Annotated in this window: 55 protein-coding genes (2 of these 55 only partly in view); 21 read left to right on the forward strand and 34 right to left on the reverse strand. The window is 33.4% G+C overall.

The features are described from left to right. From pxpB to RM538_RS03575, 3 genes are all read right to left on the reverse strand, one after another. Positions 1-478, reverse strand: the 5' portion of a protein-coding gene (gene pxpB, locus RM538_RS03565) for a 5-oxoprolinase subunit PxpB (protein ID WP_311332019.1). 254 nt of this gene lie to the left of the window's left edge; the window shows 478 of its 732 coding nt (coding positions 1-478); the start codon lies at positions 476-478; the stop codon falls past the left edge of the window. Continuing rightward, positions 475-1,209: a LamB/YcsF family protein gene (locus RM538_RS03570; RefSeq protein WP_311332020.1), complete on the reverse strand. Its 735-nt coding sequence runs from the start codon at positions 1,207-1,209 to the stop codon at positions 475-477. Before RM538_RS03570 ends, pxpB begins: the two co-directional genes overlap by 4 nt. Positions 1,210-1,293: 84 nt before the next feature. Continuing rightward, complete coding sequence (locus RM538_RS03575; protein WP_311332021.1) at positions 1,294-2,139, reverse strand: DUF2911 domain-containing protein; 846 nt, start codon at positions 2,137-2,139, stop codon at positions 1,294-1,296. Between the two features lie 112 nt (positions 2,140-2,251). Here RM538_RS03575 and RM538_RS03580 point away from each other — a divergent pair, with 112 nt between their 5' ends. From RM538_RS03580 to RM538_RS03600, 5 genes are all read left to right on the forward strand, one after another. Then, positions 2,252-2,911 carry an MIP/aquaporin family protein gene (locus RM538_RS03580; protein ID WP_311332022.1) on the forward strand — a complete coding sequence of 220 codons (660 nt, stop codon included), beginning with the start codon at positions 2,252-2,254 and terminating at the stop codon, positions 2,909-2,911. A gap of 198 nt (positions 2,912-3,109) precedes the next feature. Further along, positions 3,110-3,571, forward strand: a complete 462-nt coding sequence (locus RM538_RS03585) for an SRPBCC family protein (RefSeq protein ID WP_311332023.1) — start codon at positions 3,110-3,112, stop codon at positions 3,569-3,571. A gap of 3 nt (positions 3,572-3,574) precedes the next feature. Beyond that, on the forward strand, positions 3,575-4,267 hold the full coding sequence (locus RM538_RS03590) for an SDR family NAD(P)-dependent oxidoreductase (RefSeq protein ID WP_311332024.1): 693 nt from the start codon (positions 3,575-3,577) through the stop codon (positions 4,265-4,267). 1 nt (position 4,268) lies between these two features. Then, complete coding sequence (locus tag RM538_RS03595) at positions 4,269-5,573, forward strand: cryptochrome/photolyase family protein (RefSeq protein ID WP_311332025.1); 1,305 nt, start codon at positions 4,269-4,271, stop codon at positions 5,571-5,573. Positions 5,574-5,760: 187 nt separating this feature from the next. Then, a complete protein-coding gene (locus RM538_RS03600) occupies positions 5,761-6,978 on the forward strand; it encodes a hypothetical protein (RefSeq protein WP_311332026.1) in 1,218 nt (405 codons plus the stop codon). Between the two features lie 66 nt (positions 6,979-7,044). Here the strand turns inward: RM538_RS03600 and RM538_RS03605 are convergent, their stop codons facing one another. The 3 genes from RM538_RS03605 to RM538_RS03615 form a co-directional block, all read right to left on the reverse strand. Beyond that, positions 7,045-8,322 carry a glycosyltransferase family 4 protein gene (locus tag RM538_RS03605; RefSeq protein WP_311332027.1) on the reverse strand — a complete coding sequence of 426 codons (1,278 nt, stop codon included), beginning with the start codon at positions 8,320-8,322 and terminating at the stop codon, positions 7,045-7,047. A 5-nt stretch (positions 8,323-8,327) separates the two neighbouring features. Beyond that, a complete protein-coding gene (locus RM538_RS03610) occupies positions 8,328-10,766 on the reverse strand; it encodes a YfhO family protein (RefSeq protein WP_311332028.1) in 2,439 nt (812 codons plus the stop codon). A 69-nt stretch (positions 10,767-10,835) separates the two neighbouring features. Beyond that, positions 10,836-11,099: a DUF4834 family protein gene (locus RM538_RS03615; protein WP_311332029.1), complete on the reverse strand. Its 264-nt coding sequence runs from the start codon at positions 11,097-11,099 to the stop codon at positions 10,836-10,838. Between the two features lie 105 nt (positions 11,100-11,204). Between RM538_RS03615 and RM538_RS03620 the strand changes: the two genes are divergently transcribed. The 3 genes from RM538_RS03620 to RM538_RS03630 are packed head-to-tail and all read left to right on the forward strand — an operon-like array spanning position 11,205 to position 14,347. Further along, complete coding sequence (locus RM538_RS03620; RefSeq protein ID WP_311332030.1) at positions 11,205-12,230, forward strand: transporter; 1,026 nt, start codon at positions 11,205-11,207, stop codon at positions 12,228-12,230. Positions 12,231-12,242: 12 nt separating this feature from the next. Continuing rightward, on the forward strand, positions 12,243-13,364 hold the full coding sequence (locus RM538_RS03625; RefSeq protein WP_311332031.1) for a GNAT family N-acetyltransferase: 1,122 nt from the start codon (positions 12,243-12,245) through the stop codon (positions 13,362-13,364). A 35-nt stretch (positions 13,365-13,399) separates the two neighbouring features. Continuing rightward, entirely contained in the window at positions 13,400-14,347 is a 948-nt protein-coding gene (locus tag RM538_RS03630; protein WP_311332032.1) for a transglutaminase domain-containing protein, read from the forward strand. 49 nt (positions 14,348-14,396) lie between these two features. Here the strand turns inward: RM538_RS03630 and capB are convergent, their stop codons facing one another. From capB to RM538_RS03645, 3 genes are all read right to left on the reverse strand, one after another. Next, positions 14,397-15,656 (reverse strand): cysteate-C-fatty acyltransferase, encoded by a 1,260-nt coding sequence (gene capB, locus RM538_RS03635; protein ID WP_311332033.1) that lies wholly within the window; start codon positions 15,654-15,656, stop codon positions 14,397-14,399. Positions 15,657-15,790: 134 nt separating this feature from the next. After that, positions 15,791-16,828, reverse strand: a complete 1,038-nt coding sequence (gene capA / locus RM538_RS03640; RefSeq protein ID WP_311332034.1) for a cysteate synthase — start codon at positions 16,826-16,828, stop codon at positions 15,791-15,793. Positions 16,829-16,900: 72 nt separating this feature from the next. Beyond that, entirely contained in the window at positions 16,901-19,036 is a 2,136-nt protein-coding gene (locus RM538_RS03645) for a S9 family peptidase (RefSeq protein WP_311332035.1), read from the reverse strand. A gap of 66 nt (positions 19,037-19,102) precedes the next feature. Here RM538_RS03645 and RM538_RS03650 point away from each other — a divergent pair, with 66 nt between their 5' ends. Further along, positions 19,103-19,426, forward strand: a complete 324-nt coding sequence (locus tag RM538_RS03650; protein WP_311332036.1) for a YbaB/EbfC family nucleoid-associated protein — start codon at positions 19,103-19,105, stop codon at positions 19,424-19,426. Positions 19,427-19,431: 5 nt separating this feature from the next. Here RM538_RS03650 and RM538_RS03655 read toward each other — a convergent pair whose 3' ends face one another. Next, the gene (locus RM538_RS03655) at positions 19,432-19,899 is read right to left on the reverse strand and encodes a thioredoxin family protein (RefSeq protein WP_311332037.1); all 468 of its coding nucleotides are present in this window, start codon (positions 19,897-19,899) and stop codon (positions 19,432-19,434) included. A gap of 121 nt (positions 19,900-20,020) precedes the next feature. Further along, on the reverse strand, positions 20,021-21,124 hold the full coding sequence (locus RM538_RS03660) for an OmpA family protein (RefSeq protein WP_311332038.1): 1,104 nt from the start codon (positions 21,122-21,124) through the stop codon (positions 20,021-20,023). 215 nt (positions 21,125-21,339) lie between these two features. Between RM538_RS03660 and RM538_RS03665 the strand changes: the two genes are divergently transcribed. Next, complete coding sequence (locus RM538_RS03665; protein ID WP_311332039.1) at positions 21,340-21,660, forward strand: YegP family protein; 321 nt, start codon at positions 21,340-21,342, stop codon at positions 21,658-21,660. Between the two features lie 51 nt (positions 21,661-21,711). Here RM538_RS03665 and RM538_RS03670 read toward each other — a convergent pair whose 3' ends face one another. From RM538_RS03670 to RM538_RS03680, 3 genes are read right to left on the reverse strand one after another with little or no spacing between them, the layout of a single operon-like run. Further along, entirely contained in the window at positions 21,712-22,731 is a 1,020-nt protein-coding gene (locus RM538_RS03670; protein WP_311332040.1) for a threonine aldolase family protein, read from the reverse strand. A 4-nt stretch (positions 22,732-22,735) separates the two neighbouring features. Beyond that, positions 22,736-23,356: a hypothetical protein gene (locus RM538_RS03675; RefSeq protein WP_311332041.1), complete on the reverse strand. Its 621-nt coding sequence runs from the start codon at positions 23,354-23,356 to the stop codon at positions 22,736-22,738. A 9-nt stretch (positions 23,357-23,365) separates the two neighbouring features. Continuing rightward, positions 23,366-25,771: a zinc-dependent metalloprotease gene (locus tag RM538_RS03680; RefSeq protein ID WP_311332042.1), complete on the reverse strand. Its 2,406-nt coding sequence runs from the start codon at positions 25,769-25,771 to the stop codon at positions 23,366-23,368. A gap of 137 nt (positions 25,772-25,908) precedes the next feature. Here RM538_RS03680 and prfB point away from each other — a divergent pair. The 6 genes from prfB to RM538_RS13460 all read left to right on the forward strand — a co-directional run bounded on the left by prfB (position 25,909) and on the right by RM538_RS13460 (position 31,541). After that, a protein-coding gene (gene prfB / locus RM538_RS03685) for a peptide chain release factor 2 (RefSeq protein ID WP_311332043.1) occupies positions 25,909-27,016 on the forward strand; the annotation gives its coding sequence in 2 pieces (ribosomal slippage) (positions 25,909-25,971 and positions 25,973-27,016; 1,107 coding nt in all). A gap of 2 nt (positions 27,017-27,018) precedes the next feature. Beyond that, a complete protein-coding gene (locus tag RM538_RS03690; RefSeq protein WP_311332044.1) occupies positions 27,019-27,702 on the forward strand; it encodes a hypothetical protein in 684 nt (227 codons plus the stop codon). Between the two features lie 5 nt (positions 27,703-27,707). Then, positions 27,708-28,184, forward strand: coding sequence for a hypothetical protein (locus tag RM538_RS03695; RefSeq protein WP_311332045.1), 477 nt, complete (start codon positions 27,708-27,710; stop codon positions 28,182-28,184). Beyond that, positions 28,181-28,522 (forward strand): arsenate reductase (glutaredoxin), encoded by a 342-nt coding sequence (gene arsC / locus RM538_RS03700; RefSeq protein WP_311332046.1) that lies wholly within the window; start codon positions 28,181-28,183, stop codon positions 28,520-28,522. The genes RM538_RS03695 and arsC overlap by 4 nt, the downstream gene beginning before the upstream one ends. A gap of 120 nt (positions 28,523-28,642) precedes the next feature. Beyond that, positions 28,643-31,141: a TonB-dependent receptor gene (locus RM538_RS03705; RefSeq protein ID WP_311332047.1), complete on the forward strand. Its 2,499-nt coding sequence runs from the start codon at positions 28,643-28,645 to the stop codon at positions 31,139-31,141. Positions 31,142-31,346: 205 nt separating this feature from the next. Then, complete coding sequence (locus RM538_RS13460; RefSeq protein WP_489753165.1) at positions 31,347-31,541, forward strand: T9SS type A sorting domain-containing protein; 195 nt, start codon at positions 31,347-31,349, stop codon at positions 31,539-31,541. Positions 31,542-31,735: 194 nt separating this feature from the next. Here the strand turns inward: RM538_RS13460 and RM538_RS03710 are convergent, their stop codons facing one another. Further along, a complete protein-coding gene (locus RM538_RS03710) occupies positions 31,736-35,173 on the reverse strand; it encodes a M36 family metallopeptidase (RefSeq protein ID WP_311332048.1) in 3,438 nt (1,145 codons plus the stop codon). Positions 35,174-35,360: 187 nt separating this feature from the next. On the opposite strand from RM538_RS03710, the gene RM538_RS03715 reads away from it, so the two are divergent. Both RM538_RS03715 and RM538_RS03720 read left to right on the forward strand, forming a co-directional pair. Further along, the gene (locus RM538_RS03715; protein WP_311332049.1) at positions 35,361-35,894 is read left to right on the forward strand and encodes an RNA polymerase sigma factor; all 534 of its coding nucleotides are present in this window, start codon (positions 35,361-35,363) and stop codon (positions 35,892-35,894) included. A gap of 9 nt (positions 35,895-35,903) precedes the next feature. Then, positions 35,904-36,707, forward strand: coding sequence for an anti-sigma factor (locus RM538_RS03720; RefSeq protein ID WP_311332050.1), 804 nt, complete (start codon positions 35,904-35,906; stop codon positions 36,705-36,707). 54 nt (positions 36,708-36,761) lie between these two features. On the opposite strand, the gene RM538_RS03725 is transcribed toward RM538_RS03720, so the two are convergent. The 10 genes from RM538_RS03725 to RM538_RS03770 form a co-directional block, all read right to left on the reverse strand. After that, positions 36,762-38,003 (reverse strand): hypothetical protein, encoded by a 1,242-nt coding sequence (locus tag RM538_RS03725; RefSeq protein WP_311332051.1) that lies wholly within the window; start codon positions 38,001-38,003, stop codon positions 36,762-36,764. A 4-nt stretch (positions 38,004-38,007) separates the two neighbouring features. Further along, positions 38,008-39,312 (reverse strand): 30S ribosomal protein S12 methylthiotransferase RimO, encoded by a 1,305-nt coding sequence (gene rimO, locus RM538_RS03730; RefSeq protein ID WP_311332052.1) that lies wholly within the window; start codon positions 39,310-39,312, stop codon positions 38,008-38,010. A gap of 379 nt (positions 39,313-39,691) precedes the next feature. Then, entirely contained in the window at positions 39,692-40,648 is a 957-nt protein-coding gene (ftsY, locus tag RM538_RS03735; RefSeq protein ID WP_311332053.1) for a signal recognition particle-docking protein FtsY, read from the reverse strand. Between the two features lie 158 nt (positions 40,649-40,806). Beyond that, on the reverse strand, positions 40,807-40,959 hold the full coding sequence (locus RM538_RS03740) for a DUF4295 domain-containing protein (RefSeq protein ID WP_186987908.1): 153 nt from the start codon (positions 40,957-40,959) through the stop codon (positions 40,807-40,809). A 41-nt stretch (positions 40,960-41,000) separates the two neighbouring features. After that, positions 41,001-41,183, reverse strand: a complete 183-nt coding sequence (rpmG, locus tag RM538_RS03745) for a 50S ribosomal protein L33 (protein ID WP_045081706.1) — start codon at positions 41,181-41,183, stop codon at positions 41,001-41,003. A 28-nt stretch (positions 41,184-41,211) separates the two neighbouring features. Then, entirely contained in the window at positions 41,212-41,451 is a 240-nt protein-coding gene (gene rpmB / locus RM538_RS03750; RefSeq protein ID WP_311332054.1) for a 50S ribosomal protein L28, read from the reverse strand. A 77-nt stretch (positions 41,452-41,528) separates the two neighbouring features. Further along, on the reverse strand, positions 41,529-42,776 hold the full coding sequence (locus tag RM538_RS03755) for a competence/damage-inducible protein A (RefSeq protein ID WP_311332055.1): 1,248 nt from the start codon (positions 42,774-42,776) through the stop codon (positions 41,529-41,531). A gap of 3 nt (positions 42,777-42,779) precedes the next feature. Then, the gene (locus RM538_RS03760; protein WP_311332056.1) at positions 42,780-43,115 is read right to left on the reverse strand and encodes an Hpt domain-containing protein; all 336 of its coding nucleotides are present in this window, start codon (positions 43,113-43,115) and stop codon (positions 42,780-42,782) included. Beyond that, positions 43,116-43,727 (reverse strand): fumarylacetoacetate hydrolase family protein, encoded by a 612-nt coding sequence (locus tag RM538_RS03765; RefSeq protein WP_311332057.1) that lies wholly within the window; start codon positions 43,725-43,727, stop codon positions 43,116-43,118. A gap of 1 nt (position 43,728) precedes the next feature. Continuing rightward, entirely contained in the window at positions 43,729-44,502 is a 774-nt protein-coding gene (locus RM538_RS03770; protein ID WP_311332058.1) for a 3'-5' exonuclease, read from the reverse strand. Positions 44,503-44,547: 45 nt separating this feature from the next. Between RM538_RS03770 and RM538_RS03775 the strand changes: the two genes are divergently transcribed. After that, positions 44,548-45,168 carry a glutaredoxin domain-containing protein gene (locus RM538_RS03775; RefSeq protein WP_311332059.1) on the forward strand — a complete coding sequence of 207 codons (621 nt, stop codon included), beginning with the start codon at positions 44,548-44,550 and terminating at the stop codon, positions 45,166-45,168. Here the strand turns inward: RM538_RS03775 and RM538_RS03780 are convergent. The 4 genes from RM538_RS03780 to RM538_RS03795 all read right to left on the reverse strand — a co-directional run bounded on the left by RM538_RS03780 (position 45,165) and on the right by RM538_RS03795 (position 50,900). Continuing rightward, positions 45,165-46,496: a dihydrolipoamide acetyltransferase family protein gene (locus RM538_RS03780; protein ID WP_311332060.1), complete on the reverse strand. Its 1,332-nt coding sequence runs from the start codon at positions 46,494-46,496 to the stop codon at positions 45,165-45,167. The two genes, RM538_RS03775 and RM538_RS03780, sit on opposite strands and share 4 nt — an antisense overlap. 72 nt (positions 46,497-46,568) lie before the next feature. Then, entirely contained in the window at positions 46,569-47,693 is a 1,125-nt protein-coding gene (locus RM538_RS03785; RefSeq protein WP_311332061.1) for a glycosyltransferase family 2 protein, read from the reverse strand. 3 nt (positions 47,694-47,696) lie between these two features. Continuing rightward, complete coding sequence (recR, locus tag RM538_RS03790; protein WP_311332062.1) at positions 47,697-48,314, reverse strand: recombination mediator RecR; 618 nt, start codon at positions 48,312-48,314, stop codon at positions 47,697-47,699. Positions 48,315-48,395: 81 nt separating this feature from the next. Then, positions 48,396-50,900 carry a VPS10 domain-containing protein gene (locus RM538_RS03795; RefSeq protein ID WP_311332063.1) on the reverse strand — a complete coding sequence of 835 codons (2,505 nt, stop codon included), beginning with the start codon at positions 50,898-50,900 and terminating at the stop codon, positions 48,396-48,398. Between the two features lie 110 nt (positions 50,901-51,010). On the opposite strand from RM538_RS03795, the gene RM538_RS03800 reads away from it, so the two are divergent. Next, on the forward strand, positions 51,011-52,510 hold the full coding sequence (locus RM538_RS03800; protein ID WP_311332064.1) for a sodium:solute symporter: 1,500 nt from the start codon (positions 51,011-51,013) through the stop codon (positions 52,508-52,510). Here the strand turns inward: RM538_RS03800 and RM538_RS03805 are convergent. The 5 genes from RM538_RS03805 to RM538_RS03825 form a co-directional block, all read right to left on the reverse strand. Then, positions 52,481-52,840, reverse strand: a complete 360-nt coding sequence (locus RM538_RS03805; protein ID WP_311332065.1) for a CoA-binding protein — start codon at positions 52,838-52,840, stop codon at positions 52,481-52,483. The two genes, RM538_RS03800 and RM538_RS03805, sit on opposite strands and share 30 nt — an antisense overlap. A gap of 72 nt (positions 52,841-52,912) precedes the next feature. Next, positions 52,913-53,200, reverse strand: coding sequence for a preprotein translocase subunit YajC (gene yajC / locus RM538_RS03810; RefSeq protein ID WP_311332066.1), 288 nt, complete (start codon positions 53,198-53,200; stop codon positions 52,913-52,915). Between the two features lie 20 nt (positions 53,201-53,220). After that, entirely contained in the window at positions 53,221-53,703 is a 483-nt protein-coding gene (locus tag RM538_RS03815; protein ID WP_311332067.1) for a DUF1573 domain-containing protein, read from the reverse strand. Positions 53,704-53,755: 52 nt separating this feature from the next. Next, positions 53,756-54,700, reverse strand: coding sequence for a transcription antitermination factor NusB (nusB, locus tag RM538_RS03820; RefSeq protein WP_311332068.1), 945 nt, complete (start codon positions 54,698-54,700; stop codon positions 53,756-53,758). A gap of 82 nt (positions 54,701-54,782) precedes the next feature. Beyond that, on the reverse strand, positions 54,783-55,880 hold the full coding sequence (locus RM538_RS03825) for a Glu/Leu/Phe/Val family dehydrogenase (RefSeq protein WP_311332069.1): 1,098 nt from the start codon (positions 55,878-55,880) through the stop codon (positions 54,783-54,785). 114 nt (positions 55,881-55,994) lie between these two features. On the opposite strand from RM538_RS03825, the gene RM538_RS03830 reads away from it, so the two are divergent. Then, on the forward strand, positions 55,995-57,671 hold the 5' portion of the coding sequence (locus RM538_RS03830) for an ABC transporter ATP-binding protein (protein WP_311332070.1). The gene runs 75 nt beyond the window's last position; only the first 1,677 of its 1,752 coding nucleotides appear in the window; its start codon is at positions 55,995-55,997; the stop codon falls past the right edge of the window.

Consider the following 57,671-nt stretch of genomic DNA (forward strand, 5'->3'; position numbering starts at 1 on the left):
TTCTAGGTGTTTCTTTTCTTGGAGTATACAATCTTTTGTCTAATCCTCCTAGGTAAGGAAATCCAGGTAAAAAACCTATAAAATAAACTCTATAAAGTGGAGATGTATGAATTTTAACAACTTCTGAAACAGATAAACCTGAGGAATTGGCAAGCTCTTCAATATCTAGCCCAAATGAATTATGATAGCAAACAGGTATTTTACAAACAACTTTTTTTTGTGAGCTTGCAGTTTTTGTTGAAACTATAGAAAGTCTCTTTAAAACTTCAATAAATGATATTGGTGAAACTCCTTTCTTTAAATAAACTGCAATTGATGCATAACTAACTACGGTTTCTAAAATTTCCTTTGAATATTGCTGGTGGAGTAACGCATCATATTTTATAATTTCTACATGCAATACTTCATCAATTTTTTGCTCCCAACTAAGTAAAATAGCTGCATCACCAAAGGGTTGTATGTCTTTTGGAGCTATCATTGTAAAGTAATATTATGTTCTTCAGCTTTTCTTACTATATACTTTAGTATCTCAACAGAGTTTTCTGTGTCACTATGTATACAAAATGTTGATGCGTTACAAGGTATTTTATTTCCACTTTCAGAAACAATTATTTTATTAACTACCATATTATAAAATTGAGTCCAAGCTTTATCAGGGTTTGTTATTAAAGCGTGTGGTTCTTTTCTAGAAACCAATGCGCCAATATCTGTATACGTCCTATCTATAAATGCTTCAAAATGAATAGGCATTAAGTTTTCTGCCTTTTTGTGTAGTATGGTATTCTCTAATGTATATAAGATAGGTCTTTTACCTGAATCTAATATTGCTTCAACAATTGCATCTGCAGTTGGGGCGTCAATAGCAGCGTAATTGTACAATGCTCCATGTGGCTTTACATGATTTACTTCTACTTCAAGGTCTTTGCAAACCTTATAGAATAGTAAAAGTTGCTCTAAAATTGATGTCTTTAAATCTTGTTTTGTAATTGAAATAACTTTTCTTCCAAAGTTATCTGTATCAGGAAATGATGGGTGTGCCCCTGATTTCACATTGTATTCTTTAGCAAATAATAAGGTTTTTTTTATAGTAGCTTTCGTCCCAAAATGCCCTCCACAAGCTATATTACAGGAATTAATATAAGGCATTAAAGTTTCATCATACACACCTCCTTCTCCTAAATCTGCATTTATTGAAATTGACTTATTCATTAACAAAAGATATAAATAAAATATAGGTAAATAAAGAACGCTCCTTGATGGAGCGTTCTTTATTTATTAAAATGAGTTAACATTTTACATTGCTCCCCATTCTTTTAAAGACTTTTCATTTAAAGCAATATAGTCTGCATTGCTTGCTTCTTTAGCTAATTTCAAAGAAGTTTTAGCAGCATTAATAGCTCCTTTTTTGTCTCCAGACTTTGCATAGATTAAAGATTGTTGTCTGTGGTACCAAAATGCAGGTTGTTCTCTCATTTCGATAGCTTTGTCTATCCACATTTTAGCCTTATTCATGTCTTTATCTGCTTCTAAGTAATATACAGCAGCAGCATAATAATCGTTTGCACTTGGCCCTGCCATTACTTGCTCTATACTGGCAGATACCATTTTATCCGTATGAAACTTAATTGGAACGCCTACATATACCTTTTCCCACATTAGTCCAAGGTTTGCAGAGTCATTACTAATATCATCAAAAGACATTGTGTATGTTTCTATATCCATAGGAAGAGGATATACAGGAACAGTTGTTTTTGCAGCTACTTTACTTTCGTCCCATTTTTGAGGTGTTCCCCAATTGTTTGAGTCTGAGTAAAAATATACTTCCCAGTTGTTTTTCATTGGTTTTGTGAATATAGCATATGTTCCAGCTTTCACAGCTTTATCACCAATCATTACATCATCACTAAATGTAATTTTTGTGTTTGCGTTTGCTCCAGTACGCCACATTTTGTCGTAAGGGACTAATCCTCCAAAAATCTCTCTGCCCTTCATAGAAGGTCTAGAGTACTCTAATGTAACGTCGGTGAGGCCTACTTTTTGTTCAATTTTTTGTGCTGTACTAGGCGCAGGTGTTTTAACTTGTGCCTGAAATGTCATAGTTAACATAGCAACTAGTACAAATAATAATGCTTTTTTCATGTGTTTAGTTTTAAGGTGTTTTATAGATTTATAAAGTTACAATACAGTCGGGTTATAATAGTTAACAAAAACTTAAAACCATATATTGAAACATAAAAACTACTTTTACAATATGAAACGATACATAGCCGAGTTAATAGGCACTTTTGCATTAGTTTTTTGTGGAACAGGAGCAATAATAATTAATGAGTTTACAGAAGGTGTAGTGAGCCATCCAGGAGTTGCAGTAACTTTTGGTCTCATAGTCATGGCAATGATTTATGCATTTGGGGATATAAGTGGCGCACATATAAACCCAGCGGTAACAATTGCCTTTGCTTTTGCAAAAAAATTCCCGTGGAAAGAAGTTCCAAAATATGTAATCGCTCAAACAATTGGAGCTATTGCAGCAAGTGCATTGCTTCTTTTTTTATTTCCTGAAAACGAATTACTAGGTACTACCCTCCCACAACTCTCCGTATTTAAGGTTTTTATTTTCGAAATTATCCTCACTTTCTTTTTAATGTTAGTAATTATTAACGTGTCTACAGGCGCAAAAGAAATAGGAATTATTGCTGGTATTGCCATTGGTAGTGTTGTTTTACTAGAAGCGCTTTTTGCAGGTCCAATTACTGGAGCATCAATGAATCCCGCTCGCTCTATTGCTCCAGCATTAGTCTCTGGACATCTAGAGCATCTTTGGATATATATTTTAGCTCCTATAATTGGAGCACTCTTAGCAGTTATAAGTTGTCGTCTTGTGAAAGATGATAATTGTTGTGATGACTGTTAATGTTTTGTTTAATAGAATGATAAATTCATGAAACAATTTTAACTTTACTGAAAAAGTAAAGCTATGTTTAAAATCATCACAAAATTATTCACTTTTAGAAAGTCTAAAAATTTAGTTAGAGATACTCAAAGATTGTTTGTTATGAATGCTAATAAGGTTAGCAAAAAAACAAAACAAACTGACCATATGTATATTTAAATGAAAATATACCAACTTAACTCCAAACAAAGTATTCCTATTTCAAAACAGGAAGCTTGGGAATTTCTATCAAACCCAAAAAACTTAAAAGTAATCACCCCAGATTATATGGGGTTTCATATACTTTCAGGGGGAGATAGACCTATGTTCGCTGGGCAAATTATTGAATATATTGTCACACCTGTTTTTGGTATAAAAACTAAGTGGGTTACAGAGATTACTCATGTTAAGGAAGGTAACTATTTTGTAGACGAGCAACGATTTGGTCCATACTCCCTTTGGCATCATAAGCACTTTATTAAAGAAATAGAAGGTGGAGTTGAAATGGAAGACATTATCCATTATAAAGTCCCTATGGGTATTTTAGGACAAATGGTACATCCTTTTTTAGTAGAGCCTAAGCTAAATGAAATTTTTAATTACAGAAAAGCTAAGCTAGAAGAGCTTTTCGGAAAATTATAATTAATGAAAAATATAGTATTAATTGGTGGTTCCTACGGAATAGGAAATGAGATTGCCACATTACTCAAAGAGAAAAATAACGTATACATAGCCTCAAGAACTAAAGAAAATATTCCTGAAGGTGTTACCCACCTTACATTTGATGCGCTTGAAGATGATAGTTCTCAACTAGAACTACCAGATACAATAGATGGATTAGTGTATTGTCCTGGAAGCATTAACCTTCGCCCTTTTAAAATGTTGAAACCAGCGACTTTTCAAGAAGACATGGAAGTTAACTTTATGGGATTAGTAAAAACAGTATACGCACTTTTACCAAAGTTAAAAGCTGCAAACCAAGCAAGTTTAGTTTTCTTTAGCACGGTAGCTGTAAAGGTTGGTATGCCTTTTCATACAAGTGTAGCTGCTGCAAAAGGAGCGATTGAGGGTTTCGCTAAGGCATTAGCAGCGGAGTATGCACCTAGCTTTAGAGTAAATGTAATTGCACCTTCTCTTACTGATACTCCACTAGCAGAAAAATTACTCTCCAGTAACGATAAAAAAGAAAAAATGGGTGATCGCCACCCCTTAAAACGTGTTGGTACACCAAAAGATATTGCGCAGGCTGCAACCTATTTACTTAGTGATAATTCTAGTTGGGTAACTGGACAAATTATTGGAGTAGATGGCGGAATGTCAACATTAAACGTAACATAAGGTGAGTAAAAAGATTTCCATATTTTGGTTTCGAAGAGATTTACGCTTAGATGACAATGTAGGTTTCTGTAAGGCCTTAGAAGGAAAACACCCTATTTTACCCATTTTTATATTTGATACCGAAATTTTAAGTGAACTTCCAGAAGATGATGCCCGAGTAACTTTCATACACGAGACACTTCAAAATATGCGAAATGAGCTTCAAGAACTTGGTAGTAGCCTAGCTATTTACAAAGGGAAGCCCGAAGTAGTTTTTAAGGAGATTCTTTCAGAATACGATGTGCAAAATGTAATTACTAATCGAGATTATGAACCCTATGCAAGAGAAAGAGATAAAAAGATAAGTGAATTTCTTTCAGAAAAAGATATTGGTTTTTACACTTTTAAAGACCAAGTTATTTTTGAGAAAAGCGATATAGTTAAAGATGATGGAGACCCATATGTAGTTTATACTCCATATATGAAAAAATGGAAAGCTACTTTTGATCCTAATAAGCATCTTACTATTCATTATTTTTCACAAGCACCAGACAATTTATACAAAAACACTAGGCTCCCTAACCTTTCATTATCTGATATTGGTTTTAAAAAATCTAACATTAAAATCCCTGAATATGATGTCACTCCAACCACTATACAGGAATACGAAGCAAACAGAAATTTTCCTGCAAAAGATGGTACCTCTAGACTAGGGCCTCATCTTCGGTTTGGAACGGTGAGTGTTAGAAAAATGATTAAAAAAGCTATTGCTGAAAAAAATGAAGTCTTTTGGCAAGAATTGATATGGCGTGAATTTTTTATGCAAATCCTATGGCATTTCCCTGAAACAGTTTCAAATGCTTTCAGAAAAAAATATGACCGTATACAATGGCGAAATAATGAAGATGAATTTGAAAAATGGAAACAAGGAAAAACAGGATATCCTCTTGTAGATGCTGGGATGCGAGAGCTTAACAAAACAGGTTATATGCATAATCGTGTACGTATGCTAGTAGCTAGTTTTTTATGTAAACACCTATTAATAGATTGGAGATGGGGTGAGGCTTATTTTGCCGAAAAATTACTTGATTATGAACAAGCTAGTAATGTAGGTAATTGGCAATGGGCAGCAGGTAGCGGTGTAGATGCTGCTCCATATTTCAGAATATTTAATCCTACTACTCAAATAGAAAAATTTGATAAAAACCATAAATACATAAAGAAATGGGTAACAGAATTTAATACCGACTCTTACCCCGACAAAATGGTTGATCACAAAATGGCAAGGGAACGTTGTCTTAAAATTTATAAAGAAGCCCTTAGGTAACTGCAACTTTAAACCTACTTTCTCAAAAATTTAGGGTCATTACTTTAATAAACAAACACTTCGTATTTAGTATTCTGTAAAACCCTTTAAAATCAAGGGTTTACTTTTTTGGCACGGAGGTTGTTATTATTTAGGCGTACAAAGCTGACCAAAAAGTTAAAGCAAGTACAACCTAAATTTTTAAGTTATGAAAAATCTAGCAATTTTATTTTTAAGTTTCCTTTTAGTAGGAACAACAGCAGTAGCAAAAGAAACATCTAATGCAGAGACACCAACACGTAATTATGATGGTTCGGCATACATTTTTGTAGAGGGTGGTGTTGAATTCTCGGTGTTTCCAGATGGTCAGTTTGATTTTGTATATGTAGGACCACAAAATGGTAGCAATGTTAATGTAAACATTAATACTCCAAATGTTAATGTAAGTTTTAACTCAGGATATGATTATGAAGCATATGTACAGTATGATGACTACGGTGCCGTTATTCAAGTAGAAGAAGTACCTATTTACTACGATGAGTATGGACGTATTGTTCAAGCAGGTAGCGTAGATATAAGGTATACTAACAGACGTTTGGTACGTGTAGGTGGATTATATATAAACTATAACAGATATGGATATTTCTCACATTGTACAGGGTTTATAAATCCTTGGAACCGTTTTTATGTATACAGACCATGGCACGTATTTTATACAAGACCTGTGTTTGCAAGTTGCATTGTATATGATGTCCCATACAGAAGATATTACACTCCAGTAAGGTATAGTTATATAGTACATAGAAGATATTATAGCAATAGACATCGTGTAGCTTACAACAATGGTAGAAGAAACTTTTACCGTCCAGGAAGTAGAGTACATTACAGAGATGGTCGTGTAGCAAAAAATAGAGACTACAATCCTAACCGTAGAAATACTTTTGTTTCAAACTCAAGAGGTAATGCTATAAATACTAGAGCAAACTCAAGAGGTACAGTAAAAAGAAATACTACAACTTCTAAGGGAAGGCCCGTTAGTAATAACAGTAGAGGTATTGCAAAACGTGATAATTCACGCAAAACCTATAGTTCTAAGGGTCGTCCAGCGACTACTTCTAGAGGTGTTGCTAAGAAAAACAGTAGAGGAACTATAAGTAACTCTCGAAATACTTCTAGAGGTGTTGCAAAGAAAAGTAGTAGAAATACTGTAAACAGTAACAGAGGTACTGTTGCTAAACGTTCATCTAGAGCAACTAAGCCTTCACAAAAAAGAAGTACAGTTTCTAGAAGTACCTCATCAAGAAAGTCTTCTTCAAGAGCTACTACGGCAAAGAGAAGCACATCAAGAAGTAAAGCTACTTCAAGTAGATCTAGTAACTCTAGAAGTTCTAAAGGATCTACATCAAGAAGAGGTAGAGGATTATAAAATTTTGGTTGGTTAGTTTTTAGAACCCCTTGTGAGACAAAAGTTGAGCAAGGGGTTCTTCTTTATTTATATATCTTTAAGTAATCTTGCCATTTTTTCGGTTAATGCCTTTCTACTATACTTTTCAATTCCATTTGAAACTACTTTTAAATTATTGTTTTTATAATCTGAATAAAAAGAAAGTATCGTTTCTTTTAATTCACCATCATTATAGGGAAAATACTTTCCATGATTGGTTTCTTTTAAAATACTTGAAACATCGCTTCCTGATGGCCCAAACGTCATGATAGGACGCTGAGCAGCCAAATATTCAAAGAGTTTTCCAGGAATAATACATTTTGTTTCGGGTTTATTCATTTCAATAAGTAACAGTACTTGAGAATTATGTTGCAATTGCAATGCCTTCTCATGGCTCACATACCCTAATATTTTACAGTTTTCTTCCAGTCCAAAACTAATAATATTCTCTAGTACTTGTTCGCTTATAGCACCTGCAAAAACAAGGTTTAAATCATCTTTAAAATCAACATTTTCTGAGGCTATTTCGGCTAAGGTTTTCCAAAGAACTATAGGATTGCGTTCACTTAACAAAGACCCTATATGGGCTATTGAAAATTTTGCATCTAGTTGAGATTCTATTTTTATAGAAGCGTCATACCCATTGGTAATTACTTTTATTGGTTTTGGGGTTATATTCTTAAACTCTTCTTTGGTTACTGAACTTGTTACAACAACCGTATCTGCTGTATTTAAAACTTGATGCTCTAGTTCTTTATGTTTTCTTGATGAAGCTTTAGTAAGACGTAATGATTTATGATAGTGTATGGTAGTCCATGGGTCTCTAAAGTCTGCTACCCATTTTAATATAGTTTGCTGTTTAAGTTTAAGTCCAATTAAATGTAAACTATGAGGAGGTCCCGTAGTAACTATAGTATCAATATTATTTTCAGAAATATAGTTAGAAAGAAATTGTACTGAAGGTTTTACCCATCTAATTCTAGCGTCTGGTATAAAAAAGTTACCTCTTATAAACAACATAAGTTTACCTAATAGCGATTGTTTTTTATTAGCTATAAGACCACTACTCATTTTTTGAGTATTCTTTTTTGAAAACAACTTAGCCAGAGCATATGGCTCACTTATAGGGTGTTTAAGTATTGTTATGTCACTTGGCACATCTTTTTTAAAAGAAGCATCTTGAAGTGGGTAATGAGGGTTTTCTGGAACATAAACAATAGGTTCAATTCCAAAATCTCTAAAGTGCTTTACAAACTGCACCCAACGTTGTACTCCTGGCCCTCCAGCTGGTGGCCAATAATATGTAATAATGAGTACCCTTTTCATATTAATTAAGAGGTAGTTTTCTGTGTATTTCTATAACTAAAAAATACACCTCCTATAATTAAGAGCAATAGAAGGATAGCACTAACAAGACTTATGGTACTTCCTGTTTGTATCACGCTAGGTTCAAATTTAAAAACTATAGTGTGGTCTCCAGCTGGAATAGGTAATGCTCGTAATACATAGTTAGCACGTATATGTTCAACTGGCTTTCCATCTATATAGGCATTCCACCCTTTTGGATAATATACTTCAGAAAAAACACCTAACTGTGCAGAGCTTGAAGATGTTTCATAAACTAACTCTTGTAATTCTTGAGACCTTAAAGTAATTGTTGCTGTAGTATCTCTAGCAACCTTATCTAAAGGAATTACATCCACAAAGTCTTTATATACAACTGCTGTTTTCTTGCTATTTAAACTGTCTAATAACTGTAATTCTTCATCTGCTGTATTTGCAACCTTGATATTTTCTACAAACCAAGCTGGGCCATTAGCATAGGGATTACGTTGTCCAATAGGGCCTCCATTTTCATTTTGAATAATAATATACCGAACATTAAGCATGTTTAATATCCCAATATTACCATTACGTAGGTAGAATTCATTAATATCATTCATTCTACCAGGTTTTGCTGCATGATATCCTCCAAGTGCATTGTGATAATAACTTGCTTGTCCGCTTGTAAAAGCATCGTTTGTTACATCGTATACTCTGTAATAACCATCATCTTCCAAAATTTGCATATCTGCCCCACTTTTTGGAAAAGGTTGTTCCATTACTCTAGCACGTACAAAATCATCTTCATTTACATATCTTCTATCTACTCCCACTAAGTCTATTGCAACCAAAACGACTAAAATTGAGATAGCTGTAATTTCTTTTAATTTCCCCTTTAGTAAACCAAACAAAACAGTTGCTGAAAGCAAAATAAAAATAAGACTTCTTATTGCATCACTTGTGAAAATTGATATCCTATCTTCTCTAACGGCTTCAATATACTCTAGCCCTATTTGTTCAATAAAAAGTGAATCATAAGGACTCGCAAAATCAAAAAGTAAACTCTTAAAAAGAAGTAATAGTATTGTTACCCCACCAACAATTCCTGTTGTAAGCAGTAAAGCTTTTTGTTTTACTTCTTTCTTTACAAAATCATTAAAATACTGATGTAAACCTACTACAGCAAGTATAGGAAGAACTAACTCGATAATAACCTGTATTGAAGATACGGCTCTAAACTTACTATATAATGGGATGTAATCGATAAAAAATTCGGTTAGGAAGCTAAAGTTTTTTCCCCATGATAATAATAGGCTAATTGTGAAACCAGCTACAATCCACCATTTTAATCTTCCTTTTACTAAAAATAAGGCTAAAACTGCCAGAAATATAACAACTGCACCTATGTAAGCAGGAGCCGCAACAATTGGTTGATCTCCCCAATAAGCGGGTGTTTGTCCTACTAATTGTGCTGCTTCTTGGGGAGAAGCTCCAATTTTAACTAGGGATTCAAAAGCTTCAGAATCTTCTGGGAGTGGGTCGCTTGAACCACCACCCATTAAACCAGGGATTAAAAGATTTAAGGACTCTCCTATTCCGTAGCTATATTCAGTTATATATTCATAATCAAGACCATTTACTTCTTCTTTTTTGCTTCCATCTGGATTGATGGTCAGTTCAGATTTACCTCTAGTAGATGTGTCTGCATACTCTTTAGTCGCCATAATATTAGTAGCATTAAGCCCCAAAGCAACAATAGCAGCAACTATCATGATTATTGAAGCTTTAAAAAAGTGCGGTAACATCTTCTTTTTATATGCATCTATAAAATAAGCAACCCCAATGCAGATTATTAATAACAATAAATAATAAGTCATCTGGAAATGATTTGCCACTAACTCTAAAGCAACTGCGATAGTTGTGAGTACAAAGCCCCAGATATATTTACCCCTAAAAGTGAGTAAAATACCACTCAACACAAGTGGCATGTATGCAATGGCATGCGCCTTTGCGTTATGACCAACTCCCAAAATAATTATGAGATAGGTAGAGAAACCAAATGCAATAGCGCCTAGAAAGGCAAGTTTATAATCTATTTTTAAAACTAGCAATAAGATATATAAGCCTATAAAGTATAGAAATAAGTAATCTGCTGGTCTTGGCAAAAAACGTATGGTTAAATCTAATTTTTTTATGTAATTGTGCGGGTACTTTGCTCCTAGTTGGTAGGTTGGCATACCTCCAAATGCAGCATTTGTCCAATATGCTTCGTTTCCAGTCTCCTTTTTGTACTCTTTTTGTTGCTTAGACATACCAACATATTGAGCAATATCACTTTGAAATAATTTTTTCCCTTGCAAAACAGGATTAAAGTATAAAAGCGATGCTACAACGAAAAGAACTAAAACAACAAGATGTGGGAGTATTTTTTTAAAATCGAAATGCATATAGACTACTAGATTTAATAGAATGGAAAATTATGAAAATAAGATGAGAAAAATTGTAAAAAGAAGGATTTACTCAACTTCTTCAAAATCTACATACTCACCTACTGTGTCTTTCGATTTTTTATGAGTATTAGGCATTTTATCTATTGTAACTTCTCCTGGCCTTTTTGATGTCTTAGAGGATTGATTGTTATTTTGAAAAGCTTTTTCAAATCGTTCCCCAGCTTTTTTTGCTATATATCGCATTAGGTAAGGCCCTAGTAATCTTGCAAGAAATTTTATCCCAAAATATACCAGCAGTACAATTAATAACGTTTTTAAGAAAGTAATCATAACTAAGTTGTATTTTCAAAAGTAATAATAAGGCATCGAAAAAGACCAAATACAACTATTAAATAAATGATAAAATCTTATATCTTTGAACGAAACCAAAAAAACATGAAGAACCTTCAAAGTCTGTTTACGGTACTAGCACTATTAGTAGTTACAACTTCTTTTTCACAATATACAGAAGAGCTCAATTCTAATAGGCCAGGAAGATCTCAAGGAGCATTTTCGGTAGGTAAAAATGTATTACAGTTTGAGACTGGTTTTGGAATAGGTAGTGAAGAGCATAGATTATTAAATACTGAAACAGACGCGTGGTTTATAGACTACTCTGCTAGATATGGCTTTTTTAAAGAAGAATTAGAAGTTAGCCTTATAGGGTCTTTTCAATCAAACTCTGTAATAAGTTCAAATGGAGTAAGCACCTTTGAGACAAACACAAGTAACTTTAGAAGCAACACGCTTGGCGCAAAATATTTAATCTATGACCCATATAGAAAAAGACAGCTAGAAGGTCCTAACCTATTAAGCTGGAAAAAAAACAATAGAATACAATGGGAGGATTTAATTCCAGCAGTATCTGTTTATGCGGGTGCTAACTTCGACTTTATTCAAAACCCCGAAGGTTTATTTACCAATAATACAACACCAAGAGTTGAAGAAATTTCGATTAGTCCAAAGTTTGTAGTAGCAACACAAAACAACTTTCTTGGAGGATTTGTTTTTGTTACCAACATTATTGTAGATAGAATTACAACAGACTATCCTTCTTATGGCTATATAGTAACCTTAACACATACGCCCACAGATTGGTTTTCAGTTTTTGTTGAAAATCAAGGATTTAAAAGTGATTTTTATGCAGATCAAATCTTTAGAGGTGGTGTTGCTATATTAATTACTGAAGATTTTCATGTAGACGGTTCTATTTTACTGAATTTTAAAGATACACCTAGTAGAACCTACGGTCGTATAGGATTAGCATACAGATTTGATATGCATGACCAAGACGAATATATTGAAGAAAAAGGAAAAGCTGGTCGAGATAAAAGAAGAGAAGAAAAAAACAAAGGCAAAAGAAAAAAGAGAAAAGATGGTTTTGAAAATGATGGAGAAGGTGGTGATAATGGGGGTTTATAGTAGATTAAGCGTATGATAAATATTACACAACTAACAACCAAACAAGAGCTTAAGGAGTTTGTAACTTTTCCGTTTAAGCTATACAAAGACTCAAAATTTTGGGTTCCTCCTCTTATTAAAGATGAAATAGAAACACTAGATAAGGAAAAAAATCCTGTATTTAAAAATGCAGACGCTTATTACTTTTTAGCCAAAAAAGATGGCAAGACAGCGGGTAGAATTGCAGTTATTATTAACCATCTTGAAATAAATGAGATTGGTAAAAAGAAAGTTCGATTTGGTTGGTTTGATGTTATAGATGACATAGAGGTTACAAAAGCACTTCTTGAAAAGGTATTTGAAATAGGAAGAGAACATAGCCTAGAGTATGCTGAGGGTCCTGTAGGCTTCTCTAATATGGAAAAAGCTGGAATTCTTACCAAAGGATTTGACGAAATGAATACTATGATTACATGGTATCATTATCCATACTATGCAAAGCATTTTGAAGAATTAGGCTACGAAAAACAAGCCACTTGGGTCGAGTTTAAATTAAAAATACCAGAAGAAGCTTTTGAGAAAGTAAAGAAGTTTTCAAGAATAATAAGAGAACGTTACAACTTAACGGTTATTAGGTTTAAGAATAAAAAAGAAATTTTACCTTATGTGGACGAGATGTTTGGGCTTCTTAATAACACTTACAATTCGCTACAAACATTTGTTCCTATACAGCAATATCAAATAGATTACTATAAAGAAAAGTATTTTAGCTTTATACATCCAGATTACATAACCTGTATACGTGATAAAGAAGGGAAATTAATTGCATTTTCTGTTGTGATGCCTTCTTTTTCAAAAGCACTTAAAAAGGCAAATGGAAAATTATTTCCAACGGGTTGGTTTCATATTTTACAAGCACAAAAAAAGAACGAAAAAGCAGCGTTTTATTTAATTGGTATAGACCCAGAGTATCAAGGAAAAGGGGTTACAGCAATTATTTTTGAAGAAATGCAAAAGCTTTTTAACGCAAAAGGTATTCATACCGTAGAAACAAACCCAGAGTTAATTGAAAATACAGCTGTACAAGCTCTTTGGAAAGATTACAGCCCTGTGCAACACAAAGAGCGTAGCACTTATAAAAAATCGCTAGATTAATACTAAAATAGCATGATTTTTGTTTTTAAATAACTATGAATAAGTTATTTTTCTATTTGGCACTTGTAACAGTAAGTATTTCAGGTGCACAAGACTATCAAAAAGTAGATGCTATTGTACTACAATATCCTTCAAAATTTAGCAGTACTGAAAAGCTTTCAGAAAAGATAGCAACCAATTTCTCTACTGAAGAAGATAGAGTGCGAGCTATCTATGTTTGGATTACCAATAATATTGCCTATAGTTTTTCTGAAAGAAATAGAATATCAAACAGTATTCGCTTTTCTACTGAAGCAGAACGCCTTCAAAAACTAAGAGAACGACAAAAATTACAAGCTGAGCGAACACTATCTACAAATGCTGCCATTTGTCATGGCTATAGTACCCTTTTTAAAGAGCTCTGTGACCAATTAGGAATACAATCAAGTATTATCTCTGGTTACTCAAGAAATAGTATTGAAGAAATTGGTAAAAAAAACGACAACTCAAACCATGCTTGGAATAAAGTAACTATTAATGGAGTACAATACCTAGTTGATACTACATGGGGCGCTGGCTCTTTTAGTAGCAGGGAGTTTATAAAAGACCCAACAGATTTTTATTACAAAACACCTCCAGAAGTGTTAATAAACATACATCATCCTCAAAAAAAGGAAGATGCATTACTTAGTGATATGATGTCACGAAGAGACTATGAAGTTAGTGTATTACAATTTGGTAGTGAGGCACCCAATCATATTATAATTTCACCTAAAAATGGGATTCTTTCTTCTAAAGATAATAAAGAAACAAGGTTTACATTTAACTCCAAAGAACCTATTGACTGGATAGGGTATAGCTTAAATAATGATGCTAAAACTGTAAAAGATATTTCAATAAGCGATAACAAAGTTAGTTTTGCTATTAACCTATACCAACAAGCAAATAAAGAGCTTATTATTTTTATAAACGGAAAGGCAGTTTGTGGCTATATAGTAAAATAAAAAAACCTCTCAAAAAGAGAGGTTTTAGATCTATAAATTAGAAATTTGCTTACTCTCCCATTGCCGCAGCAACAGAAGCAGATAATCTTTTATAAGTTCCGTTTTCTAAACGCTCTCTAATCGCAGAAAAAGCCTCTAGAGTTTCCTCAATATCTTGCATAGTATGAGAAGCGGTAGGAATCATACGTAGTAATATTAATCCTTTAGGAATAACCGGATACACTACTATAGAACAGAAAATGCCGTGATTTTCACGTAAGTCTTTTACTAACGCCATTGCTTCTGGAATAGAACCTTTAAGATAAACGGGGGTTACACAACTCTGAGTTGTACCTAAATCAAACCCTCTTTTTCTAAGCCCTCCTTGTAATGCATTTACATTCTCCCAAAGTTTGTCTTTAAACTTCGTACTAGAACGCATCATATCAAGTCGTTTTAATGCTCCCTCAACCAATTGCATTTGCAATGATTTTGCAAACATTTGCGAACGTAAATTATATTTTAGATAGGTAATAATTTCATTATCGGCAGCTATAAAAGCACCTGTACTTGCCATAGACTTTGCAAAGGTTGCAAAATAAACATCAATATCATCTTGTACTCCTTGCTCTTCTCCTGCTCCAGCTCCTGTTTTTCCTAAAGTACCAAAACCGTGTGCATCATCTACAAACAGTCTAAAGTTGTATTTCTTTTTAAGGGCTACAATTTCTTTAAGCTTTCCTTGTTCACCACGCATTCCAAAAACACCTTCAGAAATTAATAAGATTCCTCCGCCAGTTTTTTCAGCAACTTTCTCGGCACGTATTAAGTTCTTCTCAATACTATCCATGTCATTGTGCTTATAGGTAAAGCGTTGCCCTAAATGTAATCTTACACCATCTATGATACATGCATGTGCATCTACATCATACACAATTACATCATCTTTAGAAACAAGAGCATCTATGGTAGATACCATTCCTTGATAACCAAAGTTTAAAAGGTAGGCCGCTTCTTTAGATACAAAAGCAGCTAGTTCTTTTTGTAATTGTTCGTGCAAGTCCGTATGGCCACTCATCATTCGAGCACCCATTGGGTATGCAGACCCATATTTTGCAGCAGCTTCTGCATCAGTTTTTCTAACTTCCGGGTGGTTAGCCAAACCTAAATAATCATTGATACTCCAAGTAACTACTTCTTTCCCTTGAAATTTCATACGGTTTGATATAGGTCCTTCCAGTTTTGGAAACACAAAATATCCTTCTGCTACTTCTGCCCATTTCCCTAGAGGCCCTTTGTCTTTATATATCTTATCAAATAAATCTTTCATCAATACTCAATTATTTAGTGACCGCAAAATTAAATAAAATTAGTAGGATGACAATGGTTTTTATAGGTAGTTCTGTTAAAAAATAAAACCCTACCAAATGATTGATAGGGTTTTAAAAATTTTATTATAAAAGCTTATTTTATATATTGGATTGATTCCACTTCGTGTCTTGATGAATCAAAAAAGCCTTGTTTTTCCATCCAATCGTTGCTATATATCTTACTCATATACCTAGAACCATGGTCAGGGAAAATTACAACTATATTGCTTGTAGTATCAAAAACACCATCTTCTTCAAGTTGTTTTAATCCTTGCATTGCTGCGCCACTTGTGTAACCAACAAATAAACCTTCTGTTTTAGCTAGCTCTCTTGCAGTATGTGCGCTATCTTCATCTGTGACTTTTATAAAAGCATCAATAGCATCAAAGTCTGTTGCAGTAGGAATTAAGTTTTTTCCAAGTCCTTCAATTCTGTAAGGATAAATTTCGTCACTATCAAACTCTCTAGTTTGATGGTATTTCTGAATTACAGAACCATACGCATCTATACCTATTACTTTTATATTTGGGTTTTGTTCCTTTAAAAAACGAGCAGTTCCTGAAATTGTTCCTCCGGTACCGCTACAAGCAACTAAATGTGTAATTTGACCATTAGTTTGGTTCCAAATTTCTGGTCCTGTTGTATTGTAGTGTGCTTCTATATTAAGTTCATTAAAGTACTGATTAATATAAACAGAATCTTTAATCTCTGAATGTAAACGCTTGGCAACTTCATAATAAGACCTTGGATCATCTGCTTTTACGTGTGCAGGACAAACATAAACCTTAGCTCCCATTGTTTTAAGCATGTCTATCTTATCTGAAGATGACTTTGAGCTTACTGCCAATATACACTCATATCCTTTTAAGATACTAACCATCGCTATACTAAAACCAGTATTTCCACTTGTAGTTTCAATAATGGTATCACCAGGTTTAAGTATTCCTTTCTTTTCGGCTTGTTCTATTATGTAGAGTGCTATTCTATCTTTTGAAGAATGTCCCGGGTTAAAAGCTTCAATCTTAGCAAAGTAATTACCTTTCATAGATGCGGTAATATTAGATAACTTTACTAATGGAGTATCTCCTATTAAACTTAAAACACTATCGTGAGCATTAATGCTTTTTTTCATATAAAGAGTTTTATTTTAGAACTGAAAAATATTCAGTCAAAAAACGTGGCAAAGTTACATTAAAAAAATTAATTACTCTTTTATCCCTTCCAAATCAAAGATAAAAGCATAATCCATAGCGACTTCCTTTAGGGCTTCAAATCTTCCTGAAGCGCCACCGTGACCTGCTTCCATATTGGTGTGGAATAGTAATAGGTTTTCATCTGTCTTTAATTCTCTAAGCTTTGCTACCCACTTTGCAGGCTCCCAATATTGTACTTGAGAATCGTGATATCCAGTTGTTACAAACATATTTGGATAGTTTTTTGATTCTACATTATCATAAGGAGAATACGATTTAATGTAATTATAGTATTCTGGATCGTTTGGGTTGCCCCATTCATCATATTCACCTGTAGTTAGAGGAATACTATCATCCAGCATAGTAGTAATAACATCTACAAATGGAACAGCTGCAATAATACCATTGTATAATTCTGGAGCCATATTAGACACAGCACCCATTAACAAACCTCCTGCAGAACCTCCAGAAGCGTATAAATGATCGCTAGAAGTATAGCCTTCTTCGATTAAATATTTAGAAGCATCTATAAAATCTGTAAATGTGTTTTTCTTCTTAAGGAGTTTTCCATCTTCATACCATTTTCTTCCTAAATACTCACCTCCTCTTACATGAGTAATGGCATAGATAAAACCTCTATCTAGCAGGCTTAAACGTACTGTAGAGAAATAAGGGTCTATGGTTGAGCCATAAGATCCGTATGCATATTGAAATAGAGGGTTACTCCCATCTAATTTTATTCCTTTTCTGTAAACCAAAGAAATTGGAATTTTAGTTCCATCTGTTGCAGTTGCCCAAACACGTTTAGACTCATAATTATTTTTATCAAACTCTCCCCCCAGTACCTCAACTTCTTTTTTAACCTTCTTCTCCTTTGTTTCCATATTAAAATCTATCACAGAAGCTGGTGTAGTTAGCCCATTATAGCCATATCTAAGCACTTTGGTATCAAACTCTATATTTTGTGTTGTGTATGCTGTGTATGTTTCACTATCAAAAGGAAGGTAATAGTCTTGTGTTTTGTCCCAACTCATAATATGGATTTTATTTAATCCATTATTACGTTCACTCACAACTAAATATTCTTTAAAAATATCAACATCTTCGAGTAAAACATCATCTCTATGCGCAATAACTTCAGTCCAATTTTCTTTTGAAGTTTTAGATTGCGGAGTTTTCATTAGTTTAAAGTTAGTAGCCTCATCTTTGTTGGTTACGATGTAAAAGTCATTTCCGAAGTGAGAAATAGTATACTCTAAGCCTCTTTCTCTTTTCTGAAAAACTGAAAATTCACCATCTGGGGTGTCTGCATCTAAAACCTGAAATTCATTAGACAAAGTACTATAGGAACCAATTACTAAAAACTTTCTAGATTTTGTTTTGTAAACATAGGTTCCAAAAGTTTCATCTTCTTCAGTAAAAATCAATGCATCATTCTCTGGATTCTCCCCTCTTTTGTGTTTGAAAATTTGATTAGAGCGTAATGTTTGCTCATCTTTTCTTGTATAAAACAAGGTTTTATTATCATTAGCCCAAGTAGAACCTCCCGTTGTGGTTGCAATACTTTGCGGAAGTACTTCTCCAGTTTCTAAGTTTTTAATGTAGATAGTATATTTTCTTCTACTTACAGTATCTACGCCATACGCTACCCATTTATTATCTGGGCTAACATTAATACCATTTAAATTGTAAAAAGAATGACCTTCTGCCATTTCATTAACATTAAACAAGATTTCTTCCTTAGCATCAAGACTTTCCTTTTTTCTTGTATAAATAGGGTAGTCTTTTCCTGTTTCATAACGAGTTATGTAATAATATCCATTGTAGAAATAGGGTACAGAGCTATCGTCTTCCTTAATTCTACTTTTCATTTCTTCAAATAAATCCTTCTGAAAATTAGTAGTATGAGCTGTCATTTTCTCATAGTAGTCATTTTCTCGTTCTAAATAATCTATTACTTCTGGATTTTCTTTTTCATTTAACCAATAGTAATTATCTACCCTTACATCTCCATGTTTTTCAAGGTTTTTAGCAATTTTTTCAGCTAAAGGAGGTTGTATATTCATATTTTTCTTTGAAGTTTCTTTTTGTTTGCAAGAGGCTGCAAAAATAAGTGTTAACATAGAAACAAAAAGTATATTTTTCATTTTAAAACTATTGATTTATAAAGATGCAAAATACTAAATTTGCACCTAATACTTAAAATTTAATATATGTTTGGAGATATAATGGGAATGATGGGTAAATTAAAAGAAACCCAAGCTAAGGTTGAAGAAACCAAAAAAAGATTAGATACTGTTTTAATTGATGAGGAAAGTAACGACGGACTTATAAAAATAACAGTTACTGCAAATAGGGAAATTAAGTCTATAGCTATAGATAATACTTTGCTTGAAGATAAAGAGCAATTAGAAGATTATTTAATAATTAATCTAAACAAAGCAATAGAAAAGGCAACAAAAGTAAATGAAACTGAAATAGCAGCAGTTGCAAAAGAAGGTATGCCAAATATCCCTGGAATGGATATGTTTAAATAGTCTATCTATTTTACTTTTCCAGAATATTTATTAATAAAGGCAAAGTGATTACTTGTATCTCTAAGTGAACTGTATCCAGAGATATTATCTAATATTTTACCTTTTGGATTTAAAACCATTAAGTTGGGAAAGGTTTTTGTTTTGTTGTACTCTGCAACTATCCCTTTATTATATTCCAATTGTTCCTCAGTAAGGATGTCTACCCTACGTGGGTAATCTATCATTACCATTACAAAAGCTGATGATTTTTCTACAAAGGCAGAAGATTCAAAAAAATCTTTTTTAAGCATTTTACAAGGTGAACACCAATCACTTCCTGTAAAATATAAAAGAATTGGTTTGTTTTCCTTTTTTGCAAACTGCTTTGCTTCTTTTAAGTTATTTAGCCAGTTTAAAGAAGATGCCTCTTCTTGAGCAGTGACAACTGAGTTACTTACAAGGAGAACAATAAGAATAGCAATAAAACGATTCATAGGGCTTAGAATTTATTTTATTTCAACATTATTTATGCCAAAGATGGTAAAAAAAAAAGAATTCCCAAATCTGGGAATTCTTTTGTAACCTAATCACGTTTGATGGTTGTGTTAACGTATATTAGTTATTTATTAATCTGAATTCAGTTCTACGATTAGCTCTGTGCTCACGTTCTGTACATGAAACTCCATCTGAACATCTGTTCTTTAATCTATTTTCACCATATCCATTAGCAACTAATAGACTTGGGTTAATTCCTTTAGATTGTAAGTATCTTACTACAGCTTGTGCTCTTCTTTCAGATAAATCTTGGTTAGAAGTACTACTTCCTCTAGAATCTGTGTGAGAAGCAATTTCTAATTTAACTCCTGGGTTTTGAGCTAATACTGGCATTAAACGCGTATCGATCAAGTTTTTAGCCTGTGCAGTTAAAGTTGCACTTCCTAAGTTCCAGTTTATAGGTAATGCTTGGTACTCAACAAGAGCACACTCCACTTCTCTCCAAGTAGTTAAACCACCTTTAGTTTTTAAAACTTCTTTAGTTACTGTTTTATACTCTGCAGGAACAGTTTCTTCAATCACTTCTGCATCTTTAACCATTACAGTTTTTGTAATGTTTGCATACTCAGCAGGAATTTCTTCCTCAACTACTCTAGCTGGCTCAGAAACAACTCTTTTAGTATATGTTCCCATTTGCTCTTGAGTAGATGAACGATTTGCAGTTGCATCATTAGCAAGACGAGTAACGCTTACAGTAGTAAATTCTGCAGGGTATCCTTTATAACACCAGTAACGACAATCGTCTGGGTTACTAGATGCACAGTCTGGCGCTGGAGCACCCAACTCCCATTGAGCATACGCTGGTTTAATTTCAATTGTTTCACTATCACTACTAAAACTTGCAGGAGACACACTTAAAGTAGATCCAGCTTGTTTTTTTACATACGTAATAGTCTCAGTACCCCACTTTTCTGGGATAACTCTTAATTTCTTTCCAGGAGCTTTAACCATAACACGCTCTGTTCTTGTCTCATACTGAGCAGGAACGGTTCTTAAGCGCTTATAAGCTGGTTTTGTTTGAATCTGTACTGTTTCATTTACATACACGTCTGGTGTTGTACAACGTACATAACATTTTCCTGGTTCTGGGTTGGTAGGTAAATCTTGAGAAAAAGCAACAGAAGCTACTAAAAAAGAAATACCAAAGAGGATAGTTTTTTTCATGTTAATGGATTTATGTGTTTAAGTTTCTACAAATTACGAATTTTTAATTAAGAAAACTTTAACTAAAATATTGTTTTTCGATTATGGAATATTAAATTACGACAAAGTGCCTAATTTCTCTATTAAAACACTTATTCAATAAGTTTTAAATATGGTTTTTTTTTTCGATATTTATACTTTATAAGAATGCAAGTCAAACCTTTAAAACCTCAACTATGTTTGAATTAAAGAAAAGTGGTGATAAATATCATTTCGTATTAAAAGCTGGAAACGGACAAGTGATTTTGTCTAGCCAAATGTATGCATCTAAGTCTGGTGCTATGAACGGAATTGAGTCTGTTCAAAAAAATTGTGGAGATGACAACTGTTTTGAAAGAAAAACAGCTAAAAATGGTAAATTTCATTTCAATATTAAGTCAACAAACGGTCAAATTATTGGAAGTAGCCAAATGTACGCTGCTGAAAGTGGAATGAACAATGGAATTGAGTCTGTTAAAACAAATGCTCCAAAAGCAGAAGTTAAAGAAGTAGAATAAATTCTAGATATCAAAACATAAAAAAAGCGCTCTTTTTGAGCGCTTTTTTTATTAATATGAACTTAACTTTTCAAGAAAACAGGAATGCATTTCGTTGTTATAATCTAGATGTGTTACAACTCGTAACTTACCATTACCCATGTTGCTTAGTCTGATATTTTGAGTTTCGAAGTCATTTATGAATTTGTCTTCGTTAATACCCTTTTTAAGGTAAAAGATTACAATGTTTGTTTCTACTGGTTCAACACTTTCAATATACGATTGCTTACCTAAATGTACTCCAATTTCCTTTGCTTTTTTATGATCTTCATCCAATCGGTCTAAATGATTGTCTAATGCATAGATACCAGCTGCCGCCATAAAACCTACTTGACGCATTCCGCCTCCTAAAATTTTTCTAACTCTAATGGCATTTTCCATTAGGTGTTTTTTTCCTATTAAAACAGTTCCTAAGGGTGTTCCTAACCCTTTACTTAGGCAAACCGAAATAGTATCACAAATTGCTCCGTAATCCCCAGGATTCTCATTTTTTGCTACTATGGCATTCATTAATCTTGCACCATCAAGATGTAATCCCAATTTATTAGCATTGCATACGGTTCTAATCTTTTTTATTTCTTCAAAATCATAACAGGCACCCCCTCCTTTATTAGTTGTATTCTCAATACAAACTAAAGAAGTTAACGGACTGTGGTAAAAGTCTGGAGGGTTAATATTAGCCTCAACTTGTTTTGCAGTTATCATTCCTCTTGTGCCATCTACTAACTTGCATGAAACACCACTATTAAAAGAAACACCGCCTCCTTCATAATTATATACGTGTGCCCATTTATCACAAATAAGTTGTTCTCCAGGATGGGTGTGTAATTTAATTGCTGCTTGATTTGCCATACTCCCCGTTGGAAAAAATAAAGCATCATCCATACCGAACATTTCGGCTAACTTTCTTTCTAACTCATTTACAGTTGGGTCTTCTTTATAAACATCATCTCCAGTTTTTGCAGTAAGGATAGCATCAAGCATACCCTTGGTTGGTTTTGTAACCGTATCGCTTCTTAAATCAATATGCATTATTCTATTTTTGTCTTCTTAGCTTAGATTGGTTTTTGGTTATAATAGTATCTAACATTTTATCCAATTTTACTATGGTAAGTTCATTGTTGCTCTTATAGTGTATATTCTCTTGACTTGCATCATTAGTTAAATCAAACAAATCATATTGTATTGAAATGGGAGTTTCTGGGTCACTAAAGCTAAAGGCTCGTTTACATGGATGTATTTCTGTTCTTTGTGTTGGCCCATCACTTTCTTGTGCAGTTTCATAGTTTTTGACCTTGCTACTTTTTATTGAATTCCAATTTGATGAAATAAAATTCCAAAGAGATCTATCCTCTAGTTCAACCGAATAAAAAAGACCACAGTTATCTATTTTTTTCATCATGATAGTATCTTCTTCTTCCCAGAAAAAATAGGTTTCAATATAGGTTCCTTTTGTGGCACACATTCTACCTTCAGCAAGTTGAATTATCTCGATTGAACCACTACAAAATCGTTGTGTATAGAAGTAGGTATTAATATCTCGATCTTCTAAGGATTGACTAAATTTTTCAATTTCGGAAGCAACATAGGCTTCATCTCTCTGTGCACTTAAAGTTATAGTGCTTACCAAAAGTAATAGAACTAGTATTTTTTTCATGATAAAATTTTAATGGTTAAAGGTACATTGAAAACTTCCTATTGGACTTCCGTCTGGTATCTTCAAATATTTTATATATTTAAAAGTATCAGGGTGTGCTTCATATTTTTTAAATTCAATTGCCATTAAAGAAATCAAATCATCATCTTTATTATTGCTAAAGATATTTTGTAAAGTCTCCAAAACAGCAACCCTAGCTTGAGGAACTGTTGATTTTGAATAATATAAATTTAATAAATGTTGAAATACAACGTATTGAATTGTTTTCTTAACCTCAGTTTTATAAGTAGAATTTGCTTTAGTATTAAAAGTAGTTTCAATTAGTGATTGTAATACATCTTCTAAACCAATATTATTTGGATTTAACGCTTTTTGCTGAACTAACCTGTTAGCTCGTTCTGGATGAAGTAAGAGTTTTAAAGTCATATCTGCTGCCGTAGCAGAAGCTCCCATAGCATCAAAGGCAACTCCTACATTGCTTTTAAAAGATTCTCTATTTTTCCAATACCCATAAGCGCGTGGTGGAAATAGTTTAAGTTTATCTTCTGGTATTATTAAAGTTTCAACTTGTAACGTTTGTAATACAGCGTTTAATGCTTCTTTTTGTTGTCTTTTAGGTAAAGTGGAAACAATATCACCGCTATATCCCTTAACTGCGTAATTGTAATCTAAGCCACCTATAAGTTTTACAGCTGCTTCAGTTTGATATCTATGATAAAAATATAGTGGTACAAAGACATCTTCCAAAACAGTATAGGGTTCGCCTGTTCGTATATTATCTTCAGAAAAATTAGTTATCGCTATTTCTCTAAGTTTCAATATATCTTTTAGTTCTTCTGTAGCGCTTTTTCCATTATCCCATAAATGCGCTTTTGCATGTGCACCACTTTTTGCTCTTGCATCACTATCTGTTATATATCTAAGTCCATTTGCATAAGCACCTTCTAAAATACTATTTAAGTGAGTTTCTAGAGGAACATCGTTTTTTGGATTGCTATACGAATACGCAACAGTCACTTTATCCCAATTTCCTATTCCAGTAGCGTATGCATCAGTAAAATCGATTTGACCATTCTTAATACGTAATGAAGGATGAGGATAATCCATTACACTTGCTCTATTATTTGTACTTGCTGCAAAGTTATGCGCGAAACCAAGCGTATGACCTACTTCATGGGCTGATAGTTGTCTAATTCTAGCTAACGCCATTTCTAGTAATTGTGAATGATTATCGTCTCGCTGGGCAAAAGGTTTATTACTTAATGCTTGTGCAATCATAAAATCCTGACGAATACGAAGACTTCCCAAGCTTACATGTCCTTTTAAAATTTCACCTGTTCTTGGGTCTATGACGCTCCCTCCGTAACTCCACCCACGCGTAGAACGATGTACCCATTGTATCACATTATATCTCACATCCATTGGGTCTGCATCATTAGGAAGCATTTTTACTTGGAATGCATTAGTGTATCCAATGGCTTCAAAAGCTTGATTCCACCAACGAGCTCCTTCTAATAAGGCAGAACGAACTGGCTCTGGAGTACCAGGATCTAAATAATACACGATGGGTTCTTTAGCTTCACTTTTTAAAGCTGATGGGTTTATTTTTTCTAGTCTATGTCTAGTAATAAAACGCTTTGTTAAAGGTTCCCAAATTGGAGAACTGTAATCTTGATAACTTATTGAGAAAGAACCACTACGTGGGTCAAATATTCTTGGAGTGTAGTTATCATCAGGTAATGCTACAAAACTATGATGCTGTACTACAGAAACAGAACTTGCATCTGGAGCCACACTTCTTATATTTCCTCCTTTTGCTTCTCCAACAAAGGTAAGTAGAGCTTCAAACTCAACATTTTTAGGAAACGCTTTAGTGCGTTCCATCCAAAGTGAATTTCGAGTCTTATCTAATTTATAGGTTCCCTGTTTATTGCTTTTAAGCCGTTGTGCAACCCCATGTCTATCCTGCATTAAAAATGAGGTAATATCAATAATATACGTATTGTCTTTGGTCTCTTTGATATCAAACCCAAAAAGAACTGATTTGGCAAAAGCTTCTTCAATAGATTTTTTTTCTAATTGGTTATCTGTTGTCGCTCTATATCGCAGATTAGGTTCAAGTAACAAAAGTTTATTACCGCTTTTAATAAACTTAACTACCTTTTGCCCTCCAAGTTGCCCTCTGTCCAATCCAATATCGTTAGAGCCTAATCCTGTTCTAAGAGAATGGACGTACAAGAACTCTTTTTCAATTTTATCTGAGGGCACTTCGAGATAGATTTCTCCTTCTTTTTCAGAATAATGAAAATCGAAAAAACCATTAAAGTTAGTCAAGTCTTCTTTCTTATCTAAAAATTGAGCGGTTGCCGTAGCTATTCCGAAGCAAATAAAAAAAATGGTATTAAAACGTTTCATACTATAAAACTATCGTGAATGGATAAAACTATGAAAATAAAATGTAAGACCGAATAAGAAGAAAAATAAAAGTATTTTTACATCTAGTAATTTAAAAAAAAGATAAGCGGGTTAGATTCCCGTTTAAACGGGAATTCATGATAACAACCGATCAACTCCAAGACCTTAGAACACGCCTTGAGGCACTAAGGCAATATCTTTGACATAGCTGGCAAAGAAATAGAAATACAAAACGAAGAAGAGAAAACCTTTGACCCAAATTTTTGGAACAACCCGCAAGAGGCAGAAGCCTTTATGAAGCAACTTCGGAATAAGAAAAAATGGGTGGAAGATTATAAAACTGCCGTAACACTTACTGATGATGCCGAAATAATTTACGAATTCTTTAAAGAAGGAGAAGGCAAGGCAGAAAATGTAGAAATACGGTTTGGTAAAGCCCAGGAAGCTATAGAGTCTCTAGAGTTTAGAAACATGCTTAGTGACGAAGGAGATAGTATGAGCGCTGTTTTACAGATAACGGCTGGTGCTGGAGGTACCGAAAGTTGTGATTGGGCACAAATGCTTATGCGCATGTACCTTATGTGGGCCGAAAAAAATGGATTTAAAGTAAAAGAACTCAACTATCAAGAAGGTGATGTAGCAGGTATTAAAACAGTAACCTTAGAGATTGACGGCGAATATGCTTTTGGTTGGTTAAAAAGCGAAAATGGAGTACACCGATTGGTACGTATTTCTCCTTTTGACAGTAATGCAAAGCGTCATACAAGTTTTGCAAGTGTTTATGTATATCCGCTAGCAGACGATACTATTGAAATAGACATAAACCCAGCAGATATTTCTTGGGATTTTGCACGTAGTTCTGGAGCAGGTGGACAAAATGTTAATAAAGTTGAAACCAAAGCTATTTTAACCCACCACCCTAGCGGCATAGTAATTCACAATAGTGAAACTAGAAGTCAGTTAGAAAACAGAGAAAAAGCCATGCAAATGCTTAAGTCTCAACTATATGAGATTGAGCTTAGAAAACAACAAGCCCAACGAGCCGAAATTGAAGATAGCAAGATGGCAATTGAATGGGGTTCACAAATACGTAATTATGTACTACACCCATATAAGCTTATAAAAGATGTACGCACACAGTACGAAACAGGAAATGTAGATGCTGTGTTAGATGGAGATTTAGATGCCTTTTTAAAAGCGTATTTAATGATGACTGGACAAGGAGAAAAAAGTGACGAATTATAAGTATGAAAAAAGTAGTCTTCATTTTAATAGCATTTGTAAGTCTGTCCTGTTATGCACAAAAAGAAAACATTGTTACAGATACTTTGCAAAAAGAATCCTATATATTATTAAACATTACAACCCCTTTAGACCCTATTGCTCCTAGATATAGAATGGGATACGTATCTCAGGTGACACCTAATTGGAGAGTTGGACTTGCCCTGGGTTACGGTAATAATGAAATTAACGCTTTTGGTAATGACGGTAGAATTGAAGAAGACTATACATTATGGGAAGTAAGACCACAAGTATACTATATGTTTGAACCTAGTAATAAAAAAAGACCCTACTTTTCTGGAGAATTATTTTATATCAACCATACTGATAACTTTAGTGACACTTTTTATATTCCTGAAAACAATGAGAATGATATAATAAGGTATGACAATATAGATTACAAGCGTCAAAAGTATGGAGTAAATTTTAAGTTTGGCTTTATGTTTAAATTAATTGGAGAGTTTGGACTTGATACATACATAGGAACTGGGATTAGAGTAAGGACTGTATCATTTTCGAATGTTATAAACCCAAGGATTGACGAAAATTTTGATGATGAATTAGGATTTGGAAACTCATACTTTAGAGAAGAAGGTACTGTAGTTGGTGTTAACTTCACTTTTGGTGCTAATCTGTTTTATAGATTTTAATACACATGACAACAGCCACAATAGCACAACTAAAAAAAGAACTTAAACATCTTTCTTCTGAAGAGTTAGAAAGGTTATGTCTTAGACTAGCTCGATTTAAAAAAGAAAATAAGGAACTCCTTACCTATTTACTTTTTGAAGCTGAAAATGAAGAACGCTACATTAAAAATGTGCAATTACATATAGATGCTGGTTTTGAAACAATAAATACTAAATCATATTTTTATATGAAGAAAACCATCAGGAAAGTGCTAAGAGAAACCAAAAAATTTATTCGATACTCTGGCAATAAAGAAACAGAAGTCGCGCTCCTACTCTACTTTTGCAATAAACTAAAAGCACTTAAACCTTCTATTAAAAACAATAGAGTTTTAACCAATCTCTACGAAAGACAACTTATCTTCATAGAAAAAAAGATTGAGGCACTTCACGAGGACCTTCAATATGATTATACTATAGAACTAGAAAATTTAACAGCATGATTACTATTTACCATAACCCAAGATGTTCAAAATCAAGACAGACACTTCAGCTTTTAGAAAGTAAAACAAATGATTTTGAAGTTATAAAATACTTAGAAGATATACCTTCAGAAAAAGAACTTTCAGAAATTATTAAAAAACTAGGTATTACTCCTATTGAGTTGGTTAGAAAAAATGAAGCCATATGGAAAGAAAAAATTAAGGGCAAAGAATTGAGTGACAAAGAACTAATTTCGGCAATGATTACTCACCCCAAATTAATAGAACGACCAATCGTTATAAAAGAGAAAAAAGCTATAATTGGGCGCCCTCCAGAGAAAGTATTATCGTTGTTTTAGTTTTTTAAGAAGTAATTAACTTTATTGAGGGTGTTTAGTTATTTTCTTAACAAAAGTTTGGCAAAAACAGGTTAAACCCAACGTTAATTTCGCTGTCTAAATGCAAAAAAACTACCGTTAATGAAATTAACTACTTTCCTTACTATGCTATGTATAACTACCATAGCATTTGCGCAGCAAAATAATCAATCACAAAATAGAAATTTTGAAGTTTCTGGTAAAATTATTGAAGAAGGTACTAATGCTCCTTTAGAGTACGCTACCATTTCATTTTTAGATAGTAATAAAAACGTTGTTACTGGAGGAATTACTAGTATTGATGGTACCTACACCATAGAAGTACCAGAAGGTATATATACGATACGATACGATTTTATTTCTTATAAATCTGAAATACGTACTAACCAACGTATCAATAAAAAAACTACACTACCAACAGTAACTATGGCGCTAGACGCTGCTAGTCTAGATGAAGTAGTAGTTAGGGCCGAAACAACAGAGGTCCAAGTAAGACTCGATAAAAAAATATATAACATTGGAAAGGATCTTACAACAAGCGGAGCTACAGTAAGTGATGCTTTAAACAATGTACCGTCTGTAACTGTTGATATAGACGGAGCTATTGCTTTAAGAGGAAACGGAAACGTAAGAATACTTATAAACGGGAAGCCTTCAGCAATTGCTGGATTTGGTTCTACAGATGCTTTACAACAACTCCCAGCAGAAGCTATTGAGCGTGTAGAAGTAATAACATCCCCTTCAGCTAGATATGACGCAGAAGGTACAGCTGGTATTTTAAACATTATACTAAGAAAAGAAAAAACCTTAGGACTTAATGGTTCTATACAAACTAATATTGGTGTTCCAACAACTAGTGGTCTTACTGGAAACATTAATTTAAGAACCGATAAGTTTAATATCTTTAATACAACTGGAATACGCTATAGAGACTCCCCAGGAAATGCATTTTTTGAAAACAGTTTTTTTGATAGAGACGATGAGGGTAATATTATACCAAATCAAATAGGTCTTATCTCTCAAGAAACTAGAGACTATCAAAGGCTTAACAAAGGGTTTAATACTAATCTAGGGATGGAGTATTTTTTAACTGAAAAATCTTCAATTACTGCAGCAGGTTTTTTAAGATTAGGTGATGATAAAGATACTACAGAGAACTTAACAAACGATTTTGATTCTTCTAATAACTTAATTGAATCAAGAACTCGAATTGAAACTGAAACAGAAGATGACACCAACTATCAGCTTTCATTAAATTATACAAATAACTTTAATGATGAGGGTCATAAATTAACTGCAGATTTTCAATATGACATAAGTGATGAAACTGAAAATAATTTAATAACCGAAAACAACACATTTCCATCACAAGAAGTACTACCCTCTGAAATTGTTAGAACGATAGAAGATCAAACAGAATACCTATTACAAGCAGATTACGTGCTCCCCATTGGAGAAAACGCACAGTTTGAAGCTGGTTTTAGAGCAAATCTTGAAGAAACTAGGACAGATTTTGAACTTAGAGAACAATTAGTAGCAAATGGAGATTTTATTAGAAACGATAGTCTTTCTAACATTTTTACTTATAACGAAGATGTCTATGCTGCGTATTCTCAATACGGAAACAAATTTGGAAAGTTTTCTTTCCTTTTAGGACTTAGATTAGAAAATACTAGACTACAAGGGAATGTTGAAGCAGAAGATGTAACAGATAATGGTAACCAAGATTTAACCATAGATTTTGATAATAACTTCTTAGGGTTATTCCCAACAGTAAATCTTATTTATGAACTTGATGAAAGAGAAAACATCACATTAGGTTACAATAGAAGGATAAACAGACCAAGAGGGTTTTTCGTAAATCCATTTCCATCTAGATCTAGTGAGGCCAATGTATTTCAAGGTAACCCAAATCTTAATCCTGCATATTCAAATGCTTTTGATTTAGGATACCTAAAACGTTGGAAAAACTTAACCCTTACTTCATCTGTATATTATCAAAGAGAAACAGATTCTTTTGAGCGAATTCAAGAAGATACTGGAGAAGTAACACCCAACGGAATTCCTATTATTAGAACCATTCCTATTAACTTGTCAAGTAATGACCGTTATGGTTTTGAAGCTGGAGTGCTCTATAACCCTCTAAAGTGGTTACGCCTCAATGGAAGTTTTAATTACTTTAAATTTAAATCTGAAGGGTCGTTTAATGGTATTGACTATGGTACAGAAAATGATAGTTGGTTTGCTAGGGGAAGTGTAAAAGTATCACTACCAGCAAAAATAGACTGGCAAACTAATGCTTTTTACAGAGGTCCAAGAAACAATGCCCAAACCGAAACAGAAGGTTTATTATCTGTAAACTTAGCTTTTAGTAAAGATATCATGAATGATAATGGTACTATTGGTTTTAATGTTAGTGACTTGTTTAACTCTAGAAAAAGACGATCATTTACAACTACAGATACGTTTATAAGTAATAGTGAATTTCAATGGCGTGAAAGACAATTTAGATTATCATTTACCTATAGGTTTAATCAGAAAAAACAACGACAACGACAAGATAGAGATGGTGGAGATGACGATGGAGAGTTTGAGGGCTAAGAGAAATAAGAACCCCAAATAAATTAATTGTTTATAATTAATTTTAATCAAACCAGAGAAGCTAGCTTCTCTGGTTTTTTTGTGAATTAAGTTCAAGGTTAATGAAGGATTAACATAATGAAATTTAGCTATGCATTCCCAACACTTTATATAAAATGCAATTATTTTATGTAATAGCTCATTTGAGACACTTCAATAAATCACAATAGCTTCAAAAAATGAAATCATTGAGAGCGTTAGTATTTATGTACTTACTGCACAACTGGTAAAAAGTATTGTTAATACGTCCAATACAGCTGTGATAAATGCTTCAAATTTTACTAATGGTATTTATATTGTTACAATTTCAGTATCTGGAAAAAAAAACTATAAAGTTTATAAAACAATAAGCACAAAATAGAAAGTCGCCTAAAACTACTTTTAGGCGACCTCTATCTAGTTATAAATGAATGTTTCTTTTTAGGGATATTCACTATTATAATATTTACTGTATGTTTCATACATATATAACCTACTATATAATAAACAAATACAATACCAAAAAAAGCCTTTCTAATTAAAGAAAGGCTTTTTAATATAGATATTTATTTAAAATTATCTTTTTACAATTCTCTTCACAACAGTCCCTTTCTTAGTTTTTACTCTAACAAAGTAAGTACCAGAACTAGGAGCTCTTAAATCAATTTCAATAGTATCAAGAGCATTTGAATTAGATAGCGTAGTAACAATTCTTCCTGCGATATCAATTACTTCAATATTGGTTATAACTTGATTACTATTGTTTTGTACAGTAAAGATTCCATTTGTGGGATTTGGGAACATAACTAATCCAAGTGAAAGTTCATTCTCTGGAGTACTTAATACACTTGATACAACAAGGTTAAATGTACATACTTGTGTGTTCCCCGAGCTATCTTCTGCATCCATTGTAATAGTGTAAGTTCCTTCACCTACTTCTGTTCCAGCTGCAAGATCTTGTTCTATTGTAACTGAGCTATCACAATTATCAGTAGCCGTTGTTTGAGATGTATAATCTGGAATGGTAAAGAACCCTCCAGCATCAACTAATTCAAATTGTTCATCTGGACATACAATTTGCGGAGCAATGCCATCAGTTAAAATAACTTCTGTTCTTTCTCCAAGACATCCCACAAACCCAAAGCCTAAATCAGCATTTGGTGCTCCAAAATCTGAGGTTTCACAACTATTAGCCCAGTTTGCAGCATTGTCTGTTTCATTTATCCTCCTATAAGATGTTCCTGAACACACTTGAGTAAAGTTAGCTCCGTTACCAGTCCAATCTAGGTCTGCAGCTGTAATATTAAACCCGTTTATAGTCACATTAAAAGTTGCTATTTCTCCAGCCGTAGTATTCCAAAATAATGAATCTACAACATTACCATCTGCATCAATCACTAAAATCCATCCTGGATCTGAAGCATCCCAGAAAATATTATCTCCCCAATCATTAGGGCCTCCACCGTCTGTCCATGCTATAGCTTCATCTGATCCCATAGAACCAAGTGTTTTTGTAACTGGATTTACAGCATTAATATTTGCATAAGGTTCATCACTTACAGCAACAGTATATCCGGAATAATCTGCAGCTACTCCTACATTCTGGATCTCAAATTGATCTGGAACTTGCAATGCCGCTTCAGTAATTTTTAGTTGAGAGAGTATTTCATCAGGAACCTCACCAGCATAAACATCTTCGTTTCCAGATGGTGTGAAATTGTATGTTTCACCAGTAAATACAATATTACCACCTGTTGGTGCATCATACCAATTAATAATATTATTAGGGTCATTTAAAGTTGCCACTAATGTAACACTATCTCCTGGGCAATATCCATCTGCTCCAGTTACAGTTGGCGCAGGACCAACAGCTAATACTTCAATGGTGTCTGAGTCTGAAGAAGCAGGAGCACAATTAGAAGCAGGTAAATTATATGTAATAGTGTGAACTCCTTCACCAGCAGCAGCTGGGTCAAAAGTATAAGTTATACCATTTCCGTCATCAGTAACTCCAGGTCCACTATAAACTCCTCCTTGAGGTGATCCTCCTCCAAGCCCTGTCAATGGTGCCTCGGTTGCACAAACATCTTGAGGAGCGACAAAAGTAGCTCCGGCAGAAGGTGTTTCAAAAGATTCTGTACCATCGCTTCTGTCGTTTGAAGAACCTTGGTCTGCATTAATACCTAATCCTCTTTTAGCAAATGCATCCCACAAGAAGCACTCGTTAGCACCTCCATAAAGTGCTTGATCTGCCGCGAAAATTGCATCTCTACCATCAACAAATCCTGGGCTACAAGGTTGTAATTTCATTCCTTCAGTAACTAAAGCCAATGCCATTACATTTCCTGCATCTTGATTTACATCTCCCGTAAAGTTATATGGGTCTGAATCATATCCATATTCGTCTATTAGCTCCCAAGTCATTTCCCATAACATCGTAGCCCATACAGATCCAACTCCATGTGGAATTGATTCCGTCTTAATATCATCGTACGTTTGAGGGTTTGTTGCTAAATCTGTACTGTAAGGAAATGAACGTATTCCACCCCCATTTATACCTTGACCAAATAAATAAGTCCCAACTCCTCTAGCATCTGTGGCAACATCTCCAGGTTGTATTGTTAATACAGCACCTATATAGTCACTCCACCCTTCTCCCATTTGCTCTGTATTACCTAAACATCCAGATGCAGCTGGTCCTCCAGTAAGCCTATTTGAAATACCATGACCATATTCATGGAACACTACCAATGTATCAAAATTTCCATCTTTGTCATTACAAACAAACATATTCATACTAGGACGCGATCCGTCTGGTGGTGTACCAAATGTTGCGTTACAATTTTGTGCTATTTGAGAAAAGGCATTAACTGGATCATTTCCTGCGCCACCGTTACCATAATTATTTTGCTGAAAATTACCAGAAGTTTCATCAAAACCATATTGATACATTATGTCATGTAATATGTTATTTGAGTAAAATAACTGAGTAATAGCAGCATCTTCATATTGATTGCTATTTGTATATACTTGGTCAAAAGGGAAATCAGAGAAATCTAAATCAGTTCCTCCATCTGGTCTATACCCAGGGTTGTCTCCATCATCACGTGCATCTACATTATTTCCACGAGTATCTGTAAATTCTGCACCTGCAGCTCCGTTTGTATCATGCCATCCAAAAGGTGATGCTATATTATTTGCTGGGTTTATTTCTTCTTCACGTTGTCCATAATAAGGACTTTCTAAAGGAAGTGGAAAAACTTCATAACATTCTACACAAACAGCATCTTCAAGTTCATTATTTTTATAATTAGGTATATCAAATAAATTTGCATGATAATCTAATGGCTTTTCGTGCTCACTATGATCATGCTCAAAAGAACAACTCAACATCCAATTTATCTGATCTACAATTTGTCCAGAATTGGCATCTAAACGTACATTCCACCAGTTTTCCCTAGCAATTTCTTCAATAGAAATATCCCAAGCAAGACCTAGAGATCCATCATTTAAAACTTGATATACCAACTTAGCAGGAATATTGCTTAATGAAATTCCAGACTTAGATAGTAATGTTTCTTGAGACGCATTAGGTTTTCTTTCTAAAGTTGTTAAACTTTCAGAAATCGAATACCCTAATTGCGATGCAGCAGCCTCAACTGCTTGCTGAGCTGTAAGGCTAGCTGAACTTACAACAGATCTGTTTGAAATATTACCCACAAATCTATTATTTGAAGTAATCATCTTACCATCAGAAGTTAAGTGGATACTAGAATCTGTTCCATAAATTTGAATTCCGTCAATAACTTGACGAAAATAAATATGATGAATTCCACTTGTCCGGCTTACATGATCACTAGTAATTTCCCATTGTATATCTTGAGAAACGACACTTCCTTTTTCCAATAGTTGCTCAAAATGTTCATTCATAGCATTTTGTACACTTTGCGCAATAATATCTGTACTGCAAAACATTAAAAATGCTGTGACCAGATATAGTAAATTCTTTTTCATAGTAATTTAATATAAGTTAATAAATGATGTGATTTTCGTCAAAAATATCAAAAATTTAGATAAAACTAAAAGAGATTTTAAGAATTCTTTAATAATTTGTCAATTATTTTATTATAACCTTACAAAGCTATCATAAAGATTTTTAATAGATTTATTTTGTACATTAGCCTTTAACAAAAATCAACGTATGAAACAACCTGACGCACTTATTGTAGAGATGCAAAACGGTAATGAAATTGCCTTTTCAAAATTATATTCTATGTATTCTGAAGCTATATATGGAGTTATATATAGCGTTGTTCTAGATGCCGAAGTGGCTCAAGAAATACTGCAAGACGTATTTATTAAAATTTGGGATAAAAGCAGCTCATATAACATTAAAAGAGGTCGTTTTTTTACTTGGATTTTAAATATTGCCAGAAATGCTGCAATTGATGAGACGCGTTCTAAACGATTTAAAAATTCTAGAAAAAACCTAAGTACAACAAATTTCGTAGATATATTGTCGTCAAGTGATAACCTTAATAATAAAGTAAATGCGATTGGTATTAAGAAGTTTATAAATGCTCTTAAGCCTACATGTATAAAGATTATAGAGTTATTGTACTTTAAAGGCTTTACTCAGGCTGACGCTTCAAAAGAACTAGAAATTCCTTTAGGCACTTTGAAGACAAGAAATAGAAATTGTATGAATGAATTAAGAACAATTGTTCTAGGTTAAAAGAAAAATATGAATGCACAAGAAGCAATAGAAAGTGGAGTTTTACAATTGTACGTTTGTGGTGCACTTAATGAAAAAGATAATAAAGAAGTTGAAGAAGCAATAGAAAACTATCCTGAGGTTAAAGAGGAAGTTGAAAATATAGAATCTTCACTTATAAAACTGTCTCAAAATGTAGCACCAGCATTACCTGCTATGGTATGGTCGCACATATTATCTTCCATTCGAAAAATTAAAAAATTAAACACAAGAAACGAATCTGCTACTAACTGGAGTGCTATTGTTGGTTGGGCTGCTGCTGTTGCTTGTATTGGTGGAATTTTCTGGATGTTAAATCAAAATAATAAGTTAGGAGATAGTCTAGAAATAACAAGCACCGAAAAAGAACAGCTACTGGATGAGTTAACCATAACAGAAGCAGACCTTGCAGAAACTAATGAAGTACTAGACATTCTTAGATCTAAAGAATACCATGCCTATACTCTTCCCGGAAATCAAGCTGTAGCACCCCAAGCATATGCTAAAGTATATTTAAATAAAGAAACAAATGTAGCTTATATTGATGCTCAAGGATTACCCGAAGCACCAGAAGGAAAGGTATATCAAGTGTGGTCTCTTAAAATGCAACCCCTTACGCCAACAAGTGTTGGTCTCTTAGCATCAAGCGATAAAGCAAACAAACGTATATTTAAGTTTGAAGGTTTTCCAGAACCAGAAGCTTTTGGAATAACTCTTGAGCCAGAAGGTGGTAGTGAGTCACCAAGTTTAGACCAATTATACACGTTAGGTACTATTCCAACTGCTACCCCATAAAAAACTAATAAGTAAAAAAAAGCACTTGTAAAATACAAGTGCTTTTTTTTAATATTACAAATTGTTACTATCTAATCTGGCAATATTTACAGTTTTACTATCATCTCGAATAGAAGTCCAAGCAACAAATAAACTATCACCAATCCTAGCAAGCTGTGGAAAACCAGAAGCACGATCTGCTTTTGTTTTTGTTATTAACTTAGATGGTTGGGTATATCCATGATCATTAATCTCCATTAACTTTATTACAGCATCTTCACCATTGGGTTCCATCCAAGTAACTACAGCACGGCTTTCATCCAATAGTGCAACCCCTACTCTGCCAAGTGCATTTGTCCCATCTACCCTAAAAGGGGTGCCAAAGGTTGCTCCATTATCTTTTGAAAAAGCAACTTTTACATCTCCTTCTCCATTAGCAGATGTAAACCAAGCTACCACAACTGTTGCATCTAAAGCAGCAATAGCAGGTCCATTTACTGGGCATCCAGCAATTTTCCAATTGTCTTTTCCTATTGTATATGGTGACGTCCAAGCACTATTACTTTTTCGAATAATACTAATATCTCTTATTTCTTCTTCACTTCTATCTCTGTAAGCTACAATTGGACCCTTCTGTGTCATAGCCATAGCTGTATTGCAACAATCACATACACTAGAGTCTAATTCTATTCTTTCGGTTATCAATCCATTATAATTTACAGTTGCATTACGTAAAGTCATCTTACCTTCTCCATGTCCTCCTGTTGTGTTTCTTCCGTCAAGCCAAGTCACACTAAAGGCACCATCATTTAAAGGAACTATAGATACAAAGCCATGTTCGCTTTTTGTGCCATCACTATGAAGAGTAAAGTTTTCTTTTAAAATAGTATCAACTTTAATACCTAGGTTTAATTTTATATCATAGGTATAAGTACCATCTGCAGATTTTTGTAAAATATTTGATAATACAGTTTCATTATTTACAGCAATAGCAGGAAAATCTGCCCAATTTACAAACCAATCTGTTCCAGATGTTACTTTTTGCTTAGGTAACCATTCTCCATTCTCGTATGCTGAATAATACAAGGTGGCCAATGAATCTTGTTGTGTAACCCAAGACATGTATAATTGATTTCCTGTACTGAAAAGTCTTGGTAATGAGCTATTGCTATCATTGGCTGGGTTTGAGAATGTAGGAATAAAACTCTCTTTAAATAACTCTAAAGATTCTTCTGAAGAGACTTCTGTTTTTTTACTAGGTTTTTCTTTACAAGCAAAAAACAAGCTTGTAATTATTATAAAAATAAAATATCGCATGAGTCTATTTTACAAGTTCTGCATATAAATCAAAGTCTTCTGCAGCTGTAACTTTTACATTGAAAAACTCTCCCGTTCGTAAATACCCATCTTCAGCGTTAATTAAAACTTCATTATCTACATCAGGGCTATCAAATTCTGTTCTTCCTACATAATACCCGCCTTCTTTTCTATCTATTACAACTTTAAATTCTTTTCCTATTTTTTCTTGATTAAGTTCCCAAGAAATCTGAGATTGAATTTCCATGATTTTATTAGAGCGTTCCATTTTAACTTCTTCTGGCACATCATCTTCAAGATTATAGGCATGTGTGTTTTCTTCATGAGAATAAGTAAAGCAACCAAGACGTTCAAAACGCATTTCTTGCACCCAATCTTTTAGTGTTTCAAAATCTTCTTCGGTTTCTCCTGGATACCCAACAATTAGTGTGGTACGTATTGCCATTTCTGGTACAGCTGCTCTAAACTCTTTTAATAGCTTGGTTGTCTTGGTTTTTGTAGTACCGCGACGCATAGACTTTAATATTGGGTCTGCAATATGCTGAAGAGGGATATCTATATAATTACAAACTTTTGGTTCGTTTCGCATTACATCAAGCACATCCATAGGGAAACCAGTTGGGAATGCATAATGTAATCTAATCCATTCTATTCCTTCAACTTTAACAAGTTTTTTGAGTAATTCAGCAAGGTTTCTTTTTTTATACAAGTCTAAACCATAGTAGGTTAGGTCCTGTGCGATTAAAATAAGCTCTTTAACTCCTTCTGCAGCTAACTTTTCAGCCTCAATAACTAAATCCTCCATAGGAGTAGATTTATGTTTTCCTCGCATCAATGGAATTGCACAAAAGGAACAAGGGCGGTCACAACCTTCAGCTATTTTTAAATACGCATAATTTTTTGGAGTAGTTGTTAACCGTTCTCCTACAAGCTCATGCTTATAATCTGCTCCTAAAGCTTTTAATAGACTAGGTAGTTCTGTTGTACCAAAATACTGATCCACATTTGGAATCTCTTTTTCTAAATCTGGCTTATATCTTTCTGAGAGGCATCCAGTAACAAAAACCTTATCTACAATACCTTCTTCTTTTTTAGTAACATACTCTAAAATAGTATTTACACTTTCCTCCTTAGCATTTGCTATAAAACCACATGTGTTAATAACAACAACATTACCTTCTTCTTCATGAACAACTTCTTTGTTATTGGCTTTAAGTTGTCCCATAAGAACTTCACTATCATACACATTTTTGGAGCATCCTAAAGTGACTACATTAATCTTGTTCTTTTTTACTGTTTTTGTTCTCATAATACAAAGGTACGTCTATACTATTTTTAGTTTATGATTGATATGGATTAATTTCCATTAAGAATAAGTATAATAGAAATTGTAATATTAGAAAAACTAGTATTGATACTGGAATAATCCAAAAACTGTTTTTTTGAAGATTAGTATTTTTTATACATTTCCAATAGAAATAACTAATTATTAACCAATAAGGAAGTAGAAAGAAATAAGGGAAACTTAAATAGTACTTTAAATATGACGGAATTAAAGGGTTTTGAGTTGCAGTAAATGCTTCAATTATCTTATATGCAATACTTAAGGCTTGAAAGCAAGCAAACAAAAAAAATAGCCTTGTAATAATATCCTTCCACCAAAATGATATCCTAAACATTTAAGCTAATTATTTGAAGAAGGAATCCACAAACTCAAATTTGTTGAATACTTGTAAATCTTCTATCCCCTCTCCTACACCAATATATTTTACTGGTATTTGAAATTGATCACTAATACCTATTACTACACCTCCCTTGGCTGTTCCATCTAGCTTAGTAACTGCTAATGAAGTAACCTCTGTTGCTGCAGTAAACTGTTTTGCTTGTTCAAAAGCATTTTGACCTGTAGAACCATCTAAAACTAATAACACATCATGAGGCGCATCTGGCACTACTTTTTGCATTACGCGTTTAACCTTAGTAAGCTCATTCATTAAATTTACTTTATTGTGGAGACGACCAGCCGTATCAATAATTACCACATCTGCATTTTGATTAACAGCACTTTGTAAAGTGTCGAAAGCTACACTAGCTGGGTCACTTCCCATAGCTTGTTTTACTATAGGGACCTCTGTTCTATCTGCCCAGACTTGTAGTTGGTCTATCGCTGCTGCACGAAATGTATCTGCTGCTCCTAAAACCACTTTTTTTTCAGCATTTTTAAATTGATGTGCAAGTTTACCAATAGTTGTTGTCTTCCCTACTCCATTTACACCAACTACCATAATAACATGAGGTCCATTTTCATGAACAGGAATTTCAAAAGTACTTGCATTACCACTATCTACTTCACTTAATAATCCAGCAATTTCTTCTCTAAGGATTTCATTAAGCTCATCTGTGCCAAGATATTTATCTTTTGCTACACGTGCTTCTATACGCTCAATAATTTTTAATGTAGTATTTACTCCTACATCACTAGACACCAACACCTCTTCTAGGTTATCCAGTACGTCATCGTCTACTTTGCTTTTTCCAGCAACTGCTTTCCCCAATTTTTCAAAAAAAGAAGTTTTAGATTTCTCCAATCCTTTGTCTAAGGTTTCTTTTTTTTCTTTACTGAATATTTTTTTAAATAAACTCATCTATAAGTATAATTAAATACGGTTACTTATGCGTAAGGGATTGAAACAAGCTACCTTGTAGCGTTGAAAGCCCGACCACGTAATAACGTGGTTACGCCCAAAAATACGAAAAGCCACTCTTGAAAAAAAGTGGCTCTTACGATATATTTTTTTACTAATTACTTTTTGTTTAACCAGTCGTTAACTTGGTCTGGAGCCATTATAGACTCTACAAAAGTATAGGCTCCTGTCTTAGGCGATTTTACCATTTTTATTGCTTTGGTAAGACGCTTAGATCCTGTTTGTAATGATGCTACTGATTTTTTTGCCATGATAAACTTGTTTATCATTCTCGCTAGGGCGAGAATATAAATTACTTAATTTCTTTATGAACAGTCATTTTCTTTAAGATTGGGTTAAATTTCTTTAACTCCATTCTATCTGGTGTGTTCTTTTTATTTTTTGTAGTGATATAGCGAGAAGTTCCTGGTTTACCAGACTCTTTGTGCTCTGTACACTCTAAAATCACTTGTACTCTGTTTCCTTTTTTAGCCATGATACTAGACTTTTATGGTTTGCAGTAATTACTTAGTAAGATACCCTTTTTCGCGAGCTTCTTTAATTACGGCAGAAATTCCTTTTTTATTAATATTTTTTAATGCTGAAGTTGAAACCTTAAGTGTAATCCACTTATCTTCTTCAGGGATATAAAAACGCTTTTTCATTAAGTTTACATCAAACTTGCGTTTTGTTTTATTCATCGCGTGAGAAACGTTGTTTCCAACCATTGCTCTCTTTCCAGTAAGTTCACAAACTCTAGACATTATATTACCTTTAAATTGTTATTTTTAAACAGGCTGCAAATTTAGAAAAATTTATTGGTATGACCAACAAAAGAATTTTAGTTTTTCAAAATTTCTTTTAAGAGTAATTCAAAGCTTTTATTTGTTGCTTTTTTTATTACTCTTTCTCTAGGCTTTCCAAACTTAAATTTTTGAGAAAAAATGTGGTCTGGAGTTGCTATAGCAATATAAACAGTTCCTACCTCATCAACAGCATCACCTTTGGTTGGACCAGCAATACCAGTAGTAGCAATAGCGTAATCTGACCCAAAGAGTTTTTTAGATTGTGAAGCCATAGCTTGAGCTACAGGAGCACTCACAACTGTATGCTTGTTTATAATTTCTGGGTCTATTTTTAAAATATTTACTTTCTGTTGTGTTTCATAAGGAACAATAGTCCCTTTTAAAAATTGAGAGGCACCAGGTCTTGAGGTAAGCTCCTGTGCTATAGAACCTCCTGTACAACTTTCGGCAACGCAAAGTGTTTGATTGGATTTTACTAGAATTTTACCAATTCGCTCAACAATTGTTGTTTCATTTTCATAACCAACTGAAATGTCTTGTAGCATTTTTTCCAAAAGACTCATTTGCTTGTCAACACTTTTTTCAAGTATCTCTTGGTTTGTTCCAGTAGAGGATAAACGCAGGCGAACTCTCCCTAAAGAAGGCAAGTATGCTAACTTAATTGATTGAGGCAGTGCTTCTTCCCAATCCTTAATACGTTCTTGTATTTCGCTCTCTCCCATCCCATACGTAAGCAAAGTTTTGTGGTAGATGAAGGGTGTTTTAAAGCGCTTAATAACTCTTGGGAGCACTTCGTTAATCAACAATGATTTCATCTCATAGGGAACCCCTGGCATAGATACATATACTGTGTCATTTTTATCAAACCACATTCCAGGAGCAGTACCGTGTATATTTCTTAAAACTGTTGCTGTTGACGGTACCATAGCTTGCATCAAGTTTGATGGTAGCGGCTCTCTATCAACATAATTCTTAAAAATATGCTTGATATTTTCTAGTACTTCCTTATTTTCAACTAGGGTATCATTAAAGTACTCACAAAAAGTTTGCTTTGTAATATCGTCTTTAGTGGGACCAAGACCTCCAGTAACTAAAACTAGATCTACCCTAGAGGCTGCAGTACTAAGTGCATCTAAAATATGGTCTCTATCATCTTGAATAGAAGTAATTTGATATACCTGAATACCTACTTTATTGAGCTCGGCACTCATAAATGCAGAGTTGGTATCTACTATTTGCCCAATAAGAATTTCGTCACCAATGGTGATTATTTCTGCAAGCATATATTAAAAGTCTTCTTTAAGCTCTTCAAAAACAGCATTAAGGGTAGTTACAACTTTGTCTACTGTTGCCTCAATAGAACTTACGCTTTTTGAAGTATCTGTCCATGCTTCGATACTTTTAATATCCTTCATAATGTTAATTCCAAACATTTCTATATTTGGTTTCATTTTATGTGCAAATTGATATGTAAGCTCCTTATTATCATTACTAACTGCTTCTTCCAATGAAGCCAAGTCAGGAGGTATTTCTTCTAAAAAAGCAGCTACTACTACCGATGCAAAATCTTCATCTCCACCTGCAACTTCTAGTATGCTTTCTCTTGAATAATGTTTGTTCATTTATTTAATTTTAATAGAAAAGAGTTCTTTTTCTTGGATGTACCCTTTTAAAACATCATTAGCAGAAACACTACTTACACCTGCTGGTGTTCCTGTAAATATAATATCTCCAATCTTTAAAGTAAAATATTTTGAAATATATTCGATTAACTCATCTATCTTCCACAATAGCAATGAGGTGTTGCCTTTCTGTACTATAGCACCATTCTTTTCTAGAGAGAAATCGATATCATCTACGCTTTTAAACGAATCTTTAGGCAAAAAATTACCTATTACTGCTGCACCATCAAAAGCTTTTGCCTTTTCCCAAGGTAATCCCTTCGCTTTTAATTGAGTTTGTAAATCTCTAGCCGTAAAATCTATACCTAAGCCTATTTCGTTATAATACTTATGAGCAAATTTTTTATTAATATGTTTACCAATCCTATTAATCTTAACCAAAACTTCTACTTCGTGATGTACATCGTTGGAGAAATCTGGAATGAAAAAAGGCTGTTTTTTTAATAGAATAGAAGTATCTGGTTTTAAAAATAAAACAGGATGATCTGGCCTCTCGTTATTGAGTTCTTTAATATGAGCGGCATAATTTCTTCCTACACAAATAATTTTCATACTACAGCTTATTGTTAAGTTTGCTCAATTTTATTCTTGTTAACACCTTTTTTGTGTAAAGAGGAAAGTCTGCATTTAGCAACCAACCAAAATAGCCTGGCTCTTTCTCTAGAACTTCTTCAACTAATTTTCCTTTGTGTTTACCAAAAGCAAAAATCTCTCTCTTATTTTTATCGTAGCCAATATAACCAGCAAAATCAACAAAGTTTTTATGCGCACTAAAGCTAGCTAGAAAATTAACATCGTTTTCTAAGTCTTCATATCTATCTAACTGAGATTTAAGAACCTCATAGGTTGCATTAGTATCAGCTTCTGCAGAGTGTGCATTTGTTAAGTCTTTATCACAATAAAATTTATAAGCCGCCTCTAGGGTTCTTTTTTCTTTTTTATGAAAAATAGTCTGAACATCTACCGAGAGTGCTTTTTTTAAATCGAAATCTACTTCTGCACGTAACAGCTCTTCAGCAAGTAATGGGATATCAAATCTATTAGAATTATACCCTCCAAGATCACTATCTTTAATAAGGTTGTATACTTTTGGTGCTAGTTCTTTAAAAGTAGGCTCATTTACAACCATTTCATCTGTAATCCCGTGAACTGCTGTAGTTGCTTTAGGAATTGGAATCGTAGGGTTTACACGCCAAGTATGACTCTCCTTATTCCCGTTGGGAAAAACTTTTAAAATAGAGATTTCTACTATCCTATCGTTTGCAACATTAACTCCGGTAGTTTCTAAATCAAAAAAACAAATAGGTTTACTTAGCTTTAATTCCATTGGTATAGTTTATGCTACAAAAATACTAATTCCTATTTTTGAACTATGCATCAACAATTAAAATTTATTGTCCTGCTATTAATTATTATTCCTTTTAAGGGCTTTGCTCAAGAGGAAGAAGTTTTTATAGTCGAAAAGAAGCAAGGAAAACGAATTGTGCTAAGTGCAAAAAACACAACTAATGATAGCATAAATATTTTTCTATTAGTACATGCTGAAGGTTTTAGAAGAAGTTCTTCTGCTCCCATCATAAAAAACACACCGCCTAATAGTACTACCTATATGACTACTTTAATTGAAATTGAAGATACACCTTCAAGCTATAGGTATGATTTATATCTAAATGCCGAAAAAGAACCATTGGTGATAGATTCTGAAAAAAAGATAAATGACATATCAAGTATTATTAAAGATCGAATTGTTCTTTTTGTTACGAAAGATTGTGACAAATGTATTGTTCTGGAAAACTTGCTAAAAAACAACAGAGTAACCTTTAAAGCTTTTGATATTTATCAGGATGAAGCACTCTACAAACAGTTTAAGAAATTTGTTCAAAAAGACCCAACACAAACTATTACATTTAAACTTCCTCTAATCTGGAACAAGAGTTATGCGGTTTATGGATATGACAATCTAGAAAGTATCTTAGAAGAACTTACTAATTAAATTTCTCTGTTTACATCCCAAGATTCAAGATAATCCTTAACGGCTTTTACAAATTGTCCTCCAAGTGCACCATTTACAACTCTATGGTCATAACTATGACTTAAAAACATTTTATACCTAATACCAATAAAGTCTCCATCTGGAGTTTCTATCACAGCTGGTACTTTTCTAATCGCTCCTAAGGCTAGTATCGCTACTTGAGGTTGATTTATAATAGGAGTTCCCATAATACTTCCAAATGTACCAACATTAGTTACAGTATAAGTTCCACCTTGAATTTCGTCTGGTTTTAATTTATTTTCCCTAGCACGTGAAGCCAAATCATTAACAGCTTTACTCATACCAACAAGGTTAAGTTGGTCTGCATTTTTAATTACAGGAACAATTAGGTTTCCATCAGCTAGTGCAGCAGCCATCCCTAAGTTAATATTTTTACGTTTTATAATAGTATCTCCGTCCACAGAGATATTTATCATTGGGAAATCTTTAATTGCTTTTGCAACCGCTTCCATAAAAATTGGAGTGAAAGTAAGTTTCTCTCCTTCTCTTTTCTGAAAGTCATTTTTTACTTTATTTCTCCAGTTCCAGATATTAGTAACATCTGCTTCAATAAAAGATTGTACGTGCGCAGAAGTCTGTACACTTTCAACCATGTGATGTGCAATTAATTTGCCCATACGAGACATTTCAATAATCTCGTCACCTCCATTTACAGACACAGGTGTTTTAGGTTTCTCTGGAGTTTGTATTGCAGGTTGTGATTGTATTTTACTAGTAGCCTCTGTAACTTCTTGTTTAGTTTTAGTTGTTGATGTACGGTTTTTAAGGTAATCTAAAATATCATTTTTAGTTACACGTCCATCTTTCCCTGTACCAACCAAAGCATCAAGTTCGGATTGCGATATACCTTCTTGTGAAGCAATGTTTTTAACTAAAGGTGAATAAAACCTATCTCCATTACTTTCAATAGCTGGTTGAGTAGTTTCACTAACTTTCTCAATCTCCTTTTCAATAGTGGTTGCTGTTTCAGGAGCAGGCGAAGTTATTTCGTCAGAAGAAGTATCATTATCCGGTGTCCCCCCATCACCATCAGTTTCAATAATTGCAATGGTTTGTCCTACTTGCACTACATCATCGGCTTCAAACATTTTTTCAACTAGAACACCATCTACTTCACTAGGCACTTCACTATCAACTTTATCTGTTGCAATTTCAAGTACTGCTTCATCTGCTTCGATAGTGTCACCAACATCTTTAAGCCAGTTTGTAACGGTTGCTTCTGCTACACTCTCACCCATTTTTGGTAGTTTCAATTCAAATCGTGCCATAGTATATTTTTGCTCCTTATATTTTGAAGTGCAAAATTAGTTAAAAAATATATCTATAACGTTTGAAAAATCTTAAAAAAAGATAACAGTACCTTTTTCGTCACTTTGATCACTCCCAATAATGAAGTTTGAATTTGGAGGACAAATCCTGAATACGTTATTTCTGTTTTTAAGCTGTTCCATTACCGAAAATATCTGGTAATAAGGCATGTAATTAACATCAAAAACAAAAAGTGTATTTGACAGTAAAGAATCCTGAAACATAGATTTAGAACCCGAAGTTAATGGTATATCAAGGGCGTTGGAGAGTTTTTTTAATAAAGAAAAATTTTCGGTAAGTAAAATCGCCTTTTCTGGGTTGTTTTTTCTTTTCGTTCTTTTTACTGAGAATACACCTTTATAGAGTTTTGCTAAAAAAACTAATAACTTGACTAGTCTGGTTAATATCTTAGAGTTACTATAATGTTTGTTGTAAAAAATTTCCATTGCACCATAAAATCGTTTTAGGTAAGCTGCATCTCTACTTGTGCTCTCTCCTTTGTAATGCAAAACACTTGTTGTACCAAGGTAATAATTTTTGTAACCTGCTTTCTCAATTTTATATGAAAAGTCTATGTCTTCTCCATACATAAAGTAGTCCTCGTCAAAGCCTCCTACCTCATTATAAATAGACTTCTTTAAAAACATAAATGCACCAACTAGTACAGGAATTTGACTTCCTTTAGATTTTTTTGGAACTCTAGTGGCGTAGTATTTTTTTCCAAAACCAAGTAATTTTAATAATGATATTGAAGGTGTAGGAAGGTTTCTTTTACTTTCTGGCAGGAAGTTACCAGTACCATCTAACAGAAATGTTCCCAAAGCTCCTATGTTTTCCTTATCAACTATAAAATTAAGGCATTCTAAAAATGTATTTTCAGTAACAGCGGTGTCTGGATTTAAAATACAAACATACTCTCCTTTTGCTATTGCTACTGCCTGATTATTTGCTTTACTAAAACCTAAATTTTTTTTATTTTCAATTAGTACAACTTCTGGAAAGTTCTTTTTAACTAACTCACAACTCTTATCACTAGAATTGTTATCGATAACTATAATCTCTGCATCTATATTTTTAGTAGCACGCTGAACACTTTTAATGCATTGTTCTAAAAAATATTGAACGTTATAGTTAAGTATGACAACAGATAGTTTCAATAGTTAGTTTTTTAAAGAGGATTCAAAAGGGATTCTATTTACTATACTTCTACCAAGGGTTACCTCATCTGCATACTCTAACTCATCACCCACAGAGATTCCTCTAGCAATGGTTGTTGTTTTAATATCAAACTTTTCTATTTGTTTAAAAATATAAAAGTTGGTTGTATCACCTTCCATAGTAGAGCTTAAAGCAAATATAAGCTCATCAATAATCCCATCTTCTACTTTTCTAACTAAACTAGGAATGGTTAGCTCACTTGGGCCAATCCCATCCATAGGAGATATTTTGCCTCCTAAAACATGGTAATGTCCTTTATAGCTACTTGTATTTTCTATTGCCATTACATCTCTTATGTCTTCTACAACACAAACAATAGATTGATCTCTATTTGCATTACTACAAATTTCACACAAGGAGGTATCAGAGATATTATGACAGTTAGAACAAAAGTTAATATTAGATCGCATTGCAGTTAAGCTCTCTGAAAGTAATTCGGTTTGAGACTCAGGCTGCTTTAACAGATGTAAAACTAAACGTAAAGCAGTGCGTTTACCAATACCTGGCAACTGTGCCATTTCATTGACTGCACTTTCGAGTAATTTTGAAGAAAATTCCATAGGAAATAAAGCTGCAATATAAAAAAAGCTTCAGAAAAGTACTACACTCTCCTGAAGCTTTTAGTGGAATATATCTAATCTTTAGTTTTTGATTAGCTTTTTTGTTGCTATTCCTTCACTAGAGTTTACTCTAATAAAGTAAACACCTGAGTTAAGCGATGAAACATCAATAGTGTGAGATCTTTCAATTGAAACATTTTCATTGAAAATCATTAACTTACCAGTTACATCAAATATTCTAATATCTGCTTCCAGAGGTTGCTCTAATGTTATTGTTATTTGAGTATTTGCAGGGTTCGGGCTAACATTAAAGTAATTGTTATCTGCAAAAGTTTCTACACCTAAAACACCATCTTCTACAAGAGGAGACACCCAAAGCCCTCTTCCATATGTTCCGGCATACAACATATCTGTTTCGTTGTTTATCACTAAATCATTCACTCTCACATTAGGGAGGTTATTGCTGTAAGTTTCCCATTCATCTAGATTACCATCAATATAGTATACTCCATAATTCATACCAACGTACAAGCCATTCTTTCCGTTATCATCCCAAGTAATTGAAAGCGCAGAGAAGTTAGGTAGATTAAAACGTTGACCTTCCCAAGTTGCTCCCCCATCTGTACTAACATAAACTTTTTGACTACCAGAAGTAGCTACAGCAACTCTATTAGGGTCTGATGGGTGTACAGCAATAGAATTGATACCACCACCAGGAATACTAAAGTCCCAATTTGTTGCTCCACCATCTGTAGTTGAATAAACCCTGTTGCTTACTGCTGCATAAATAATTTGATTATTAGATTCAGCTACTTGAAAATCTGTAACATCATTAGGAAATACTTGAGATATACTCGTCCATGTATTTCCTGAGTTAGTCGATTTATGAATTCTATTGTATCCAATATAAATATCTGAATTAGCAGGGTCCTGTTCCATTTGAGTTACAAATGGACCACTTCCAGCTGGCCCTCCAACAAAAAATGCACTATTACCCGCATTTGTTGTTCTATAAATATTACCAAATTGCGTTGTACCAAATATTTGGTTAGAGTTAGTTCTTCGCACAACGGTTCCTCCTCCATCTGCACCCATATAATTTACAATATCGCTTGAATTTTCTCTGTAAATAAAGCTACCATTGTCTTGTGTACCTCCGGAGACTGTAACATTAGTACTAGACTGAGCTGCATCGATTAAATAAAATTGTGTAATTCCTATTCCATTAGTTAAATCTTCATAGTATGAAGTACTAATAGCTGCTGATGGGTTTTCTGCTTTGAAAAAACCTCCGTCAGTTCCCATATATAAAACGCCATCTACAAACTGCATAAAGTCTACATCTGCATGACAGTATCCAATATTGTTTGCCGATTGCTCTGGTAAAAACCAATGTCCAGAAATTTCAAAATTAAGACCTCCATCAGTAGACCTCCATGAATTAACTCCTGCAATATGTACCTCATCTGCATTAGTAGGGTTTACAACAACATCCATATCTCTTGGGGCTTGTCCTCCCGTACCTGTACCATTTAATGATGCATTAAAGTAATTTCTTCCAGAGTGGTTCAGTTCAGTAAAAGTATTTCCTCCATCCGTAGACTTAAATAACCCTCTAAAATCTCCATTACCTCTTACTACGTAAACTGTTTCTGGGTCTGCAATAGACATTCCTATCATTTCTGCAGCAGTATCTGTTGCAGGAATATTTAATTGTGTGAAAGTCAATCCTCCATCTGTTGATCTATATGTTTCAAGACCTGAAGCAAATATAGTAGTAGTATCGCCTGGTTTAAACTCTACATCAAATCCAAAGCCTTCTGTTGGTATCGCATTAATAAATGTAGTTCCTCCATCTATAGATCTAAAGATTCCATCATTTTGACTTGTAGCAAAAATTATGTTTGTATTGCCTGGATCAATGAGAATTTTATTTACAATAGAAGCACCAATATCTGCTAGTTCATTCCAAGTAGCACCAGCATCTACAGATTTAAAAATTAGTCCTGAAGTAGAACCAAAGAAATAAGTATCAGAATCAGTTGGGTCTATAGCAACAGAGTATACGTCTATATTAGCTAAGTTGTCTGTAAGAACTGTCCAGTTCTGTCCACCATCTGTTGTTTTCCAAATCCCTCCAGTATTTGCTCCAATTATAATATGATCTGTATCAGTTTCATCTACAGCCACACCGGTTACCCTTCCAACTCCTGCACTCCATGAACTAGTGTTATTAAAAACGGTAGGTCCTAATTCTTGCCAATTATCATTTAATACCTGCCTTGAATCTGCTGTTTCATTAAGATAAGCATTGAATCGTGAAAGTTCTTCTAAGTTCTCATCTAGAGTTGGTAAATAACCATTCTCATTCATCAGTCTCTTAGCCATATACTCCCAACGTTTAAATTGTTTGTAACCTGACCCTTTTCCTTTATCTCTATTTTCAAAATATGCTTCTCCAGCATCAATAATCTCCTGCACAGAGAAAGTACCTTCATTAATCATTTGTTGATAATCAGTTATTTGCGCATTTACGCTTGCAAAAACCACAAAGGCTAATGAAAAAAGTAAATTTTTAATTTTCATAGTCATCAATTTATAGTTAACTTTTTTTCAAAAATACTGAAAAAACGACTCTACTTAAAGTCAATCTTTAATTATTTATTAATACTTTGCTTAAAATTGTCTGAAAAATTATGCAACCCTTACATATACTCATATTAATCGCTAGTTATTTTGGTGTTTTAGTATTAATATCATATTTAACAAATAAAGGAGGGACAAACTCAGATTTTTTCACAGCTGGTAAACGTTCACCATGGTATCTGGTTGCTTTTGGAATGATTGGGGCATCACTAAGTGGGGTTACATTTGTCTCGGCTCCTGGATGGGTTGAAGCCTCTAGTTTTGGTTATTTTCAAGTTGTTTTAGGCTATACTGTAGGCTATGCAGTAATAGGTACAGTTTTACTTCCATTATACTATAAATTAAATCTAACTTCTATATACACATATTTAGATGGTCGATTTGGAATAAAATCTTATAAAACAGGCGCATCTTTCTTTTTATTATCAAGAATAATAGGTGCCAGTTTTAGACTATACCTAGTAGCCATTGTGTTACAAGAAATAGTGTTTACTGAAATGGGAGTACCCTTTTGGGTTACTGTAACAATTACAATAGCATTAATCTGGCTATATACTTTTAAGAGTGGAATTAAAACTATTGTATGGACAGATACCTTACAAACCTTATTTATGCTTATTGCAGTAGGTGTTGCAATTTATTTTGTTTCAGATAGTCTAAATTTTAATGGTAGCTCATTATTTAATTTTATATCTGAAAGTGACCTTTCTCAAATTTTCTTTTTTGAAGATTGGAAAAGCAACAACTATTTCTTTAAACAATTTTTAAGCGGAGCATTTATTGCTATTGTAATGACTGGGCTTGATCAAGATATGATGCAAAAAAACTTGACTTGTAGAAACCTTAAGGATGCTCAAAAAAACATGTTTTGGTTTACTATTGTGTTAACGATTGTAAATATTATTTTTTTAGTGCTAGGGTTATTACTCACCGTATATGCTCAACAAAATGGAATAGATGCCCATAAAGATCAATTATTTCCAATTATTGCTACAAAATCTGATTTAGGGATTGGGCTTGCTATTTTCTTTCTATTAGGTTTAATTGCTGCTGCCTATTCTAGTGCAGACAGCGCGCTAACTTCTTTGACCACATCTTTTAGTATTGATATTCTGGGTATTGAAAAAAAGTATTCAGAAAAAGAACAAGTTAGTATTAGGAAAAAAGTACATGTTGGATTTTCTATACTACTCATTATAGTTATTGTAGTTTTCAACTATGTAATTGGTGATGCTTCTGTAATTGCAAAGGTTTTTAAATTTGCTGGATTTACTTACGGTCCTCTTCTAGGATTGTATGCATTTGGGCTTTTTACTAAATGGAAAGTAAAGGACAAATTAGTTCCAGTAGTCGCTATTTCTTCAGTAATACTATCTATACTTATAAATATTGGTTCGCAACTATATGTATTCTTAAGTCAAAATACTGATTGGGAAAAAGCTGGAGATATAGCTTCAAAACTTTATTATCAAGTTGGTTTTGAAATCCTAATAATTAATGGTCTAATTACTTTTATTGGGCTAGTATTGATTCGTACTCAAAAGAACTAATGTACAAGCAACTTCTACTTCAATATTATTGTCTTTTAGAAGTGAATAAAATTCAGGATTTTCAGTTCCAGGATTAAAAATTACACGTTTGGGCTCTAAAGTTATGACGTATTTATAGTATTCTACTTGCCTCTTAGCATTGAGATATAAGGTAACTGTATCTATATCTTTAAAACTTTCTTTTTTAGTACTTATAGTAACTCCAGACACTTCACCTTCTCGGAGTCCAATAGCTTTTACGTTATGTCCAGAACTAACAAGGCGACCTATCGCAATATTAGAGTATCGTGAAGGTTTTAAGCTAGCTCCTATAACAAGTGTCTTCTTCATATACATTCAAAAATAAAAAAACGCCTTCTCTAAAGATAGAAAAGGCGCTTAAAGTTTTATTAAAGGAACAAATTATTTTTTAGCAGGTGGATTGTTAAGCTTATTACTCATCTCCATTGAAAGAGCTGAACGTTCAAACTTCATTTTCCCTGCACCTGTTTCTATAATGCAAGTTCCATCGTCATTAAGGTTTAAAATCTTACCATGCAATCCACTTTTGGTAATTACCTTATCTCCTGTTTTAATTTCGTTAGCAAATTTCTTTTCTTGTTTTTGGCGTTTCATTTGCGGACGTATCAAGAAAAGATACATTACTAAAAACAATAATATTATAGGTAAAAAACCTTGAATTTGATCCATAATAGATATTTAAAAAGGGATTACTTAGACTGCTGAATTCCAGCAGCACCAGCAGCACCTTCTTTAGGATTTACGAATGCTTTAATTTTAAGTGTTTCTTTACCAGCTTTAGTATTTGCAGTAATTGTTACTGTTTTACTTACTTGGTTTTTTCCACTTCCATTAAATTTAACTAACATCTCTCCTGTTTCACCTGGAGCAACAGCTTCTTTAGGGAAAGAAGGTACTGTACAACCACAGCTACTTTTAGCATCTACTATTACTAAAGGTGCTTTACCAGTATTAGTAAATGTAAATGTATGTTCTACGTTAGTTCCTTGGTCTATTGTACCAAAGTCAAATTCTTTTTCATCAAAAGTCATAACTGGAAACTCAGTTGCTTTTTCATCACGTTCTGCCGCAGCAGCAACGTTTTCTTCACTTACTTTATTAGCAGCATTTTCTTTACACGATGTAAAAGTAAATGCAGCGATTGCAGCTACTATTAAAATTGATTTTTTCATAGTTAAAATATTTTTAGATTTAAGCGGTGCTAAAATACTTATTTTTTTACTTTTAGCGAAGACCTCTCCCTATTTTCTTCAACTTTTGAGATTTTTCAAATTCTTTAACCAATTTGTCCAAAATACCATTGATGAAAATACTACTCTTAGGGGTAGAATATTCTTTAGCGATTTCTAAACATTCATTGATAGTTACTCTTGTTGGAATAGACGGGAAATGTAAAAACTCTGTTATACCAAGTTTCAAAATTACCATATCAATATCTGCAATACGCTCTTTATCCCAGTTAGGAGTTTTTCCTTCTATTTCTTTTTCAAGTTTTTCGTTATGAAGTATAATTTTTCTAAAGAGAGATGTTGCATACTCCTTGTCTTCTTCATTTTTATAAAGTTCTGGAAGTACAATAGAGGCGCTATTCTTTTTAGACAATTGACCTATCATTTTAATAATAGCGGTGTTTACAACAGGAAAATCATCTAACCACGTAAGGCGTTTATCTTCAAGATAGTCATACAATTTTTCGTTTGGAGCAATAACTTCTTTATAGAGTTTTAGAATGCAGTTTTTATCATCATTAAAGTTAGGGGCTTCTATTGCTAAGTATTCCTTATACCACTCAGCATTACGTAATTCATTAAAAATTATTGTAACATACTCATCATCTTGCTTCCACAAATCGAGTTTTTTGTTTTTAATAGATTCAGAAAATAAAGGTGTTTCTGAGATTAAAAGAGGAATATTGTTATTAATGAAGTTTTTACTTGGGTTTTTTTCTTCTTGTGTTGCCAAATGCTTTTTTTGAGAGCGAAGCATATAGGTTTCGGCATGTTTTTGAACATCAACTAACAACTGAAGCATTAATAAGTATAAATCTTCAATCTGCTGAACGCTATACAAAAGAAATTTTTCCTGTTTTTCTATATCTGGATTTTCACTTTGATGAAACGCATAAACTGATTGAACTACTTTTATACGTATATGTCTTCTTGTAAGCATTGTGGTAAAGAACTTTTATAAATAAACAGCGCATCAAAAAAATGATGCGCTGCAAAGATAGTGTTTTATGAAACTGAAAAAACTACTTTTCGCTTTTTCTTGCTTCAATTTTTGATTGTGCAATTGCTAAAGCTGCTTGATGTGTAGTCACATCATTTGTTTCTGCATTGCTAAGAATTTCAAGTGTTGTGTTAAAGATATTTTCGGTCTTTCTAATTATTTCTTGCTTTCCGTAGTTTTCTAATTCGGCATATACATTAATGATTCCCCCAGCATTAATTAAAAAGTCTGGTGCATATACAATACCTCTTTCTCTTAATACCTTACCGTGTTTTTGTTCATCAGCTAATTGATTATTTGCTGCTCCAGCAATTACTTTAGCTTTTAATTGAGGAATAGTATCATCATTAACAGTTGCTCCTAGTGCACAAGGAGCATATATATCCATTTCTTCTGCATAGATATTTTTACCTCCATAAATATCTACGTGATACTTATCTCTTACTTCTTCAAGACGATCTTGGTTAATGTCACTAATATATACTTTAGCACCTTCATTAGATAAATGCTCCACAAGAGATTCTCCTACATTCCCTATACCTTGTACATAAACTACTTTATCTTCTAGAATATCGGTTCCAAATTTATACTTTGCAGCAGCTTTCATACCCATAAATACTCCATAAGCAGTAATTGGAGAAGGGTTTCCAGCACCTCCTTTTTCTTCAGAAATACCCGTAACGTATGGTGTTACTGTACGCACCAAATCCATATCGCTGGTGTGCATTCCTACGTCTTCTGCTGTAATATATTTTCCACTTAACGAGTGTACAAACTCACCAAAACGCAGCATTAATTCTGGTGTTTTTTGTGTTTTGGCATCTCCTATAATAACTGCTTTCCCGCCACCTAAATTTAATCCTGTAATAGCAGACTTAAAAGTCATTCCTCTAGAGAGACGCAATACATCATTTAACGCATCCCACTCACTATTATATTTCCACATTCTAGTACCTCCTAATGCAGGTCCTAAAACTGTATTATGTATTCCAATTATTGCTTTTAAACCAGTATCTTTGTCATTGCAAAAAACGATTTGCTCGTGGTTATCAAAAGATAATTGACCAAATACTGGATCTAATTTTTTAAGTTCATTTGTTGGTACTATTTCACTTATCATATGTTACGTGTTTAAACATCCTCTAAAAAGGACGTGCAAAAGTAGTTGTAAATTGATAATTCCACAAAATAATATTCGAATTTTACGAATTTGTTAATAAATTAATTTCGCCTAATGAAAGAACTAAAATACCTCAATGCATACTTTATAAAATATAGGGGTAGATTATTATTAGGACTCTTGGTAACAATCATTGCTGCCATTTTTAAATTAGTGGTTCCAAGAGAAGTTGGAAATATTGTTAATTCTGTTCGTAGAAATCTTGAGGGAGAAATTGATTTAAGCACGATGCAATCTGAGTTACTTACTAGTATCTTATTTCTCATTGGCGCTACCCTACTTTCAGCATTATTTACTTTTATTATGCGACAAACTATTATTGTAGTTTCTCGTTACATAGAGTTTGATTTAAAAAACGAGGTTTTTCAGCAATATCAGCGTCTATCATTAGCTTTTTATAAAAAGAATAGAACAGGAGATTTAATGAACCGTATTAGTGAAGATGTATCAAAAGTACGTATGTACACGGGACCTGCACTTATGTATAGTACAACAACTATCACTCTTTTCTTTGTAGTGATTAGTTACATGCTCTATACGGCTCCCATACTTACTTTATATGCTGTTGCACCTCTGCCTATTCTTTCTATTTTAATCTATAAGTTAAGTATAGCAATCCATAAAAGGAGTACAATTGTACAACAATACTTATCAAAACTTACCACATTCACACAAGAAAGTTTTAGCGGTATTGCTGTGATTAAAGCCTATGGAATGGAGGGCAGAACCAATATAAATTTTGAAGAGCTTGCTAAAGGCAGTAAAGACAAAAATGTAGATTTGGCAAGAGTGCAAGCACTCTTTTTTCCGTTAATGATTCTTTTAATAGGAATAAGTAATATTTCGGTGGTATATATTGGTGGGAATCAATTTATAGATGGAAAAATTGATTTTGGAACTATTGTAGAGTTTTTAATATATGTAAATATGCTTACTTGGCCTGTTGCTATTGTAGGCTGGGTTTCTTCAATGGTGCAACAAGCAGAAGCCTCTCAAAAAAGAATTAATGAGTTTTTAAGTGAGGTTCCAAAAATTCAAAATAACACTAAAGAAAAGACACCCGTAAAAGGAGCTATTGCTTTTAATAATCTAAGCTTTACTTATAATGATACTAACATAACGGCCTTAAAAGATGTTTCTTTTACCGTTAACCCTGGTGAAACACTTGCTATTATTGGAAATACTGGTTCAGGAAAATCTACTATTTTAGAGTTAATAGGAAGACTGTACGATGTAGAAAAAGGTATGCTAACTATTGACAAAGAGCCAATTTCAAACTTAAATCTTGATAGCCTTAGGGGAGCAATTGGTTATGTACCACAAGATGCCTTTTTGTTTAGTGACACCATTGGAAAAAATATAAAATTTGGAAAAGATGATGCAACAGAAGAGGATATTATTGAAGCTGCTAAAAAAGCTTCGGTTCATAACAATATTATAGATTTTACAAAAGGGTATGAAACTATACTAGGCGAAAGGGGTATTACTCTAAGTGGTGGACAAAAACAAAGAGTATCTATAGCAAGAGCGATTATTAAAAATCCTAAAATTTTATTATTTGACGATTGCTTAAGTGCTGTTGACACAGAGACAGAAGAAGAAATTTTACAAAACCTCTACGCAATTTCAAAAGACAAGACTACAATTATTGTAAGTCATAGAGTTTCTTCAGCAAAAAATGCTGATAAAATAATAGTTCTAGAAGATGGTAAAATAATACAGCAAGGCTCT

It is taken from the genome of Patiriisocius hiemis (assembly GCF_031846325.1).
Lineage (GTDB): Bacteria > Bacteroidota > Bacteroidia > Flavobacteriales > Flavobacteriaceae > Patiriisocius_A > Patiriisocius_A hiemis.

Excerpts from the sequence above, each read along its gene's own strand:
- RM538_RS03570 (WP_311332020.1), bottom strand. The coding sequence starts at position 1,209 with ATGAATAAGTCAATTTCAATAAATGCAGATTTAGGAGAAGGAGGTGTG.
- RM538_RS03575 (WP_311332021.1), bottom strand. The coding sequence starts at position 2,139 with ATGAAAAAAGCATTATTATTTGTACTAGTTGCTATGTTAACTATGACA.
- RM538_RS03580 (WP_311332022.1), top strand. The coding sequence starts at position 2,252 with ATGAAACGATACATAGCCGAGTTAATAGGCACTTTTGCATTAGTTTTT.
- RM538_RS03585 (WP_311332023.1), top strand. The coding sequence starts at position 3,110 with ATGAAAATATACCAACTTAACTCCAAACAAAGTATTCCTATTTCAAAA.
- RM538_RS03590 (WP_311332024.1), top strand. The coding sequence starts at position 3,575 with ATGAAAAATATAGTATTAATTGGTGGTTCCTACGGAATAGGAAATGAG.
- RM538_RS03600 (WP_311332026.1), top strand. The coding sequence starts at position 5,761 with ATGAAAAATCTAGCAATTTTATTTTTAAGTTTCCTTTTAGTAGGAACA.
- RM538_RS03605 (WP_311332027.1), bottom strand. The coding sequence starts at position 8,322 with ATGAAAAGGGTACTCATTATTACATATTATTGGCCACCAGCTGGAGGG.
- RM538_RS03610 (WP_311332028.1), bottom strand. The coding sequence starts at position 10,766 with ATGCATTTCGATTTTAAAAAAATACTCCCACATCTTGTTGTTTTAGTT.
- RM538_RS03615 (WP_311332029.1), bottom strand. The coding sequence starts at position 11,099 with ATGATTACTTTCTTAAAAACGTTATTAATTGTACTGCTGGTATATTTT.
- RM538_RS03620 (WP_311332030.1), top strand. The coding sequence starts at position 11,205 with ATGAAGAACCTTCAAAGTCTGTTTACGGTACTAGCACTATTAGTAGTT.
- RM538_RS03625 (WP_311332031.1), top strand. The coding sequence starts at position 12,243 with ATGATAAATATTACACAACTAACAACCAAACAAGAGCTTAAGGAGTTT.
- RM538_RS03630 (WP_311332032.1), top strand. The coding sequence starts at position 13,400 with ATGAATAAGTTATTTTTCTATTTGGCACTTGTAACAGTAAGTATTTCA.
- capB (WP_311332033.1), bottom strand. The coding sequence starts at position 15,656 with ATGAAAGATTTATTTGATAAGATATATAAAGACAAAGGGCCTCTAGGG.
- capA (WP_311332034.1), bottom strand. The coding sequence starts at position 16,828 with ATGAAAAAAAGCATTAATGCTCACGATAGTGTTTTAAGTTTAATAGGA.
- RM538_RS03645 (WP_311332035.1), bottom strand. The coding sequence starts at position 19,036 with ATGAAAAATATACTTTTTGTTTCTATGTTAACACTTATTTTTGCAGCC.
- RM538_RS03650 (WP_311332036.1), top strand. The coding sequence starts at position 19,103 with ATGTTTGGAGATATAATGGGAATGATGGGTAAATTAAAAGAAACCCAA.
- RM538_RS03655 (WP_311332037.1), bottom strand. The coding sequence starts at position 19,899 with ATGAATCGTTTTATTGCTATTCTTATTGTTCTCCTTGTAAGTAACTCA.
- RM538_RS03660 (WP_311332038.1), bottom strand. The coding sequence starts at position 21,124 with ATGAAAAAAACTATCCTCTTTGGTATTTCTTTTTTAGTAGCTTCTGTT.
- RM538_RS03665 (WP_311332039.1), top strand. The coding sequence starts at position 21,340 with ATGTTTGAATTAAAGAAAAGTGGTGATAAATATCATTTCGTATTAAAA.
- RM538_RS03670 (WP_311332040.1), bottom strand. The coding sequence starts at position 22,731 with ATGCATATTGATTTAAGAAGCGATACGGTTACAAAACCAACCAAGGGT.
- RM538_RS03675 (WP_311332041.1), bottom strand. The coding sequence starts at position 23,356 with ATGAAAAAAATACTAGTTCTATTACTTTTGGTAAGCACTATAACTTTA.
- RM538_RS03680 (WP_311332042.1), bottom strand. The coding sequence starts at position 25,771 with ATGAAACGTTTTAATACCATTTTTTTTATTTGCTTCGGAATAGCTACG.
- RM538_RS03690 (WP_311332044.1), top strand. The coding sequence starts at position 27,019 with ATGAAAAAAGTAGTCTTCATTTTAATAGCATTTGTAAGTCTGTCCTGT.
- RM538_RS03695 (WP_311332045.1), top strand. The coding sequence starts at position 27,708 with ATGACAACAGCCACAATAGCACAACTAAAAAAAGAACTTAAACATCTT.
- arsC (WP_311332046.1), top strand. The coding sequence starts at position 28,181 with ATGATTACTATTTACCATAACCCAAGATGTTCAAAATCAAGACAGACA.
- RM538_RS03705 (WP_311332047.1), top strand. The coding sequence starts at position 28,643 with ATGAAATTAACTACTTTCCTTACTATGCTATGTATAACTACCATAGCA.
- RM538_RS03710 (WP_311332048.1), bottom strand. The coding sequence starts at position 35,173 with ATGAAAAAGAATTTACTATATCTGGTCACAGCATTTTTAATGTTTTGC.
- RM538_RS03715 (WP_311332049.1), top strand. The coding sequence starts at position 35,361 with ATGAAACAACCTGACGCACTTATTGTAGAGATGCAAAACGGTAATGAA.
- RM538_RS03720 (WP_311332050.1), top strand. The coding sequence starts at position 35,904 with ATGAATGCACAAGAAGCAATAGAAAGTGGAGTTTTACAATTGTACGTT.
- RM538_RS03725 (WP_311332051.1), bottom strand. The coding sequence starts at position 38,003 with ATGCGATATTTTATTTTTATAATAATTACAAGCTTGTTTTTTGCTTGT.
- rimO (WP_311332052.1), bottom strand. The coding sequence starts at position 39,312 with ATGAGAACAAAAACAGTAAAAAAGAACAAGATTAATGTAGTCACTTTA.
- ftsY (WP_311332053.1), bottom strand. The coding sequence starts at position 40,648 with ATGAGTTTATTTAAAAAAATATTCAGTAAAGAAAAAAAAGAAACCTTA.
- RM538_RS03740 (WP_186987908.1), bottom strand. The coding sequence starts at position 40,959 with ATGGCAAAAAAATCAGTAGCATCATTACAAACAGGATCTAAGCGTCTT.
- rpmG (WP_045081706.1), bottom strand. The coding sequence starts at position 41,183 with ATGGCTAAAAAAGGAAACAGAGTACAAGTGATTTTAGAGTGTACAGAG.
- rpmB (WP_311332054.1), bottom strand. The coding sequence starts at position 41,451 with ATGTCTAGAGTTTGTGAACTTACTGGAAAGAGAGCAATGGTTGGAAAC.
- RM538_RS03755 (WP_311332055.1), bottom strand. The coding sequence starts at position 42,776 with ATGCTTGCAGAAATAATCACCATTGGTGACGAAATTCTTATTGGGCAA.
- RM538_RS03760 (WP_311332056.1), bottom strand. The coding sequence starts at position 43,115 with ATGAACAAACATTATTCAAGAGAAAGCATACTAGAAGTTGCAGGTGGA.
- RM538_RS03765 (WP_311332057.1), bottom strand. The coding sequence starts at position 43,727 with ATGAAAATTATTTGTGTAGGAAGAAATTATGCCGCTCATATTAAAGAA.
- RM538_RS03770 (WP_311332058.1), bottom strand. The coding sequence starts at position 44,502 with ATGGAATTAAAGCTAAGTAAACCTATTTGTTTTTTTGATTTAGAAACT.
- RM538_RS03775 (WP_311332059.1), top strand. The coding sequence starts at position 44,548 with ATGCATCAACAATTAAAATTTATTGTCCTGCTATTAATTATTATTCCT.
- RM538_RS03780 (WP_311332060.1), bottom strand. The coding sequence starts at position 46,496 with ATGGCACGATTTGAATTGAAACTACCAAAAATGGGTGAGAGTGTAGCA.
- recR (WP_311332062.1), bottom strand. The coding sequence starts at position 48,314 with ATGGAATTTTCTTCAAAATTACTCGAAAGTGCAGTCAATGAAATGGCA.
- RM538_RS03795 (WP_311332063.1), bottom strand. The coding sequence starts at position 50,900 with ATGAAAATTAAAAATTTACTTTTTTCATTAGCCTTTGTGGTTTTTGCA.
- RM538_RS03800 (WP_311332064.1), top strand. The coding sequence starts at position 51,011 with ATGCAACCCTTACATATACTCATATTAATCGCTAGTTATTTTGGTGTT.
- RM538_RS03805 (WP_311332065.1), bottom strand. The coding sequence starts at position 52,840 with ATGAAGAAGACACTTGTTATAGGAGCTAGCTTAAAACCTTCACGATAC.
- yajC (WP_311332066.1), bottom strand. The coding sequence starts at position 53,200 with ATGGATCAAATTCAAGGTTTTTTACCTATAATATTATTGTTTTTAGTA.
- RM538_RS03815 (WP_311332067.1), bottom strand. The coding sequence starts at position 53,703 with ATGAAAAAATCAATTTTAATAGTAGCTGCAATCGCTGCATTTACTTTT.
- nusB (WP_311332068.1), bottom strand. The coding sequence starts at position 54,700 with ATGCTTACAAGAAGACATATACGTATAAAAGTAGTTCAATCAGTTTAT.
- RM538_RS03825 (WP_311332069.1), bottom strand. The coding sequence starts at position 55,880 with ATGATAAGTGAAATAGTACCAACAAATGAACTTAAAAAATTAGATCCA.